Origin of the sequence: Pseudarthrobacter siccitolerans (genome assembly GCF_030823375.1) — a bacterium.
In the GTDB taxonomy this organism is placed as follows: domain Bacteria; phylum Actinomycetota; class Actinomycetes; order Actinomycetales; family Micrococcaceae; genus Arthrobacter; species Arthrobacter siccitolerans_A.
The window spans coordinates 4,267,094-4,323,171 of sequence record NZ_JAUSXB010000001.1; the positions used below are offsets into that span (position 1 = coordinate 4,267,094).

General features: G+C 65.9%; 54 protein-coding genes, 3 tRNA genes and 1 riboswitch (1 of these 58 cut by a window edge). Of the genes, 38 read left to right on the forward strand and 19 right to left on the reverse strand.

Going from position 1 to position 56,078, the window contains the following annotated elements; genetic code table 11:
• Positions 1-61 precede the first annotated feature (61 nt).
• Positions 62-177, forward strand: a riboswitch (SAM riboswitch).
• Positions 178-189: 12 nt separating this feature from the next.
• Entirely contained in the window at positions 190-1,305 is a 1,116-nt protein-coding gene (gene metX, locus QFZ36_RS19765) for a homoserine O-acetyltransferase MetX (RefSeq protein WP_306638818.1), read from the forward strand.
• Positions 1,306-1,352: 47 nt separating this feature from the next.
• On the opposite strand, the gene QFZ36_RS19770 is transcribed toward metX, so the two are convergent.
• The 3 genes from QFZ36_RS19770 to QFZ36_RS19780 are packed head-to-tail and all read right to left on the reverse strand — an operon-like array spanning position 1,353 to position 4,018.
• Entirely contained in the window at positions 1,353-1,907 is a 555-nt protein-coding gene (locus QFZ36_RS19770) for a hypothetical protein (protein ID WP_306638819.1), read from the reverse strand.
• A 32-nt stretch (positions 1,908-1,939) separates the two neighbouring features.
• A complete protein-coding gene (locus QFZ36_RS19775; protein ID WP_306638820.1) occupies positions 1,940-3,163 on the reverse strand; it encodes a winged helix DNA-binding domain-containing protein in 1,224 nt (407 codons plus the stop codon).
• A 57-nt stretch (positions 3,164-3,220) separates the two neighbouring features.
• The gene (locus tag QFZ36_RS19780; protein WP_306639287.1) at positions 3,221-4,018 is read right to left on the reverse strand and encodes an SGNH/GDSL hydrolase family protein; all 798 of its coding nucleotides are present in this window, start codon (positions 4,016-4,018) and stop codon (positions 3,221-3,223) included.
• Positions 4,019-4,167: 149 nt separating this feature from the next.
• Here QFZ36_RS19780 and QFZ36_RS19785 point away from each other — a divergent pair, with 149 nt between their 5' ends.
• Positions 4,168-4,818, forward strand: coding sequence for an alpha/beta hydrolase (locus tag QFZ36_RS19785; protein WP_306638821.1), 651 nt, complete (start codon positions 4,168-4,170; stop codon positions 4,816-4,818).
• 69 nt (positions 4,819-4,887) lie between these two features.
• Here the strand turns inward: QFZ36_RS19785 and QFZ36_RS19790 are convergent, their stop codons facing one another.
• Complete coding sequence (locus QFZ36_RS19790; RefSeq protein ID WP_306638822.1) at positions 4,888-5,115, reverse strand: RNA-binding S4 domain-containing protein; 228 nt, start codon at positions 5,113-5,115, stop codon at positions 4,888-4,890.
• Positions 5,116-5,147: 32 nt separating this feature from the next.
• Here QFZ36_RS19790 and QFZ36_RS19795 point away from each other — a divergent pair, with 32 nt between their 5' ends.
• The 3 genes from QFZ36_RS19795 to QFZ36_RS19805 all read left to right on the forward strand — a co-directional run bounded on the left by QFZ36_RS19795 (position 5,148) and on the right by QFZ36_RS19805 (position 8,719).
• Entirely contained in the window at positions 5,148-6,170 is a 1,023-nt protein-coding gene (locus QFZ36_RS19795; protein WP_306638823.1) for a DMT family transporter, read from the forward strand.
• 131 nt (positions 6,171-6,301) lie between these two features.
• Positions 6,302-7,687, forward strand: coding sequence for a glycine--tRNA ligase (locus tag QFZ36_RS19800; protein ID WP_306638825.1), 1,386 nt, complete (start codon positions 6,302-6,304; stop codon positions 7,685-7,687).
• A gap of 3 nt (positions 7,688-7,690) precedes the next feature.
• Positions 7,691-8,719: a GNAT family N-acetyltransferase gene (locus QFZ36_RS19805; RefSeq protein ID WP_306638827.1), complete on the forward strand. Its 1,029-nt coding sequence runs from the start codon at positions 7,691-7,693 to the stop codon at positions 8,717-8,719.
• Between the two features lie 96 nt (positions 8,720-8,815).
• On the opposite strand, the gene QFZ36_RS19810 is transcribed toward QFZ36_RS19805, so the two are convergent.
• Both QFZ36_RS19810 and QFZ36_RS19815 read right to left on the reverse strand, forming a co-directional pair.
• Positions 8,816-9,640 carry a lysophospholipid acyltransferase family protein gene (locus QFZ36_RS19810; protein WP_306638828.1) on the reverse strand — a complete coding sequence of 275 codons (825 nt, stop codon included), beginning with the start codon at positions 9,638-9,640 and terminating at the stop codon, positions 8,816-8,818.
• A gap of 49 nt (positions 9,641-9,689) precedes the next feature.
• On the reverse strand, positions 9,690-10,448 hold the full coding sequence (locus tag QFZ36_RS19815; protein WP_306638830.1) for an alpha/beta hydrolase: 759 nt from the start codon (positions 10,446-10,448) through the stop codon (positions 9,690-9,692).
• Positions 10,449-10,532: 84 nt separating this feature from the next.
• Between QFZ36_RS19815 and QFZ36_RS19820 the strand changes: the two genes are divergently transcribed.
• The 6 genes from QFZ36_RS19820 to QFZ36_RS19845 all read left to right on the forward strand — a co-directional run bounded on the left by QFZ36_RS19820 (position 10,533) and on the right by QFZ36_RS19845 (position 16,871).
• The gene (locus QFZ36_RS19820) at positions 10,533-11,993 is read left to right on the forward strand and encodes a YibE/F family protein (protein WP_306638832.1); all 1,461 of its coding nucleotides are present in this window, start codon (positions 10,533-10,535) and stop codon (positions 11,991-11,993) included.
• A 77-nt stretch (positions 11,994-12,070) separates the two neighbouring features.
• The gene (gene dusB / locus QFZ36_RS19825; protein WP_306638833.1) at positions 12,071-13,249 is read left to right on the forward strand and encodes a tRNA dihydrouridine synthase DusB; all 1,179 of its coding nucleotides are present in this window, start codon (positions 12,071-12,073) and stop codon (positions 13,247-13,249) included.
• Positions 13,242-14,531, forward strand: a complete 1,290-nt coding sequence (locus QFZ36_RS19830) for a deoxyguanosinetriphosphate triphosphohydrolase (protein ID WP_306638835.1) — start codon at positions 13,242-13,244, stop codon at positions 14,529-14,531. Before dusB ends, QFZ36_RS19830 begins: the two co-directional genes overlap by 8 nt.
• Positions 14,532-14,604: 73 nt before the next feature.
• A complete protein-coding gene (gene dnaG / locus QFZ36_RS19835) occupies positions 14,605-16,521 on the forward strand; it encodes a DNA primase (protein ID WP_306638837.1) in 1,917 nt (638 codons plus the stop codon).
• A gap of 77 nt (positions 16,522-16,598) precedes the next feature.
• Positions 16,599-16,671: transfer RNA gene (locus tag QFZ36_RS19840), tRNA-Asn, on the forward strand.
• 124 nt (positions 16,672-16,795) lie between these two features.
• A tRNA-Asn gene (locus QFZ36_RS19845) sits at positions 16,796-16,871 on the forward strand.
• A 49-nt stretch (positions 16,872-16,920) separates the two neighbouring features.
• Here QFZ36_RS19845 and QFZ36_RS19850 read toward each other — a convergent pair.
• From QFZ36_RS19850 to QFZ36_RS19860, 3 genes are all read right to left on the reverse strand, one after another.
• Entirely contained in the window at positions 16,921-17,328 is a 408-nt protein-coding gene (locus QFZ36_RS19850) for a hypothetical protein (RefSeq protein ID WP_306638839.1), read from the reverse strand.
• Between the two features lie 74 nt (positions 17,329-17,402).
• Complete coding sequence (locus tag QFZ36_RS19855) at positions 17,403-17,597, reverse strand: hypothetical protein (protein ID WP_306638840.1); 195 nt, start codon at positions 17,595-17,597, stop codon at positions 17,403-17,405.
• Between the two features lie 66 nt (positions 17,598-17,663).
• Complete coding sequence (locus QFZ36_RS19860; protein WP_306638841.1) at positions 17,664-18,890, reverse strand: multidrug effflux MFS transporter; 1,227 nt, start codon at positions 18,888-18,890, stop codon at positions 17,664-17,666.
• Positions 18,891-19,066: 176 nt separating this feature from the next.
• On the opposite strand from QFZ36_RS19860, the gene QFZ36_RS19865 reads away from it, so the two are divergent.
• From QFZ36_RS19865 to QFZ36_RS19890, 6 genes are all read left to right on the forward strand, one after another.
• A complete protein-coding gene (locus QFZ36_RS19865) occupies positions 19,067-19,921 on the forward strand; it encodes a phage holin family protein (RefSeq protein ID WP_306638843.1) in 855 nt (284 codons plus the stop codon).
• 95 nt (positions 19,922-20,016) lie between these two features.
• The gene (locus QFZ36_RS19870; RefSeq protein WP_306638844.1) at positions 20,017-20,637 is read left to right on the forward strand and encodes a CDP-alcohol phosphatidyltransferase family protein; all 621 of its coding nucleotides are present in this window, start codon (positions 20,017-20,019) and stop codon (positions 20,635-20,637) included.
• Positions 20,637-21,545 carry a DMT family transporter gene (locus tag QFZ36_RS19875; RefSeq protein ID WP_306638845.1) on the forward strand — a complete coding sequence of 303 codons (909 nt, stop codon included), beginning with the start codon at positions 20,637-20,639 and terminating at the stop codon, positions 21,543-21,545. The genes QFZ36_RS19870 and QFZ36_RS19875 overlap by 1 nt, the downstream gene beginning before the upstream one ends.
• Before the next feature lie 127 nt (positions 21,546-21,672).
• Entirely contained in the window at positions 21,673-22,869 is a 1,197-nt protein-coding gene (locus QFZ36_RS19880; protein WP_306638846.1) for a glycosyltransferase, read from the forward strand.
• Positions 22,870-22,943: 74 nt separating this feature from the next.
• A tRNA-Ile gene (locus QFZ36_RS19885) sits at positions 22,944-23,017 on the forward strand.
• A 485-nt stretch (positions 23,018-23,502) separates the two neighbouring features.
• Positions 23,503-24,690, forward strand: coding sequence for an acyl-CoA dehydrogenase family protein (locus QFZ36_RS19890; protein WP_306638847.1), 1,188 nt, complete (start codon positions 23,503-23,505; stop codon positions 24,688-24,690).
• 36 nt (positions 24,691-24,726) lie between these two features.
• Here the strand turns inward: QFZ36_RS19890 and QFZ36_RS19895 are convergent, their stop codons facing one another.
• Positions 24,727-25,107 carry a M23 family metallopeptidase gene (locus QFZ36_RS19895; RefSeq protein WP_306638848.1) on the reverse strand — a complete coding sequence of 127 codons (381 nt, stop codon included), beginning with the start codon at positions 25,105-25,107 and terminating at the stop codon, positions 24,727-24,729.
• 440 nt (positions 25,108-25,547) lie between these two features.
• Here QFZ36_RS19895 and rpsB point away from each other — a divergent pair, with 440 nt between their 5' ends.
• From rpsB to QFZ36_RS19925, 6 genes are all read left to right on the forward strand, one after another.
• The gene (gene rpsB, locus QFZ36_RS19900; protein ID WP_306638849.1) at positions 25,548-26,435 is read left to right on the forward strand and encodes a 30S ribosomal protein S2; all 888 of its coding nucleotides are present in this window, start codon (positions 25,548-25,550) and stop codon (positions 26,433-26,435) included.
• Between the two features lie 127 nt (positions 26,436-26,562).
• The gene (gene tsf / locus QFZ36_RS19905; RefSeq protein ID WP_306638850.1) at positions 26,563-27,399 is read left to right on the forward strand and encodes a translation elongation factor Ts; all 837 of its coding nucleotides are present in this window, start codon (positions 26,563-26,565) and stop codon (positions 27,397-27,399) included.
• Between the two features lie 146 nt (positions 27,400-27,545).
• Entirely contained in the window at positions 27,546-28,283 is a 738-nt protein-coding gene (gene pyrH, locus QFZ36_RS19910; protein WP_306638851.1) for a UMP kinase, read from the forward strand.
• 127 nt (positions 28,284-28,410) lie between these two features.
• Positions 28,411-28,968 (forward strand): ribosome recycling factor, encoded by a 558-nt coding sequence (gene frr, locus QFZ36_RS19915; RefSeq protein WP_306638852.1) that lies wholly within the window; start codon positions 28,411-28,413, stop codon positions 28,966-28,968.
• Positions 28,968-29,891 carry a phosphatidate cytidylyltransferase gene (locus QFZ36_RS19920; RefSeq protein ID WP_306638853.1) on the forward strand — a complete coding sequence of 308 codons (924 nt, stop codon included), beginning with the start codon at positions 28,968-28,970 and terminating at the stop codon, positions 29,889-29,891. The genes frr and QFZ36_RS19920 overlap by 1 nt, the downstream gene beginning before the upstream one ends.
• A gap of 94 nt (positions 29,892-29,985) precedes the next feature.
• Positions 29,986-30,570, forward strand: a complete 585-nt coding sequence (locus tag QFZ36_RS19925) for a DivIVA domain-containing protein (RefSeq protein WP_306638854.1) — start codon at positions 29,986-29,988, stop codon at positions 30,568-30,570.
• A gap of 6 nt (positions 30,571-30,576) precedes the next feature.
• Here QFZ36_RS19925 and QFZ36_RS19930 read toward each other — a convergent pair whose 3' ends face one another.
• The 5 genes from QFZ36_RS19930 to QFZ36_RS19950 all read right to left on the reverse strand — a co-directional run bounded on the left by QFZ36_RS19930 (position 30,577) and on the right by QFZ36_RS19950 (position 35,231).
• Complete coding sequence (locus QFZ36_RS19930) at positions 30,577-31,266, reverse strand: hypothetical protein (RefSeq protein ID WP_306638855.1); 690 nt, start codon at positions 31,264-31,266, stop codon at positions 30,577-30,579.
• A gap of 91 nt (positions 31,267-31,357) precedes the next feature.
• The gene (locus tag QFZ36_RS19935) at positions 31,358-32,824 is read right to left on the reverse strand and encodes a sodium/solute symporter (RefSeq protein ID WP_306638856.1); all 1,467 of its coding nucleotides are present in this window, start codon (positions 32,822-32,824) and stop codon (positions 31,358-31,360) included.
• 66 nt (positions 32,825-32,890) lie between these two features.
• A complete protein-coding gene (locus QFZ36_RS19940) occupies positions 32,891-33,241 on the reverse strand; it encodes a hypothetical protein (protein ID WP_306638857.1) in 351 nt (116 codons plus the stop codon).
• Positions 33,238-33,954, reverse strand: a complete 717-nt coding sequence (locus QFZ36_RS19945; protein WP_306638858.1) for a LytR/AlgR family response regulator transcription factor — start codon at positions 33,952-33,954, stop codon at positions 33,238-33,240. The genes QFZ36_RS19940 and QFZ36_RS19945 overlap by 4 nt, the downstream gene beginning before the upstream one ends.
• A gap of 68 nt (positions 33,955-34,022) precedes the next feature.
• Positions 34,023-35,231: a sensor histidine kinase gene (locus tag QFZ36_RS19950; protein WP_306638859.1), complete on the reverse strand. Its 1,209-nt coding sequence runs from the start codon at positions 35,229-35,231 to the stop codon at positions 34,023-34,025.
• 182 nt (positions 35,232-35,413) lie between these two features.
• On the opposite strand from QFZ36_RS19950, the gene QFZ36_RS19955 reads away from it, so the two are divergent.
• A complete protein-coding gene (locus QFZ36_RS19955; RefSeq protein WP_306638860.1) occupies positions 35,414-35,794 on the forward strand; it encodes a DUF485 domain-containing protein in 381 nt (126 codons plus the stop codon).
• Complete coding sequence (locus tag QFZ36_RS19960) at positions 35,791-37,407, forward strand: solute symporter family protein (RefSeq protein WP_306638861.1); 1,617 nt, start codon at positions 35,791-35,793, stop codon at positions 37,405-37,407. The genes QFZ36_RS19955 and QFZ36_RS19960 overlap by 4 nt, the downstream gene beginning before the upstream one ends.
• Before the next feature lie 116 nt (positions 37,408-37,523).
• Here QFZ36_RS19960 and QFZ36_RS19965 read toward each other — a convergent pair whose 3' ends face one another.
• Together QFZ36_RS19965 and QFZ36_RS19970 are read right to left on the reverse strand one after the other, a co-directional pair.
• Positions 37,524-38,186, reverse strand: coding sequence for a hypothetical protein (locus QFZ36_RS19965; protein WP_306638862.1), 663 nt, complete (start codon positions 38,184-38,186; stop codon positions 37,524-37,526).
• Positions 38,187-38,366: 180 nt separating this feature from the next.
• Entirely contained in the window at positions 38,367-38,840 is a 474-nt protein-coding gene (locus QFZ36_RS19970; RefSeq protein ID WP_306638864.1) for an Lrp/AsnC family transcriptional regulator, read from the reverse strand.
• A gap of 192 nt (positions 38,841-39,032) precedes the next feature.
• On the opposite strand from QFZ36_RS19970, the gene pdhA reads away from it, so the two are divergent.
• The 3 genes from pdhA to QFZ36_RS19985 are packed head-to-tail and all read left to right on the forward strand — an operon-like array spanning position 39,033 to position 42,762.
• Positions 39,033-40,226: a pyruvate dehydrogenase (acetyl-transferring) E1 component subunit alpha gene (gene pdhA / locus QFZ36_RS19975; protein WP_306638866.1), complete on the forward strand. Its 1,194-nt coding sequence runs from the start codon at positions 39,033-39,035 to the stop codon at positions 40,224-40,226.
• The gene (locus QFZ36_RS19980; RefSeq protein ID WP_306638867.1) at positions 40,226-41,236 is read left to right on the forward strand and encodes an alpha-ketoacid dehydrogenase subunit beta; all 1,011 of its coding nucleotides are present in this window, start codon (positions 40,226-40,228) and stop codon (positions 41,234-41,236) included. The genes pdhA and QFZ36_RS19980 overlap by 1 nt, the downstream gene beginning before the upstream one ends.
• Positions 41,237-41,244: 8 nt before the next feature.
• A complete protein-coding gene (locus tag QFZ36_RS19985; protein WP_306638869.1) occupies positions 41,245-42,762 on the forward strand; it encodes a dihydrolipoamide acetyltransferase family protein in 1,518 nt (505 codons plus the stop codon).
• A 193-nt stretch (positions 42,763-42,955) separates the two neighbouring features.
• Here QFZ36_RS19985 and QFZ36_RS19990 read toward each other — a convergent pair whose 3' ends face one another.
• Positions 42,956-43,591, reverse strand: a complete 636-nt coding sequence (locus QFZ36_RS19990) for an SACE_7040 family transcriptional regulator (RefSeq protein WP_306638871.1) — start codon at positions 43,589-43,591, stop codon at positions 42,956-42,958.
• A 145-nt stretch (positions 43,592-43,736) separates the two neighbouring features.
• Between QFZ36_RS19990 and QFZ36_RS19995 the strand changes: the two genes are divergently transcribed.
• The 7 genes from QFZ36_RS19995 (at position 43,737) to QFZ36_RS20025 (ending at position 51,848) form a co-directional block, all read left to right on the forward strand.
• Positions 43,737-45,344, forward strand: a complete 1,608-nt coding sequence (locus QFZ36_RS19995) for a carboxyl transferase domain-containing protein (RefSeq protein ID WP_306638872.1) — start codon at positions 43,737-43,739, stop codon at positions 45,342-45,344.
• Positions 45,345-45,349: 5 nt separating this feature from the next.
• Positions 45,350-47,569 carry an ATP-binding protein gene (locus QFZ36_RS20000; protein ID WP_306638873.1) on the forward strand — a complete coding sequence of 740 codons (2,220 nt, stop codon included), beginning with the start codon at positions 45,350-45,352 and terminating at the stop codon, positions 47,567-47,569.
• Between the two features lie 2 nt (positions 47,570-47,571).
• Positions 47,572-48,735: an acyl-CoA dehydrogenase family protein gene (locus tag QFZ36_RS20005; protein WP_306638874.1), complete on the forward strand. Its 1,164-nt coding sequence runs from the start codon at positions 47,572-47,574 to the stop codon at positions 48,733-48,735.
• 65 nt (positions 48,736-48,800) lie between these two features.
• A complete protein-coding gene (locus tag QFZ36_RS20010; protein WP_306638876.1) occupies positions 48,801-49,652 on the forward strand; it encodes a CoA transferase subunit A in 852 nt (283 codons plus the stop codon).
• 2 nt (positions 49,653-49,654) lie between these two features.
• Positions 49,655-50,419, forward strand: coding sequence for a CoA transferase subunit B (locus tag QFZ36_RS20015; RefSeq protein ID WP_306638878.1), 765 nt, complete (start codon positions 49,655-49,657; stop codon positions 50,417-50,419).
• Positions 50,416-51,012, forward strand: a complete 597-nt coding sequence (locus QFZ36_RS20020; RefSeq protein ID WP_306638879.1) for a MaoC family dehydratase — start codon at positions 50,416-50,418, stop codon at positions 51,010-51,012. Before QFZ36_RS20015 ends, QFZ36_RS20020 begins: the two co-directional genes overlap by 4 nt.
• Positions 51,009-51,848, forward strand: a complete 840-nt coding sequence (locus tag QFZ36_RS20025; RefSeq protein ID WP_306638881.1) for an HpcH/HpaI aldolase/citrate lyase family protein — start codon at positions 51,009-51,011, stop codon at positions 51,846-51,848. Before QFZ36_RS20020 ends, QFZ36_RS20025 begins: the two co-directional genes overlap by 4 nt.
• A 29-nt stretch (positions 51,849-51,877) precedes the next feature.
• Here QFZ36_RS20025 and QFZ36_RS20030 read toward each other — a convergent pair whose 3' ends face one another.
• Positions 51,878-53,347, reverse strand: a complete 1,470-nt coding sequence (locus QFZ36_RS20030; RefSeq protein ID WP_306638883.1) for a lipase maturation factor family protein — start codon at positions 53,345-53,347, stop codon at positions 51,878-51,880.
• Positions 53,348-53,420: 73 nt separating this feature from the next.
• Between QFZ36_RS20030 and dxr the strand changes: the two genes are divergently transcribed.
• The 3 genes in view from dxr to QFZ36_RS20045 are tightly spaced (at most 59 nt apart) and all read left to right on the forward strand, a layout consistent with a single transcriptional unit that may run on beyond the window.
• The gene (gene dxr, locus QFZ36_RS20035) at positions 53,421-54,605 is read left to right on the forward strand and encodes a 1-deoxy-D-xylulose-5-phosphate reductoisomerase (RefSeq protein WP_306638884.1); all 1,185 of its coding nucleotides are present in this window, start codon (positions 53,421-53,423) and stop codon (positions 54,603-54,605) included.
• 18 nt (positions 54,606-54,623) lie between these two features.
• Positions 54,624-55,955, forward strand: a complete 1,332-nt coding sequence (locus QFZ36_RS20040; RefSeq protein ID WP_306638885.1) for a M50 family metallopeptidase — start codon at positions 54,624-54,626, stop codon at positions 55,953-55,955.
• A gap of 59 nt (positions 55,956-56,014) precedes the next feature.
• Positions 56,015-56,078, forward strand: the 5' end (the start) of a protein-coding gene (locus QFZ36_RS20045; RefSeq protein ID WP_306638886.1) for a hypothetical protein. Its footprint extends 629 nt past the window's final position; the window shows 64 of its 693 coding nt (coding positions 1-64); it begins with the start codon at positions 56,015-56,017; its stop codon lies beyond the right edge, outside the window.

Sequence of the window (56,078 nt, forward strand, 5' to 3'; positions counted from 1 at the left end):
GGAAGTCACAACCAGTCACACTCTTGGCGGGAGGCCGGGGCTGTTTCGTACACTCGATGCAGGTCATGAGTGCCAGTGACAGCCCCGGCTTGCTGGCCGGCAACCCTCCTACCGCGGTGGGGTGCCCCGGGTGAAGACCTGGCCTGCCGGTCAGACGACGGCAGGCAAGCGCGTAGAAGAGGTCTTGCCATGACGGTTACCGTCACCCGTACCACTGTTCCCGAGCATGGGATTGTCCGCTATGCCTCCATCGGGGGCCTCAAGCTGGAAGCCGGCGGATACCTGCCGGATGTCACCCTGGCCTACGAGACCTGGGGCACGCTGAATGAGGACGGCAGCAATGCAGTCCTGATCGAGCACGCGCTCACCGGAAGCACCCACGTGACAAGGGGCGACACGGATGAGCCCGGTTGGTGGGAACAGCTCGCGGGACCGGGTGCGCCCGTGGACACCGACCAGTTCTTCGTCGTCTCAATCAACATTGTGGGCGGCTGCTACGGGTCCACCGGTCCGTCGTCGCCCGCACCTGACGGCAAACCCTGGGGCTCCCGGTTCCCGCTGGTGACCCTCCGGGACACCACCGAGGCGGAGGCCCGGCTGGCGGACCAGCTGGGCATCAGCAGCTGGTTTGCCGTACTGGGCGGCTCGATGGGCGGCGCACGTGCGCTGGAATGGGCGGTGACATATCCGGAACGGGTGCAGCGCTGTGCCGTGATTTCCGTGGGGGCCGCGAGTACCGCCGAGCAGATCGCCTTCGCCCAGGCACAGACTCTCGCCATCCGCCAGGACGCTAACTTCAACGGCGGTGACTACTACGGCGGGCCATTGCCGGAGGATGGCCTGGCCCTGGCCCGGCGCATTGCCCACATCACGTACCGTTCGCCGCTGGAACTGGACGGACGCTTCGGCCGGGCACCGCAGGCCCCCGAATCGCCCTTCCAGGGCGGGCAGCTCGCGGCGCGCGGGCGCTACCAGGTGGAGAGCTACCTGGACCATCAGGGCACCAAGCTGGTCCAGCGCTTCGACGCCAACAGCTACATCGCCATCACCGAAGCGCTGATGAGCCACGACATCTGCCGTGGCCGAGGACCCCTCGAGCAAACCCTGTCCCGTGCCGATGCGCGGTTCTTCGTAGCCGCCGTGGATTCGGACCGGCTCTACTTCCCGTCCCAGTCCTTGGAGCTGGCCCGGGCCCTCCCCGGAGACGTGGACGTCCACTTCATCGAGGCGCCCATCGGTCACGACGGATTCCTCACGGAAATAGGCCAGCTGGGAAACCAGCTCCGGACAGGTTTCCTGGTCTGACGGCGGGCTGGTCTGACCGCTGCCTGGGTTCCTGGCCTGGCTGCTTCCTAGCCGTTCATGATCTCGCTGCGGCGGGCCATGTAATCCTCCATGGAGAGCTCGCCGTTGCTGTACTTCTGGTCCAGTTCCGCAAGCTTGCGCGCGCGGTAGCCCTGCGGGGCCGACGGCGGAGGGGGAGTGGCCGGGGCCGCGGGCTGCTGCGGGGCTTCTTCGGGCTGGCCGGGCAGGGGCTGTCCGTGCTGTCCGTAACCGGGCTGTCCGTAGCCGGGCTGGCCAAACGTCGGCTGCCCGTAGGGCGGGAACTGCTGGTCCATCGGCGGGACCGGCTGAACGGGCGGCAGCGGCGAGCCCGGGAGGGGCTGGGGCTGGTCAAGCTGCCGGAATCCGCCACCGAAGTAGTCCTGCTGGGTGAAACCGTCCCGGGGCTGGTTGCTCTGCGGGCCGTTGGAACCGGGGTACATGCCGCCGCCCGGGAACTGGTCCGGGTAGCGTCCCGAAAAGCTCTGCTCGTGGTTCCTGCGGGCCACGGACTTCCGGTACATCCGCATGGCCATCGGGACCAGGAACGACAAGACGATGATCCAGAAAAACAAGTTGCTCACGGTGCCGTGCCTCTCATTGGTGTCCTTCCAGCTTAAGCCCGGGCTTGCACGCGGACCGTGGGGAGCTCCATAAAGGCGCCATACCTATCCACGGCTTCCTGAACTGCCGCAGCCAGCGGAGAGCCGGGAGCGGCATCCGCAGAGGAGAGGCGGATGTCCAGTTCGCACCGGCCCGGAAGCAGCGTGTGCCGCCATGATCCGGCCATCCGCCCGTCCAGCAGCACCACATGCATGGGTTCGCCCTTGAACGGAAAGGCCGGCGCCCCGCCTCCCATGTAATGCCGCGTGGCGGAATAGCCCATCACATACTCGTCGTAGCACTGGATCAGGTCTATCCGCGGCCGGACTTCCGAAGCACCACCAACGCCAGCACCACCAGCGCCGGCGCCACCAGCACCAGCGCCGGCCCCGGCGGCGTCGAGGCTTCCCGCGTCCAGACTTCCGTCGTCACTCCCCGCATCGAAGTAGACAACGACGCCGTCAATCACCGTTTCGGCCAGGGCTTTGGGGTGCGCCTCGACAGTGAGTTGCAGGCCCTTGCGGACGTCCGTCATGGTCAGCCCGGACCAGTCGGCGCAGTCCTTGACCGTCGCCGGGCCCCGGCTGGTGAAATAGCGGCGGGCCAATTCGGCGAGTGCTTCAGGCCGGCCGGGCTCAGGTTCCGCCCCGACGGGCACCCGCTCGTCGAAAAGCGCATACGTCTGCTTCAACGCCCCGCCCGCGCTGCGCACGGGCCTGCCGCTCACCAGGACGCCGCTGATTTCGGCGTGCATGATCAGGTAGGCAAGCTGCAGGCCCTTGGCCGGGAACCCGGCGTCGTGAAGGCTCGCGGCGAGGCCTTCCCGGGACAGGTGGTTCCCGCCCGCAACCGCGCCGGCCAGGACCTCGTCACTCCGGGCGGCAACGGCTGCATCGATGCCGGTGTGCCGGTACGTGGCGGCATTGGCTTGCTCGAGCCGCGGTGCGGAAAGCGCCAGAAGCCAGCGGAGATCATCCCGGTGGACAAAATGCCAAGTGGGCCGGAGGATATGCGTCCGCAGGATCCGCCCGTCTGCCACGGCCTGCTCGATGTCCGCCGCGGTAACGGCTGGTGCAGCTGCGGCTGACACGCGCTGCGCCAAACTCCACCGGGCGTAGGTGAACTCCTGCGCTTGCACGGCGAGCAGCGCCCGCAGGGCTGTCTCCGGGGATGCGGCGCCGGGGTCGCGGAGCAGCTGCGACCGCAGCCGCCGCCGCACCACCTGCTCCGGTTCCATGCACAACCCCTTGAAACTACTCAGCTGCCCGCACAGGCCGTCACCACAATCACTCTGCTAGCGCCGGGCAGCCTCGGTGGTCCCGAGCGGACCCTCGCCGGAACCCAACGGAACGCCCGGGCCGAACACAGGTCCCGGCGTCGGCCGCTTTGCGCTGATCCCGTCACCCGAGGACTGGTGCCGCAGCCGGCGCAGCACCCAGGGCACAAAGTACTCGCGCGCCCAGACGAGGTCCCCGGAGCGTGCCTCGCGCCAGGTCTGCGGCGGCAGTGGCTTGGGCTGCAGCGGCTTCAGAGTGTGCTCCACATTCAGTGCATCCAGGACCATGGCCGCGATGGTGTGGTGGCCCAGCGGCGAGAAGTGAAGCCGGTCCACGTCCCACATTTGGGGGTCGCTGAGCTGGCGCAGGGACCACATATCGGCGATGATCGCGTCGTGCCGCGCAGCAACCGTCCGCAGGTTCTCGTTATAGATGGCCACCTTGCTGCGGATCCTGCCCAGTACCGAGGAACCCGTGTCCGGGCCGTTGAAGAGGACCACGGTGGCGCCGCCCAGAGCCAGGAGCTGGACCACGGAATCGAGTTTCTCGGCCAGGGCGTCGGGGTCGCCGCCCGGGCGGAGCAGGTCGTTGCCTCCGGCGGAGAGGGTCACCAGGTCCGGCTTCAGCGCCAGGCACGGGGCCAGTTGTTGGTCCACCACTTGTTGGACCAACCGGCCACGCACCGCAAGGTTCGCATAGGCAAAGTCGGGCTTGGTGCGGCTGAGTTCCTCCGCCACCCTGTCGGCCCAGCCGCGGTAGCCGCCGGGGCTTGAGGGCTCGGGGTCGCCGATGCCCTCGGTAAAGGAATCGCCCATTGCCACGTACCGGGTCCAGGGGTGGGATCCGGCAGGGGCAGCGGCCGTCTGAAAGGTACTCGCGTCAGTCACGGTCCTATCCTGCCTTCCGTTTCGGAAGCTACGCGAACGTAGGTTGTTACCTTCGGGTAACTGTAAGAATGGAAACCATGACTGAAGCCGAAGTATTTCCTGCCCCTGTTGTTTTGTGGTCCCATCCCGAGGACCAGCGCGACGGCAAGCCGCTGCTGGTGCTGCTGCACGGCTACGGCGCCAACGAACAGGATCTGCTCAGCCTGGCCGACCTGCTTCCGGATGACTTCGCAGTCGCTTCCGTCCGGGCTCCGATCGCCATGGGCCCCGGCTTCACCTGGTTCCCGCTCACGGCGTCCATCGATTACTCGCTGGACCGGGTGAAGGCGGCTTCGTCGTTCGTGCTCGACTGGATCGACACCATCCGGGCCGGGCACCCCTCGGTGACCCTGCTCGGCTTTTCGATGGGCATGGCCATGGCCACCACGCTCCTGCGGCAACGGCCCACGGACTTCGCGGCCGTCGTCGGCCTGTCAGGTTTTGTGGTGGATGCCGGGGACGATCCCAGCTTCAGGGACTCCGAACTGGACGGCACCGTCCCACTGTTCTGGGGCCGCGATCAGCAGGACCCCGTCATCACGCCGGACAAGATCGAATACACCATGGGCTGGGTCCGCCGGCACGTTAATCTCACCAAGGTGCTGTACACGGGCATGTGGCACGGGATCAACCAGCAGGAGATCGGGCACGTGTCCGAGTTCCTCACGCACGAGGTGTTGAAGAAGTAGGGGTACGACGGCGGGCGGCGCCGTGCGCTGCCAGGCCGTCCCGGTGTGGAGGGCGGGTGCGGCAGCCGGTCAGGCCTCCGGCGCGACGACCTTCACTGTCTGGTTGTTCACCGTGACCGTGTCCCCGTTGTGCAGCTGGCGGCCGCGGCGATCGTCAATTTCCCCGTTGACCTTAACGAGCCCGTTCTTGATCAGCTCCGCCGCCTCCACGCCGTCCTCCACTAGGTTGGCGAGCTTCAGGAGCTGGCCAAGGCGGATCATGCTGTCGCGGATGGGGATCTCTTCAACGTTGCTCATGAAGCAATAATGCCTGACGTAATGTGGATTCAATGACCTCCTCCCCCCGCCTGCCCCTGCTCGCAGGCCTGCCGCTGGCGGTGGGCTCGGGCCTTGCCATTCCAGTCCAGGGCCGCATCAACGGTGCGCTGGGCGCCCGGTTGAACGACGGCATCGCCGCGTCCGTGGTGAGTTTCAGCACAGGCCTCCTGGTGATGATCCTCATCTCGCTGCTCCTGCCGCGGGGCCGCGCCGGGCTGGCCAGCATCCTTCCCGCTGTCCGGAACAGGGCTTTTCCCCGGGTCTACGTCCTCGCCGGCGGCATCGGCGCATTGTTCGTCTTCGCCCAGTCCTTCACCGTGGGCATCCTCGGCGTCGCCCTCTTCACCGTGGCCACCGTCACCGGCCAGACCGTCAGCGGACTGCTGGTTGACCGGCTGGGCATCGGGCCCGCCGGCAAGAAATCAGTCACCGGGATCCGGATCATCGGCTGCCTGCTGACCATAGCGGCCGTCGCCTGGGCCGTTTCGCCCCGCTTCACCGGAGCCGTGGGCGGCACGGGAGCCGCCGGTGCCGCCGGTGCACCCGACGCCGGCCCGTCCGACTTGCTTCTTCCGCTCCTGCTGCCCGTGCTGGCAGGCTTCCTGATGAGCTTCCAGCAGGCCATGAACGGGACGGCCACTGTCCATTACGGCACTCCCATCGCCGCCACCCTGGTCAATTTTGTTGCCGGCTGCCTGGTGCTCTGGACCGCCTACGGCATCAAACTGGCGGTGGCCGGGCCGGGCAGCCCGCTGCCGGGGGAGTGGTGGTACTACGTGGGCGGCCCCATGGGCTGTGTGTTCATCGGTCTGGGCGCGCTGCTGGTCCGCAGCCTGGGCGTGCTGGTCACCGGGCTGGGCATGATCGCAGGCCAGTTGCTCGGCTCGCTGGCGCTGGATGTGATCCTGCCCGCGCCGGGAACAGTGGTGGCGCCGGCCACCGTGCTGGGAACCATCCTGACACTGGCCGCCATCGTCCTGGCAACCCTGCCCTGGCCGCGGGGAGCGTTCCGAAGACAGGCACCGGTAGGCTAGGACACGCAGCTTTCACGCATCTTTCCTTCATCCGCCCCTCCCGGCAGCCAGCGGTGCTCACCCTTGGCGCAACCGGGGCCTGAAAACCGCGGACCGCACCCAGCGGCCCTGTAGAAATTGGAGTTACCCCCATGGCAGCAAAATCCGTACTCGACCAGGTCATTTCCCTCTCCAAGCGGAGGGGCTTTGTGTTCCAGGCCGGTGAGATCTACGGAGGTTCGCGTTCTGCCTGGGACTACGGGCCCCTCGGCGCCGAACTGAAGGAAAACATCAAGCGCCAGTGGTGGCAGTCCATGGTCCGCGGCCGCGAGGACGTGGTGGGCCTGGATTCCTCCGTGATCCTGCCCCGCCAGGTCTGGGAAGCCTCCGGCCACGTTGAGGTCTTCTCCGACCCGCTGGTGGAATGCCTTTCCTGCCACAAGCGCTACCGTGCTGACCACCTCGAGGAAGAATACGAGGAAAAGAAGGGCCGCCCTGCGGAGAACGGCCTGAAGGACATTGCCTGCGCGAACTGCGGAACCCGCGGTGAATGGACCGAGCCGCAGGAATTCTCCGGCCTCCTCAAGACCTTCCTGGGCCCCGTGGCCAGCGAGGAAGGCATGCACTACCTGCGCCCGGAAACGGCCCAGGGCATCTTTGTGAACTTCAACAACGTCCTCACCACCTCCCGCAAGAAGCCGCCGTTCGGCATCGGCCAGATCGGCAAGTCCTTCCGCAACGAGATCACCCCGGGCAACTTCATCTTCCGCACCCGCGAGTTCGAGCAGATGGAAATGGAGTTCTTCGTCGAGCCCGGCACCGATGAGGAATGGCACCAGTACTGGATGAAGGAGCGCATGTCCTGGTACACCGGCCTGGGCATCCGCGAGGAGAACCTGCGCTTCTTCGAGCACCCGCTGGAAAAGCTGAGCCACTACTCTAAGGGCACCACGGACATCGAGTACCGCTTCGGTTTCCAGGGCTCCGAGTGGGGCGAGCTGGAAGGCATCGCCAACCGCACGGACTTTGACCTGTCCACCCACGCCAAGGCCTCCGGAACGGACCTGAGCTACTTCAACCAGGCCACCAACGAGCGCTACACCCCGTATGTGATCGAGCCCGCCGCCGGCCTCACCCGTTCCTTTATGGCGTTCCTGGTGGACGCCTACACCGAGGACGAGGCTCCCAACGCCAAGGGCGGCGTCGACGTCCGCACGGTCCTGAAGCTTGACCCGCGTCTGGCCCCGGTCAAGGCCGCCGTGCTGCCGCTGAGCCGCAACGAGGACCTGTCCCCAAAGGCCAAGGACCTCGGAACGCAGCTCCGCAAGAACTGGAACATCGACTTCGACGACGCCGGCGCCATCGGCCGCCGCTACCGCCGCCAGGACGAAATCGGCACCCCGTTCTGCATCACCGTGGATTTCGACACCCTCGAGGACCAGGCCGTGACCATCCGCGAACGGGACACCATGAGCCAGGAACGCGTCTCCCTGGACAAGGTGGAGGGCTACCTGGCCGCACGTCTGATCGGCGCCTAAGCCGTGGCCATCGAATACCGCGAATGGCGCGAGGGTGACGACCTCGCCCTCCTGGAAATCTGGGGCGGCCCTGAAACCCACCAGGCCGGGCAGTTCCGCGGGGCCCTGGCGGTGTCATCGGACGGGGTCGGCACCCCATGGCGGCGCTGCATCGTGGCCGAGGACGTCATCGACGGCGTCGGCATTCCCGTTGCGGCAGGCGTGGTGTACGAGGCATCCCTGCACCCGGAACGGCTCTGGACCTACATTGAGGTGGCGCGGGACCACCGGCGCTCCGGCATCGGTGCCACGCTCCTGACAATGCTGCGGCGCGAAACCGAGCAGGCGCCGTCGGGCGTTTCGAAGCTCCGCGCCAAGGTGGAGCCGGGCACTCCGGGCGCCGCCTTCGCCGAACACTTCGGATTGTCGCCCATCCAGCGTTCCCGGCTGGTGGTGGTGGAACCGGGCGCCCTCCGGCTTCCTGTGTTCCCGGCTAACGACAGCGGCGGCGGTCCGGCCAACGACGAAAACGCCGGCTCGGACGTGGTGATGGACCTGGCCACCGGCTCCGTGGAACTGACCGACGTGGTGGGCCGCTATTACACCGCCATCCACGACTGGGATTCCCCCGGGGTACTGTCCGTGGGCCAGGTGCAGAAACTGTTCCTGGACGATCTCACCGGAGCCCACGGCGCCATCGTGCTGCGTGCCCAGCCCGAATCCGCCTTCGGTGCCGGGGTGGCGCCGAGCAAAAAGGGCCGGATCCGGGCCTTCGCCGTCAGCTACGCTGCGCCCGCGGATCCTGACGCTGCCCCGGGACAGTCTGCCGGGCAGGACGCGCCGACGGACGTGTTCGTCGGCCACGAGCCGGCGCTTGCCGCGGACGACGCTGCCGAGGCGGTCCGGGACATCCTGGCCCTGATTGCGTACCAGCACCCGGTGATGCTGGAACTGGACGACTCCATGACGGCTTTGCGCGCCGCCGTCGAGCCCCTGCTGGACAGCGGCAAGGCCCGCCTTGCCGGCCCGGAAACCCTGGTGGTCTCGGACTAAGCCGCCGTCGGGCCAACCCGCCGCCGCACCAAACTGAGTAGCGCCAAGTGTCGTTTTGACCCCTCAAAACGACACTTGGCGCTACCTACTTGGGGGTTACTTGCCGCGGGAACCACGACGCCGGCCGTTCGCAGCGTCTTCGGCGTCCAGCAGTTGCCGCTCGGCTTCGGACGGGGCGCCGCCGCCCAGGTCGGAGGGCATCCACCAGGCACCGGGCGCGGCGGGCAAGGGAAAGTCAGCGATGCAGGCATCAATTCCCGCCTGAAGCCGGGCGCGGAGTTCGGCAGTGGCGGCTTCTGCATCAACGTTCCGCGGGACGTGCAGCGGCTCACCCACCTGGACGCGGACCGGCGCACGCCAGGCCAGCCGCGGCGAAAACCCGTGGCCCCTGGTGAGCAGCAGGTGGGCGCCCCACACGGAGACCGGGATCACAGGGACGCCGGCTTCGGCGGCCATCCTGACGGCACCGGTTTTGCACTCCCGGACCTTGAAGCTCCTGCTCACGCCGCCCTCCGGGAATACCGCCAGGTACTCGCCGCCCACCAGCTTGGCCACGGCCTCGTCGAGGGCGCCGGCACGTTCGGAGTACCCCACCACCACGCTGTTGGTGGCGCTGATGGCCGGGCCTGCGAGCCAGTGGTCGGCCGCACCCTGGTGGATCATGAACCGCAGCTGCGCGTGCGCATGCTTCCACAGCACGAGTTCAGCCGCCGCGAAATCCACATAGCCGAAGTGCGTGATGGCAAAGACCGCACCGCTGCCGGGCGTCGACGCCCGGGCGATGCCCTGGCGTGGTCCGGGTGCCGGCAGGTGCTCCGTGCCGGTGACAAGGATTCTGATCTGGAAGGCCCACCGCAGGAAAAGGCCAAGGCGGACAATCAACCGGTAGAAACGGTCACTTGGCCGGGGGCGCCAAGCCATGGGGTTCCTCTCGTTTGGGATACCGGTGCAGGCAGGACGGATAAGGTGCCTACAGCGTCACCTGCACGGATGATTCGGGCAGCAGCTGGTCGAACCCGCGCGGCAGGGCCGCGTCCACTCCCGCGGACTCATTGAAGGCCTTCAGGACAAAGCCGGTGGACAGCGTGTGCCACAGCCGGATCTTTCGGAGCATAAAGTGCCCGGCGCCCTTCAAAGACACGTACTGCATCGAGGTGGCACCGGCAGCCGCGCGCCGGGCAAACGCGAGCGACGCCGAGGGGCTGGTCCACCGGTCGAAGGTGCCGTGGACAATCAGCACCTTCCTGCCGGTCACGCCGGACACCGGCGTCCCCGGGCTCAGCCATGGCGCCAGGGCCACTACCGCTTCCACTTGGGGGTGGTCCGCGGCGCAGACGGCGGTCAGGCCGCCCATCGAATGACCTACCAGGAACACCGGGACGTCCGGGTGCTGGCTGCTGATCTGCTGGAGGGCCCACCGCGCATCCTGCAATGGCGTCATGTCCTCCCCGTTCCAGCCCCGCACGCTGTTGCGGAGGGACCACACGGCAAGCCCGTGCTGCCGGCCTGCACGGTGGATGTGCCTGGCAAAAGGCACCATCCGCGCCGGGCTCAGGTGCCGGGCCTCCACCGGCTCCCGGCTGTGGGACTTCCCGCCATGCAGCACCAGGGCAATGCCCAGGGTGGGCCCGGACGACGGCAGCACACTGAGTGCGGGCCGGTGCACCACTTCCGCGGCTGCTCCGCCCGCGTCCAAGCTGCCACTTTCCTCTGTACTGCGATTGGCCATGCCCGGTTCCTCCCCGTACTGCCGATCCATTTATCAACCCTACGGCGCCGGACGTAGAGTTCAACGTATGAGGTTCTACTGCTGATGGGGTCCGGCCACTCCCACGCGCCTACAGATCATTCGGAGCCGACCCCTGAGGCGATTGCCGCCCGCCGGCGGGCAAACCGCATCCTGGCCGCAGTGCTGATCCCGCTGGCCCTGCTGACGCTGGCCGGCATGGCGATGCTCTGGCCCTCGGGAAGCAAGGAAGGCATCTCCCTGGCCAACCCGTATTCGGCGGCCCCTGGCGTCTCCTTCGATACGGGCACCATACAGAGCGTGGTCACCGAAAACTGCATGCAGGGCGTCAGCCAGCAGAACCCCGGTGAACAGGGCCAAACAACGCAGGGCCAAACCCAGCAGGGCCAGGGGTCGGACTGCACGTTTGCCTTCACCGAGCCGGACAAGGGCGGAAACCCGGTGAAGGTGGTCATCAACCCGGACATCGCCATGTCCCACGGCGTCAAACCCGGCGACCAGATCCGTTACCTGAACCTGTCCAAAGCGCAGGGCGCCTCGGCGGGACAGGGTTCGCCCGCCTATATCTTTGTGGACTTCGTCCGGACGCTGCCGATTGTCCTGCTCGCGTTGCTGTACGCCGCGGTGGTGATCGCGGTGGCCCGCTGGCGCGGCCTCCGGGCGCTGATCGGACTTGTCGGCGCCTACTTCGTGCTGGCCAGCTTTATGCTCCCGGGCCTGGTGGAAGGGAAGCCGCCGCTCCTGCTGGCCCTGGTGGGATCCACGGTGATCATGATCGGGGTCCTGTACTTCGCCCACGGCTTCTCCGCGAGGACCTCCACAGCCCTCCTGGGCACCATCTTCGGCCTGGCGATCACAGCCCTCCTGGCGGCGTGGGCCACCGGCGCGGCCAACCTCGCGGGCGTGGGCAACCACGAGGCAACCACCCTGATGAACACCTCGGCCAACATCTCCATCTCCGGCGTGATCCTGTGCGGGCTCATCATCTCGGGGCTGGGTGTGCTCAACGACGTAACCATCACACAGTCCTCCGCGGTGTGGGAGCTGTACGAACTCGCACCGCAGAGCAGTGCACGGAAGCTCTTCACCTCAGCCATGCGGATCGGCCGCGACCACATCGCCTCCACCGTCTACACGATCGCGTTCGCCTATGCCGGCGCCGCCCTGCCGATCCTCATCATCGTGATGCTCTACGACCGTCCCCTCGCGGACACCCTCACCAGCGCGGAACTCTCCGAAGAAGTCATCCGCACCCTGGTCGGTTCCATCGGCCTGGTCCTGGCCATCCCGGTCACCACCTTGATTGCCGTGCTGGTTGTTAAGGCCACGGGCTCAGGGGCAGCTGAGGTTGACGGGTCCGGTGCCCGGGAATCGGACGACGGCGGGGGGCCGCCTTCAAGGGGACGCGTTGGTGCCGAGGCAAGAGCCCGGGCTGCTGTCGATCCGGACGATGTCACGGACACCGGTGCGCTTGCAGCCGCAGCCCTCCAAACCCGTCGGGGCCGCAGGGCCGCAGAACGAAGCTGACGGCCGCGGGTCCGGCAGCGCACGGCGGACGCGGCACCCGGAATACACGATTTGCCCGGCTTTGCGACAATGGACAGGTGACTGTTACAGCAACGCCTCCCGCCCCCAAGCTGGAACTCCCGCCCCTGAAGCTGGGCCCCATCACCGTGGACACGCCGGTGATCCTGGCGCCCATGGCGGGCATTACCAATTCGGCTTTTCGTCGTTTGTGCCGTGAATACGGCGGCGGCATGTATGTGGCCGAGATGGTCACCTCCCGCGCCCTCGTGGAGCGGACCCCCGAATCCCTGCGGATCATTTCCCACGACGACGACGAGAAAGTCCGTTCCGTCCAGCTGTACGGCGTGGACCCGGTGACGGTGGGCGCCGCTGTGCGCATGCTCGTGGAGGAAAACCGGGCAGACCACATCGACCTGAACTTCGGCTGCCCGGTGCCCAAGGTGACCCGGCGCGGCGGCGGCTCCGCCCTGCCCTGGAAGATCGACCTCTTCACTTCCATCGTGCAGACTGCCGTCAAGGAAGCGTCCAAGGGCAACATCCCGCTGACCATTAAGATGCGCAAGGGCATCGACGAGGACCACCTGACATACCTCGACGCCGGCCGCATCGCCCGCGATTCCGGCGTCGCCGCCGTCGCGCTGCACGGCAGGACCGCCGCCCAGTTCTACTCGGGACAGGCCGACTGGTCCGCAATCGCCCGCCTCCGCGAGGCGCTGCCGGACATCCCGGTCCTGGGCAACGGCGACATCTGGTCCGCAGAGGATGCCGTGCGTATGGTGCGGGAAACCGGCGTCGACGGGGTTGTGGTGGGCCGCGGCTGCCAGGGCCGGCCCTGGCTGTTCGGCGACCTCCAGGCTGCCTTCGAAGGCAGCGACGCCAGGCACAAGCCGAACCTGCGCCAGGTGGCCGAGGGTGTGTACCGGCACGCGGAACTGATGGTGGAAACTTTCGGTGACGAGGGCAAAGCGCTGCGAGAGATCCGCAAGCACATTGCCTGGTACTTCAAGGGCTACGTGGTGGGCGGTGAACTGCGCACGCGGCTCGCCCTGGTAACCAGCCTCCAGATGTTGCGCGACACGCTGGCCGAACTGGACCTCGAATCCCCGTACCCGGGCGTCGATGCTGAGGGTCCGCGGGGCCGCGCCGGCTCTCCCAAGAAGCCGGCCCTGCCCAAGGACTGGCTGGAATCCCGCGCCCTGAACGCGGACCAGTCCCGGGACATCTCCGCTGCAGAGCTGGACGTTTCCGGTGGCTGAGACCCGGACTGCCGCTCCGGTACTGCCGGGCTATGACAGCGACGATTCCGCCCGCTGGGTGGAGGAGCCGACCAAGAACGTCTACCGTTCTGACTTTGAGCGTGACCGGGCCAGGGTGCTGCATTCCTCAGCTCTCCGCAGGCTCGGTGCCAAGACCCAGGTGGTGGCTCCGGACACTGACGACTTTGTCCGGACCCGCCTCACCCACAGCCTCGAGGTGGCCCAGGTGGGCCGTGAACTGGGCCGTGCCCTGGGCTGCGACCCCGACGTCGTAGATACCGCCTGTCTCAGCCACGACCTCGGCCATCCGCCGTTCGGGCACAACGGGGAGTCGGCGCTGAACGAGGTGGCGCACGCCATCGGAGGCTTCGAGGGCAATGCCCAGACCCTGCGCCTCCTGACCCGGCTCGAGCCCAAGGTGCTGACGGCGGACGGCCAGCCGGCCGGACTGAACCTCACCCGGGCCAGCCTCGATGCGGCCGCCAAGTATCCCTGGTCCGCCCTGGAAGCCCCCGTGATCCACGGCCAGCGGACCAGCAAGTTCGGTGCCTACGAGGACGATCTCCCCATCTTCAACTGGATCCGGGAAGGCGCCCCGGAGCGCCGGTCCTGCCTGGAGGCCCAGGTGATGGACCTCGCCGACGACATCTCCTATTCAGTGCATGACGTGGAGGACGCCATCGTGGCCGGGCATTTCCAGCTCCGCTGGATGGACAACCCGGACCACCGTGCCCGTGTAGTGGGGTATGCCAAGCAGTGGTACCTGCCGCACAACGATCCCGCCGCCATCGACGCCGCCCTGGCCCGCCTCGAGGCCACCGACGTCTGGGTTCGGGAAGCGGACGGCAGCCGCAAATCCATGGCCGCCCTGAAGAACATGACCAGCCAGCTGATCGGCCGGTTCTGCCAGAGCGCCCTCGAGACCACCCGCGCCGTGTACGGCCCGGAGAACCTCACCCGGTACAGCGCCCAGCTCATGGTCCCGGACGAGACCGTCATGGAGATCGCCGTCATGAAGGGCCTGGCCACCACCTTCGTAATGACCACCGAGCACCGCCAACCCATCTATGAGCGCCAGCGCGAAGTGCTGCACGCGCTGGTCACGGCCCTGAGCGCCACCGGGGACCGCCACCTCGAGCCGATGTTCGCCGCTGACTGGCGTGACGCGCCCGACGACGGTGCGCGCCTTCGCGTGGTCATCGACCAGGTGGCGTCACTCACCGACGGCTCGGCGCTGGCCATGTACGAACGGCTGGTGGGGAGCCTCCCATCGCTGTGGTGAGGAACGCCATAGGGCGCCGGCCGCCGTCGTACCCCGGGCCTGGAAGGTCACTGCCCGGGGCTAGGATTGCTCTGTGCCTGGGCTGATCAAACGTGAAGATATCGACGAAGTACGCCAGCGCACGGACATCAAGGAAGTGGTTGACGGCTACGTGACGCTCAAGGGCGCCGGCCTGGGGACCTTCAAGGGGCTGTGCCCCTTCCACGACGAGCGCTCGCCGTCCTTCACCGTCCGCCCGCAGGTAGGCCGCTACCATTGCTTCGGCTGCGGCGAGGATGGCGACGCCATCGCCTTTGTGCAGAAACAGGACCACAGTTCCTTCCAGGAAGCCGTGGAGAAGCTGGCCGCCAGGATCGGCTATGAGCTCCGGTATGAGGACGGCGGCACCGGCCCCAACCGCGAGGAAGTGGGGCGCCGGCAGCGGCTGCTGGACGCCCACAAGATCGCCGACGAGTTCTTCCAGTCGCAGCTGCTGACACCCGGCGCCGCGGAGGCGAGGACGTTCCTGCACGGGCGCGGGTTCGACCGGGCAGCGGCGGAGCAGTTCGGCGTGGGCTACGCCCCGCAGGGCTGGGATGCACTGCTGAAGCACCTACGGAACCGCGGTTTCACTGACGCCGAGCTGAAGCTGACGGGCATGTTCTCTGAAGGCAACCGGGGCATTTACGACCGTTTCCGCGGCCGCCTGATCTGGCCCATCCGGGACATCGCGGGGGACACCATCGGCTTCGGCGCCAGGAAGCTCTACGAGGATGACCAGGGCCCCAAGTACCTCAACACCCCCGAGACCACGCTGTACAAAAAATCCCAGGTGCTCTACGGGATCGACCTCGCCAAGCGCAGCATCGCCAAGGACCGGCAACTGGTGGTGGTGGAGGGTTATACCGACGTCATGGCCTGCCACCTGGCGGGAATCCCGACGGCGGTGGCCACCTGCGGAACGGCGTTCGGCACCGAGCACATCAAGATCGCCCGCAGGCTGCTGTCCGACGACGGCACCGGGGGAGAGGTTATCTTCACCTTCGACGGCGACGCCGCAGGCCAGAAGGCGGCGCTGCGCGCCTTTGAGGAGGACCAGCGGTTTACCGCCCAGACCTATGTGGCCGTGGAGCCGACAGGAGCGGATCCTTGCGACCTGCGCCAAAGCAAGGGCGACGAGGCGGTGCACGCCCTGGTGCAGTCCCGGCGGCCGCTGTTCGAGTTCGCCATCCGCACCACGCTGAAGCAGTTCAACCTGGACACCGTGGAAGGCCGCGTACAGGGCCTAAAAGCGTCTGTGCCCGTGGTCGCCGCCATCCGTGACGCATCTACCCGGACCGGCTACTGCCAGGCGCTGACAGGGTGGCTGGGCATGCCGGACCCCAACGAGGTGCTGCGGATGGTCACGGCAGCAGTTAAGCGCGGCGACCAGGGCGGGCCGGCCGCGTCCGGTCCCGGGGCTCCCTCCCGCGCCGCCCAACCGGGCGGACCCGGCGTAGCTGCCGGACCGTCGTCGGGCGCCGTACCCTCCTTCCACCGGCCGGACCCGCGGGACCCGGTGGCCTCCATGGAGCGGCAGGCGCTGGAAGTGGCCCTGCAGGAGCCTGCACTGCTGGCTGGCGGCATGTGGGACCGCTTCGCCGCTGCCCGTTTTGCCACCCCGGCCTTCCAGGCTGTCCACGATGCGATGCGTGCCACCGGCCCGGCCCTCACCGCCGACCCCGTGCGCTGGGTGGAGCACGTGATGCACGAAGTTCCGGAACCGCTGCGGCCCCTGGTCTCCGAACTGGCCGTGGTGCCGCTCCCTGCCAGCACGGAGGAAGCGGTGCAGAAGTACTGCCGGGACATCCTGGCGAGGCTGTTCGAGCTGCAGATCACCCGGGTCAAGGCCGACAAGATGGGCCAGCTGCAGCGGCTGGACCCTGCGGCGGACCCGGAGACCTATCAGCGGCTCAACCGGGAGCTGATGATGCTCGAAATGGAACGCCGCGCCCTGCGGGCGGAGGCGTAGCAGGCTCCCGCACACTGCGGCGGCGGCCCCGATTTCGTTTCCAGCCGGGGTGTTTGCTAGGCTAATACCCGCTTCATTCCTCCTTAGCTCAATTGGCAGAGCATTCGACTGTTAATCGAAGGGTTGCTGGTTCAAGTCCAGCAGGAGGAGCGCACATTCCCCGTTCCGGGCCACCGGAACGGGGATTTTTTATGCCCCGGAGCAGTCATCCAGCCCGCAAACCCGCCGATTTCACTTTGGTGCGGATCCTTTGCTAATGTCATACCTGCTTCATTCCTCCTTAGCTCAATTGGCAGAGCATTCGACTGTTAATCGAAGGGTTGCTGGTTCAAGTCCAGCAGGAGGAGCCACACAAAAAAATCCCCGTTCCTGCCTTGGGCAGGAACGGGGATTTTTCTGTCACACAAAGTCCATTTCCACCTGCAGGAAACGCTCTGCCTCCGCGATGGCGGCCAGGAAGGCCTCTTTTTCGGTGGGTGACTTCCGCGGCTGGCGCGGGTTCCATTCATGGGGTGCCGAATGGACGCGGACGAATCCTGTTTCCGGCGGCGCGTAGAAGATGCCGAACCGCTGCACGGGCCACTCGGGGGAGGCCTCAGGGGCCACGAGGAGCGCTGCCTTGAAGGCGGGGTTGTACCACTGGGCAATCGGCCGGCGGCGGTCCTCAGTGAACAGCCCTGCCGCGTAAAGGGCCGCTGACTGCTCGCCGCTCTGGGCACACAACCGCTCCCACCACAGTGGCAGGATCCCGGTATCGCACCGTTGCCACGCGGCCGGGAGCTGTGGTTGATCCTGCCAGCTGGGCATGAACAACATTTTATCGCGGGAGGGGCATCCAGCGGCAGACGGCGCGGCATCCGGCACCCTGACCTGAAGAAGGTTCAGTGTGGGTTCCAGGGGCCGGGGTTGACCCGGTGCAGCAACGCGGAGCCGGCCAGCATGCCCAGCACAATCCCGATGGCGGGGTTGCCGAGTGCCCGCCCTGCGAAATAGCCCACGACGGCGCCCAGCACCGCCCCGAGGAAGAGTCCCCGGGGGTTTCGGTGCGGCTTGCGCCTGGCAGGGTCCTTCGGCATCAGCGGGAGGCCAATGGATCGGTCACTGGAGCGACGGTCACTGGAGCGGCCGTCAGTGGATCCACGTCAGTGGATGACCGGGACGGTCCGGGGCCGGACCACCAGCCACAGGGCCGCGATGGCCAGCAGGATGCAGGCGGCCTGGACGGCACCCATCGGGGTGGCGCTGGTGATGCCCAGCCACCCGACCACGGGGGAGATGATCCCCGCCATCATGAAGGTCGAGAACCCGAGCAGGGAGGCCGCCGTTCCGGCCTGGGCTGAATGGCCGGCCAGGGCTAGGACCTGGACGCACGGGAACATAAAGCCCGTACCCATGATGTAGAACCACAACGGAACCAGGACGCCCCAGAGGCCGAACCCCAGCTGGTCGAACACCACGATCAGCAGGGCCATCATGAACATCCAGGCCGTGGCGCCGGCAAGGATCCACTGCGGCGGCACCCGCCGGATGAGCCGCGAACTGGTCTGGATTCCCGCGACGATGCCGAGGGAGTTGATGCCGAAGAGCAGGCCGTACTCCTGCGCGGAAAAGCCGAAGACGTCCTGGAACAGGAACGGCGAGGCTGAAAGGTAGGTGAACAGGCCGCCGAAGTTCAGGCCGGCCACCATCAGCAGGCCAACAAAGATCCGGTCGCTGAAAAGGACCCCGTAGCGCTGCCGGGCGGTCATGCCGCCGTTCTGCGAACGCTTTTCCGGCGGCAGCGTCTCGCGTACCAGGAACAGGGCAGCGACGATGACCACGGTTCCGTAGCAGGCAAGAAACACGAAGATCCCCGGCCACGGCATCACCAGGAGCAGCTGTGAACCGATGACGGGGGCCAGGATGGGTGCCAGTCCGTTGACCAGGGACATCCGGGAAAACATCTTGACCATGGCATACCCCGAAAACAAGTCCCGCACCATTGCCATGGCCACCACACCGCCGCCTGCAGCGCCCACACCCATCAGCACGCGGAAGATTCCGAGGGTGGTGATGTCCGTGGACAGCGCCGCGCCCACCGATGCTGCAATGTGCACCCCCGTAGCCAGGATCAGCGGCATCCGCCGGCCCACTTTGTCGCTGAACGGCCCCACCACCAGCTGGCCGAGGGCAAACCCCACCGTGGTCCCGGCCAGGGTCAGCTGGACTTGGGCTTCGGTGACGCCCAGGCTGGCCTCCAGGGCCGGGAAGGCAGGAAGGTAAAGGTCGATCGTGAATGGACCCAGGGCAGTCAGGGCGCCGAGAAGGAGAATGTACAGAAGTTTGCGGCGGCGGCTCAACAGATCGCCCGGATTGCTGGGAGTGGTCACGGAGATCAATCCTAGGCCCGGGGCAACGGTTTTTGCAGCGTTGTAGGCCACGCCGTCCGGCAAGCCCCGAAGTTGGCCCTGAACCTGAATGATAGTTTTGGGGGCGGGGACGGTGCAGCTGCACTCTCCCGCAGCACATGGAAGCCGAATCCACCATGAACAGTAAGGCGGGACCGATGAGCGGACGTCACAGCGGGCGGACCAGCCAGGGAGTGCGCATCGCTGCACTGCCCGGGACGCTTAAACTACTTTCCCGGCTGGCACCCCGCCAGCTGAACGACGAGATCGCCTTCGCAAAGATCGAGCTTAAGCGCAAAGGTGTCCAGGTCGGAGTTGCCGCTGCCTTCCTCGCTGTCGCCCTGATCTTCGTCCTCTTCCTCGCGGTGGGGCTGATCGTGGCCGCCATCATGGGCCTCGCCACCATCATGCCCGCATGGCTGGCCGCCCTGATCGTCTCCGCGGCGTTCCTGCTCATTGCACTGATTGGCGGCCTGATCGGCGTCAACAGGTTCAAGAAGGCCATGCCGCTGCTGCCGGAGGAGACCATCCGCGGCATCAAGCACGACATCGGCGTTGCCAAGGAGGGATCGGCCTTCAACCCTGCGGTTCTGGACCCCCAGAGCCCTGAAGCAAAAGCTGCCAAGGCTGCCAAGGCGGAGGCAGCTGTCCGGGCCAAGGCTGAAAAGGAAGCCAAGGCCGAGGAGCACAACAAGGAATTCCCGCAGGCCTCCGAGCCGGAACTTGCCCGCCGCCTCAGCCAGCGCCGCCACCACATCACCGAGGTCCGCGACGACCTCGGTGATGAGCTCGACGTCAAGACCCAGGCCCGGTTCCTGCTGGGTGCCGCGCAGGTAAAGCTGCGCGAGGGCCAGGTTATTGCCGGCCGGAGCAAAGACCTCGCCGCGCGCCGGCTGGCCGCTCTTTCTGAATCCACAGGCGGGCTGGGCAACCGGTGGAAACCGCTGGCCGCCTTCGCGGCCGCCGGCACCGTGTTCGTAGTGCTGGTCCGCAAGCTCCTTCGGACGTACTAGTACATAACGGGGCTGCCTCCGGCGGCCGGAGGCAGTACACAGGCACAAATTCGCTAATCCACGCCGGAGCGCAGCAGGAAGGGAAAGGGGACGGGATGAAATTCATCGGTGCCGGCTCCCGTCCCGGCCGCCCCCACGTGGACCACGACCGCGTCTTCACCATCCCCAACCTGCTCACCGTGGTGCGGTTTATGGGAGTACCGCTGTTCATTTGGCTTGTCCTGGGGCAGAAACAGTACGCCGCAGGCGTGGTTGTCCTCGCGGTCATGGCCGGCACGGACTGGATTGACGGGTACGTGGCCCGCCGCTTCGACCAGGCCTCCAAGCTCGGCCGCGTCCTGGATCCCATCGCCGACCGCCTGGCGCTGATCGCCGTCGCCGTCACACTGGTGATTGCCGGCGTCGTGCACTGGCTGTACCTTGCCGCGCTGGTCATCCCGGACGCCATACTGCTGGTACTGACACTGTCCTTCTTCGGCGGCCACCCGGATCTTCCCGTCAGTGTTGTGGGCAAGGTCCGCACCGGCCTGCTGCTTCTCGGGACTCCGCTGCTGGTCCTCTCGCGGCTGGACACGGGGTTGTCCGATGAACTCTTTGTCGCGGCATGGATCGTGCTGGGCCTTGGACTGCTCGGCCATTGGATCGCCGCCTACAACTACTTCTGGGCCATCCTGCGCAAGGGCAGAAGGCTTCATGACGACGGCGGGACCACCTGATGGTCTGGCTCGCCGTTGTGCTTGCGGTGCTGGGTGCGTGCTGCCTGGCCTTCGGCGCGCAGCGCCAGGGGAGTGCGGTCAAGGCCGACACCGGCGGCCTGGCGCTGAGTTCGAACGGATTCCTCCGCCTTCTGAGGAACCCCCGCTGGGTGTTCGGCCTCCTGCTGCTGTGCGCCGGGATGGCGATGAACGCGGTGGCCCTCGTCTCGGCCCCGCTCACCGTTGTCCAGCCCATCGGGGCCATCGCGCTGGTCATCACCACCATCGTCAACGCGAGGGACCAGGACCTCACCATCAACCGGGCCACCGTCGTGGCCATCGCAGCGTGCGTCACGGGCTCCGCCCTTTTTGTGCTCCTGGCGGTTAACGTGACCCAGGAGAACCATCACGTAGGCCTCGATGCCGAGCTCACCATCGTGCTGCTGCTGGCCCTCGCCGTCGGACTCTTCGGCACCCTTGCCGTGATGTTTAAGCACCGGCTGAACGCATTCGTCTACATCCTCGGCGCCGGTGTCCTCTTTGGTTTCGTGGCCGTGCTGACCCGGATCATCGGCAAGCACCTGCTGGACCCCAACGGCCTGTTCCTGCTGAACGTGCAGTGGTACTCGGTGCTGGCCATCATCGCCGCGGGCGGCCTCGGATCGTGGTTTGTCCAAAGCGCCTACTCCACCGGTCCGCCGGACCTGGTGATCGCAGGGCTTACGGTGATTGATCCCATCGTGGGCATCGCCATCGGCATCACCATCCTCGGAGAACTCCGGCCGGATGTGCAAGCCGTGATGGCCATTGCCATGGGAACCGCCGCATCCCTTGCTATCGTGGGGGTAATCGCCCTTTCCAGGCACCATCCCGAGGTCACCAAGCGCAAGAAGGACGCGCGACGGGCCGCGGGCAAGCCGTCCCTGTAATCCGTTCCAGCCAGACCCTTCGAGCCAGTCCCTTCCAGCCAGCAATACACGAGGCCCCGGCGCCAGCCGCGGCCGGCCGTGCTGTCAGTACCCGCTGTCCGCACCGTGACCATCAGGAGCCCTCCACGTGACCACGCCAGCAGACCAGCAACCCCTGACCGTCCTGATAGCGGCGGACACCTACCCGCCGCATATCAACGGTGCAGCCCAGTTCGGCTACCGCCTGGCGAAGGGAATGACCGGCCGCGGCCACAACGTGCACGTGCTGGCCTGCCGTGCCGACAACGGGAAGAGCTTCACAGAGTTCCGGTCAGAAGCAACCGTCCACCGGCTCCGCTCCCACGGCGTCCCCACGCATGAGTACTTCCGGATCTGCCTCCCCTGGGAAATCAAGAAGGAAATCAGCCTCCTCTTCGACCGCGTCCAGCCCGACGTGGTGCACATCCAGAGCCACTACATGATCGGCGAGCACGTTCTCTACGAGGCTGTCCGGCGAGGCATCCGCGTTGTTGCCACCAACCACTTCATGCCGGAAAACCTCAACCCGTTCCTTCCGTTTCCCCAGTGGTTCAAGAACATCATCGGGCGCATCTCCTGGAAGGACATGGGCAAGGTCATGGGCCAGGCGGATGTGGTCACCACCCCCACCCCGCTGGCGGCCAAAGCCATGCACCAGCACGCCTTCCTTCGCAAAGTCCTTCCGCTGTCCAACGGCATCGACTCCGCGGCCTACGAGCTGGAGCCCGGAGAGCAGATCGAGCCGCATGCGCACCCCACCGTGTTGTTCGTGGGCCGCCTGGCGGAGGAAAAGCACGTGGACGTGCTGATCGAGGCCGTGAGCAAGACGCCCCCCGAGCTGAAGGTGCACCTGGAAATCGTAGGTGGCGGCGAGGTCCGGTCCGGCCTCGAAAACCTCGTGCAGCGGCTCGGACTGGGGGACCGGGTGAAGTTCCTGGGCCTCGCCAGCGACGAGGAACTGCGGAAGGCCTACATCCGGGCTGACCTCTTCTGCATGCCCGGCACCGCCGAACTCCAGTCGCTGGTTACCCTCGAGGCGATGTCAGCGTCCACCCCGGTTGTACTCGCAGACGCCATGGCCTTGCCGCACCTGGTGCGCGACGGCGACAACGGATACCTGTTCACCCCCGGCGACAGCGATGACCTGGCCAAAAAGATCACCCTGATCCTGGAGCTGCCCGCCGACCAGCGCGCGGTCATGGGCCAGGCCAGCCGGCAGATGGTGGAACCGCACAGCATCCAAGGCACCCTGCAGACCTTCGAGGACCTGTACCGGGGCGCAGGCTTCGAAGACAAAGTGGTCTGAATGCTTTCCCGGGTTTGCTAGAGTAATTTTGCCCTGCAGGCATCTCCCGTTTTGAGGAGGCCGGCCAGGGCTTGGGGGCTATAGCTCAGCTGGTTAGAGCGCGGGACTCATAATCCTAAGGTCCTCGGTTCAAGTCCGAGTAGCCCTACAACAACGCGGAAACCGCGGCCGGCGTCCATTGCCGGCCGCGGTTTTTTCGGTTGCAGAGGCCAGTTGGGGAACGCTCCATCACGTCCCGCAACGATTTGGGGAACGCGTCATCACGTCCCGTAACGATTTGGGGAGCGCTCCATCACGTCCTGCAACGATTTGGGGATCGCTCCGTTACGTCCTGCATTGGGGATCGGTCCGTTACGTCCTGCACCGGCTTGGGGATCGCATCATCATTCTTCGGAATCTCCCGGAGGTACTCTCCGGCGCGCGGCCTGCTGCGGCAGTTCCGCCGTCGAACCGCGCAGGAACTGATAGGGCGTTGTCCTAAAAGCTGCAGGAGGTGATGGGGCGTCCGGAGCGCAAGGGCAGTCCTTCAACCTTTCCTTTCATACGGTCCTGAGATGCGGTATGTTACTGAGCAGTAACTTACCGTGCTCATTCCGCGAGCCCCGGTCACCGCTGATCACTTGCGAGGTATTCATGTCCACTTCCGCTGCCGGCCTCAACCTCCCCTACCCTGACGGCGACTTCTATGCCTTCGAGCAAATGCTCAGTGCCAAGGAGCAGGACCGGCTGGCGGAGATCCGGGACTTCCTGGCCCGTGAGGTGCGGCCCATCGCGGTGGATTGCTGGAACCGGGGTGAATTCCCCATGGATCTGATTCCTAAGCTTGCGGACATCGACCTCGTCAGTCCGGTCCGGCGGCAGGGCCACTCAAGCCTCTTCGCCGGCCTGATGCACGCCGAGGTGACCCGCGCCGACGCGTCCATCTCCACCTTTATGGGTGTGCACGACGGACTCTTCACCGGTTCCATCGAGGCGCTCGCCTCCCAGGAACAAAAGGACGCCTGGCTCCCTGACATCTACGCGCTGAAAAAAATCGGGGCATTCGGCCTGACGGAACCCCTCGGCGGATCGGACGTTGCCGGCGGGACGCGCACCACCGCCCGGCGCGAGGGTGACTCATGGATCCTCAACGGCGCCAAGCGCTGGATTGGCAACGCCACTTTCTCCGACTGGGTGGTCATCTATGCTCGCGACGTCGAAGACAACAAGGTCAAGGGCTTCCTGGTGGACACCGCGCTGGAGGGCTTCAGTGCGGCGAAGATCGAGAACAAGATTGCCCTCCGGACGGTCCAGAACGCCGACATCACCCTGGACAACGTGGTGGTACCGGACTTCTACAAACTCGCCCACGCCAACAGCTTCCGCGACGTCAACAAAGTCCTTAAAGTCACCCGCCTCGGCGTCGCCTGGCAGGCCGTGGGCCAGCAGCTTGCCGCCTTCGACGTCGCGCGCCGCTATGCCGTGGAGCGCCGGCAGTTCGGCCGGCCACTGGCCTCATTCCAGCTGGTCCAGAGCCAGCTGGTGCAGATGCTGGGTAACTCCGTCAGCTCCATGGGCATGATGGTGCGGCTGTCGCAACTGGAGGACGCCGGTGAGGCCAAGGACGAGCAGTCCGCTCTGGCCAAGGCCTTCACCACAGCCAGGATGCGTGAAAGCGTGGCCATCGGCCGGAACCTTTTGGGCGGCAACGGCATCGTGACCGACTTCGAGATGGCAAAGATCTTCGCGGACGCCGAAGCCATCTACTCCTACGAAGGCACCCACGAGATCAACAGCCTGGTAACCGGGCGGGCGATCACCGGGATCTCCGCCATCGTCTGAGCGGGATCGCCGGCATCCGGCCGATTTATCGCTGGCTTAGCCCAGTGGCAGCAGGATGGATGGCCGCAGGTCCATCACAAACTGCAGGGGATTGACGTAGTCGTCACCGCGCCGGACACCCCAGTGGACGCAGGATGCGGCAGCGCAGTGGCCGGCAAGGAGCGTCCCGATCGGCTGCCCGGCAGCCACCACACTTCCTGCGGCCAACGTACTCTCCACTGGTTCAAAGCTGCTGCGCAGCCCATTGCCATGGTCGATGGTGATCACCGGCCGGTCGACCACCACGCCCACAAAGCTGACGGTGCCCGGCGCCGGCGAGGTGACCTGTACGCGGGGCCCGGGCGTCAGTACCTCCCCGGTAGGGGCCAGGGATGCGGGCAGCAGGAGCAGGGCCGCAAGCAGTGCCGGTGGTTTCATGTGCCCAGCCTGCGCCGGTTGAAAAGCTGCCGGCAGGGGCAGCTTCCCCTATGTGGATAAGGCGCGGTGCCGCCGTCGTGCATGTCCCGCACATGTCCTCCGCCTGCGGGTGCCTGTAGTACACTTGATGGAGCAGTTTGCTGCGCCCTCAACGCTTTCCGTCCAGCGGCTACCCAAAGGTTTTTCCCAACGGTATATGCCCCTGTCCGGCCTGCGTCGACACATCTCATTCAGGAGTGTGGGGGAGCAGTGGCTGACTACGCGTGTCCAGCCCTCCACGAGGATCGGGCTTCTTGCGGTCAGGACCACGGTCCTGATGAGAAGCGCGATGGACGCCAGGAGCACGGCCCGCCCGGGCCACGCTAATCAACCGTCAACTATTGGCAGGGTAAGAAGCCCCAGGGGTTTCTCATGAATGACCTGCCGGAAGGAGCGTCGGCATGCCCGTCGTAACTATGCGCCAGCTGCTTGACAGCGGCGTCCACTTTGGACACCAGACCCGTCGTTGGAACCCGAAGATGAAGCGCTTCATCTTCACGGAGCGCAACGGCATCTACATCATCGACCTTCAGCAGTCGCTGTCCTACATCGACCGCGCCTACGAGTTCGTGAAGGCCACCGTTGCACACGGCGGCACCGTACTCTTCGTCGGTACCAAGAAGCAGGCCCAGGAAGCAATTGCCGAGCAGGCAACCCGCGTGGGCCAGCCGTACGTGAACCAGCGTTGGCTCGGCGGTATGCTGACCAACTTCCAGACCGTCGCCAAGCGAATCCAGCGCATGAAGGAACTCGAAGAGATCGACTTCGACGACGTCGCCGGCTCCGCTTACACCAAGAAGGAGCTCCTGCTCCTTAGGCGTGAACTCACCAAGCTCGAGTCCAACCTCGGCGGTATCCGCAACCTGACCAAGGCACCGTCCGTGCTCTGGATCGTGGACACCAAGAAGGAACACCTCGCCGTTGATGAGGCCAAGAAGCTGAACATCCCGGTTGTGGCCATCCTGGACACCAACTGCGATCCGGACGAGGTCGACTTCCCGATCCCGGGCAACGATGACGCCATCCGCTCCGTGAACCTCCTGACCCGCGTTGTTGCCGACGCCGTTGCTGAGGGCCTCATCGCCCGCAACAACCGCGGCACGGGCGCCACTGAGGCTCCGGAAGAGCCGCTGGCCGAGTGGGAGCGCGAGCTCCTCGAAGGCAGCAAGGCTGAAGAAGCCGCCGCTGCCCCGGCCGCTGAAGAAGCTGCTCCGGCTGCCGAAGAAGCTGCTCCGGCCGCCGAGGAAGCCCCGGCTGCTGCCGAGGCTCCCGCCGAAGACGCCAAGTAGCACAAGTAAATCCGGATTCTCCGCGCTGCCCGCAGCCGGAGCTGCTGACAGGATGGCCGCCCACTTTGGTGGGCTGCCGTCCTGTCGGTCCGTACACCACATCAAATTTCTAGACAGAGGGGTTCACATGGCGAACTACACTGCCGCGGACATCAAGGCCCTGCGCGAGCGCACCGGCGCCGGCATGATGGACGTCAAGAAGGCTCTTGACGAAGCCAACGGTGACGCCGAGAAGGCCATCGAAATCATCCGCATCAAGGGCCTCAAGGGCGCTACCAAGCGTGAAGGCCGCTCCACCGCTGAAGGCCTCGTGGCCGCCAAGGTCAGCAACGGCGTCGGCGTCATGATCGAGGTCAACTGCGAAACCGACTTCGTTGCCAAGGCTGACAAGTTCATCCAGCTGGCCGACAAGGTCCTCGCCATCGCCGTTGAGTCCGGTGCCGCCGATCTTGAGACCCTGCTCGCCACCGAAGTTGACGGCAAGCCGCTCTCCGAGGTCGTCGTCGAAGAGGGCGCAATCCTGGGTGAAAAGGTAGTTGTCCGCCGGATCTCCCGCATCGAGGGTGGCACGGTTGACGCTTACCTGCACAAGACCTCCAAGGACCTGCCGGCCCAGGTTGGCGTGCTGTTCGCTGTTGCGGGTGACGGCGAAGCCGCTGCCACCGCAGCACACGACGTCGCCGTCCACATCGCCGCCATGGCTCCGAACTACCTGACCCGCGACGACGTTCCGTCCGACCTGGTCGAGTCCGAGCGCCGCATCGCCGAAGAGACCGCCAAGGCCGAGGGCAAGCCCGAAGCTGCACTCACCAAGATCGTGGAAGGCCGCGTGACGGGCTTCTACAAGGGTGAGGTCCTGGTTGACCAGGCATTCGCCAAGGACGCGAAGAAGTCCGTGGCACAGGTCCTCGAAGAGGCCGGTGTCAAGGGAACCGCTTTCGCGCGCTTCCGCGTCGGCTCCTAGTCGAAACTGTGAGGGGGTGGCCACTTCGGTGGCCGCCCCTTTTGCATGCACCGGCTTTGCATGCACCCGGTTGCATGCCACGGGCCGGTTCCAAGCATCGGCCCCAGCACGATAACCTTTTTTCAGACCCCCAACCGGAAGGCATCATGGAAGCCGTCAACACTGTAATGCAGCCAGAGAAAAGTCGGCGCCGCGTCCTCCTGAAGCTCTCCGGCGAGGTTTTCGGCGGCGGGAAGCTGGGCGTTGACCCGGAAACCGTCCGCGACGTCGCCAAGCAGATCGCCGCAGCAGTCCCTGAGGTGGAAGTGGCCATCGTGGTTGGCGGCGGCAACTTCTTCCGCGGCGCCGAACTGTCCCAGAGCGGCATGGACCGCTCCCGGGCCGACTACATGGGCATGCTCGGAACTGTGATGAACTGCCTGGCACTGCAGGACTTCCTGGAGCAGGCCGGCGTCGAAACCCGGGTCCAGAGCGCCATCACCATGGGACAGGTGGCCGAAGCCTACATTCCGCGCCGTGCCATCCGGCATATGGAAAAAGGCCGCGTGGTCATCTTCGGTGCAGGGGCCGGGCTGCCCTACTTCTCCACCGACACCGTAGCCGCCCAGCGTGCACTCGAAGTCCATGCCGACGTCGTCCTGATGGCCAAGAGCGGCGTGGACGCCGTGTACACGGCCGACCCCAAGAAGGACCCCACCGCCGAGCGCCTTGAGACCCTCAGCTACGACGACGCGCTCCGCCGCGACATCCGCGTGATGGACCAGACGGCCATGACCATGTGCAAGGACAATAACCTCTCCATGGTGGTCTTTGGCATGGAGGGTGAAGGAAACGTCACCCGCGCCATCCTGGGCGAAAAGCTCGGCACGCTGGTCACCGCCTAGCTGCGGCTAGGATGTTTTCAGGACAGTTCCGCCCCCTGCCTTCCGGGACCGGGGACGGAAACAGCAACCGAGAACCACGTGCACGGAGCCGGCGCCCCGGACTGCACCAGAATCGTCAGGAGAGACCGTGATAGAAGAAACCTTGCTCGAAGCCGAAGAAAAGATGGACAAGGCTGTCGAAGTAGCCAAGGAAGACTTCGCTGCCATCCGTACCGGCCGGGCAAACCCGGGCCTCTACAACAAGGTCCTGGTGGACTACTACGGTTCCCCCACGCCGCTGCAGCAGCTCGCGTCGTTCGCCATCCCGGACGCCCGTACCATCCTGATCACCCCGTTCGACAAGACCGCGCTGCGGGACATCGAGCGTGCGCTCAGCGACTCCGAGGTCGGCGCCAACCCGTCCAACGACGGCAACGTCATCCGGATCACCATCCCGGAGCTGACCAAGGAACGCCGCAAGGAATACGTCAAGATCGTCAAGACCAAGGGCGAGGACGCCAAGGTTTCCATCCGCAACATCCGCCGCAAGGCCAAGGAAACCCTGGACCGGCTGGTCAAGGACGGCGAGGCCGGCGAGGACGAGGGCACCCGGGCCGAAAAGGAACTGGATGGCCTGACCAAGGCGCACGTGGACGGCATCGACGAGCTGCTTAAGCGCAAGGAAGCAGAGCTGCTCGAAGTCTGATGGGCCAGGCAGAGCAGGCCCCCGCACAACGGGCGCGCACAAGGGGGAAGCAGCCCAGAAGCAACCCAACACCAAAGGCCGGGCGGAACCTGCCGGCCGCGGTGGGGGTGGGCCTGGCCATGCTGTTCGCCGTGCTGGGCGGACTGCTGTTCCTCCCGCTGGGGTTCGTGGCGGTCACCACTACATTCGCCGTCTTCGGGGTGTGGGAAATCTACCGTGCCCTGGAAGCGAACGGCACCAGGATGCCCATCGTGCCGGTGATGACGGGTACGGTTGCCATGCCGTTCTGCGCCTACCTCGGTGGCATTGAAAGCCTGCTCTTTGCCATGCTGCTGAGCTCCGTGGCCGTCCTGCTGTGGCGGTCTGTTGAAAGCGCGGCCGGCTCCGCCAACAGCATCTTCGCCGGTGTGTTCACCCTGGGTTGGGTGCCGTTCTTCATCAGTTTCGCCGCGCTTCCGCTGCATGCCTCGGGAGCCGCCACCCCGCTGGGGCTCTGGCCGGGCGGGACCATTCCCGACGGCGCGTGGCAGGTGGCGGTGATGCTGCTGCTGGTGGTGTCCAACGACACCTTCGGCTACCTGGTGGGCGCGTCCCTGGGCAAGCATCCCATGGCCCCGAAGATCAGCCCGAAGAAATCCTGGGAAGGGTTCGCCGGCTCGGTGGCGGGGGCCATGCTGATCGGCGTCCTGGCCAGCCTTTTTGTGCTGGACAAGCCCTGGTGGGTGGGGATCATCCTGGCGGTAGGAACGGTAACGGCCGCCACTGCGGGGGACCTCGCCGAATCTATGGTGAAACGCGAACTCGGCGTCAAGGACATGAGCAGCATCCTGCCCGGGCACGGCGGCGTCATGGACCGACTTGATTCCATTGTGTTCGCCTCCCCGGTGGTATTCGTCCTGTACGGGCTGCTCGCCGGAGCCTGACACGGACGCGGCCTGACACAAATCCTTGCCGGATCCCGGCGCCCCTAGACTGGGGCAGAACCGATACGGCTGAAAGAGCATCGAAGGAATCAAAGTGGCATTGGACATTCATCGGCAGATCCCTGCGTCCTTTGAGCGCGTACAGCGCAGCGAATATGGCTACAACGCCAAACAGGTGGACCAGTTTCTGCAGCGTGCCCGGGTTTCCCTTGAAACCCCCGAAGCCGCGGCGCACCCCATCAACAGCTCGGATGTCCGGGCCGTCTCCTTTGATCCGGTCAAGGGCGGCTACTCCGCCGCCGTAGTGGATGCGGCACTGGACCGCCTCGAGGACGCCTTCGCCCGCCGCGAACGGGACGAGCTGATCGCTGCGCGGGGCGAGGAGGCATGGCTGCGGGAAATCGGAAACCTGTCCGGCATCCTCCGCGGCAGGCTGCACCGCCCCGACGGTGAGCGGTTCCGCCGGCCCGCGAAGAAGAGGGCCCGCAGCTACAACACCGCGGACGTGGACCGGCTGTGCCGCGAACTTGTCGCGTACCTTGAACAGGACAAGCCGCTCAGCGTGGACAATGTCCGCCGGGCCGTCTTCCGTCCCGCAGTTGGCCAGGATGGATATGAGGAAGCCCAGGTGGACGCTTTCCTGGACCGGGTGGTCGAACTGATGGCGGCCATCGACTAACCCCGATCAGTCTTTATCGGGCGGCGTGGGGGAGAGCGGCGTGAAATTGCGCCAGAGTTCCATGTAGGTCAGGTAGCCGTGAATCGAACAACCTGTGAGGAAGGCCGTCCCGATCACAGCTCCGACGATGACTGCTGCCACTGTCCCTGCGCCAAGGAGCGTCATCAGCAAGCCCGACAGGATGGCCAGCAGGGCCGCGTTTACGGCGATCATAAACGTCATGCTGCTGCCGGCGATGTGGAGGCGGGGATTCCGGTTTCCGAAAAAGAAATAGGTCCGGTCGGCTCCGGCGCGGTCGTCGTGGGCAGCCGCCATCAAATACGGCTCCACCCCGGGGTCCAGATCTACATAGGCGGCCCGCAGCCGGTTCATGGCGGTTACGTACATGAGGTCTTCCAGGCCAACGTTCGTGACCCGTATCTGTGTGAGCAACCCCATGGCCACGTCGATGCAGAGAACGATCACGGCAAGCATCACAAAAGCTTCCGAGAACTTGGTTGCCTGGCCTACCAGTGCCACGCTCACCACGCTGGCTGAGGTAAAGGTGAGGAACATGCTGATGCGGGTCAGCACCTCGCTCTGGGTGGTGCTGCGGGAGGCAAGCAGGCCCCAGTGCTCAGTGGCCAGCAGTTGCGCCCGCACTGACGCTGGGATTCCGGCCGGTGCGCCGGACGGGCTTTCGTCCTCGATGGACATGGCGCAATTCTCTCCCATCGCGGGCGGCAGCGCGAGGAACGCGGGGAAAAGGGCTCCCTGCAGGGAAAGCAGAAGGCGGCCGACGGCGGGATCAGCGTTCGGTGGCCAGCGGCCGTTCCGGAGTGTGCAGCCGCGTCATGACCCGGGCCATGGTTTTGGGGAGTCTGTGTGCAGTGGCTCGCGAGACGATCACCATCACGGCGAAGGCCGCCGGCACGGTCCACGCAGCCGGCTGGGCCAGCCAGGGCGCAAGGTTCGAAGCTCCCATCAGGGCACCGGCGATCATCGCGCCGCCGCAGAGGATCCCGCCCGTCGCCATTCCGGCGATGGCACCGGCGTCGGTAAGCCCCCGCCACCAAATGCCCAGCAGGAGCACCGGACAAACGGTGGAGGCGGTGAACGCGAAGACCAGGCCCACGCTGCCGGCCAGGGCCAGTGAGTCGGTCATAAAGGCAAACCCCAGCGGTACGACGGCGGAGATCACTGCCGCGAGCCGGAAGCCGCCCACTTCGCCGCCCAGGACGTCCTGGCTGATGACCCCGGCCAGGGACACCACCAGGCCGGAGGTGGTGGACAGGAAAGCGGCAAAAGCGCCGGCCACCACCAGGGCTGAGAGCAGGTCCCCGGCCGCACCGCCGACGAGTTCGCCCGGCAGCAGCAGCACCATGGCGTCGGCCTGGTTGGCGCGGGCCAGGCCAGGCGCAAACACCCTGGCCACCAGCCCGTAGGCGGTGGGAAACAGGTAGAACACGGACAACAGTCCGAGGACGATCGACGTGGTGCGCCGGGCCGATTGCCCGTCCGGGTTGGTGTAGAACCGGACCAGGACATGCGGCAGTCCGAGGGTGCCAAAGAGCAGGGCCACGAGCAGCGAGACGTTCTGGTAGGCCCCGGCAGGGGCCAGGCTGGTGGGATTCACTGCAGGAGGGGACAGCGCGGGTGTTCCGTTTCCTGCCAACATGAAGATGATGAACAGGATGGGAACGGCCAGGGCGGTGAGCTTGAGCCAGTACTGGAAAGCCTGCACAAACGTGATGGAACGCATGCCGCCGGCCACTACCGTCAAGCAAACAACGATCACCACCGCCACCGAACCCACCCAGGATGGCAGTCCGGTGGTGATCCGGATGGTGAGGGCGGCGCCGTGGAGCTGCGGCACGATGTAGAGCCAGCCCACCAGCACCACCACCAGGCTGGTGACCTTCCGGACAACCTGTGAGTCCAGTCTGGCCTCAGTGAAGTCCGGGATGGTGTAGGCCCCGGACCGGCGCAGCGGGGCGGCAACAAACAGCAGCAGCATCAGGTAGCCCGCGGTGTAGCCCACGGGAAACCACAGCGCGTCCGTCCCGGAGAGCAGGATGAGCCCGGCAACGCCCAGGAAGCTTGCGGCGGAGAGGTATTCGCCGCCGATTGCCGAGGCATTCCACCAGGGCCGGACGGTCCGGGAAGCAACGTAGAAATCGCCCGTGGTGCGGGAGATCCGCAGCCCGTAGAAGCCGATCACCGCTGTGGCCACGGAGACCACGGCGAGCGCAGCTATGGCCACGCCTGGATTCATGCTGCCGTCACCGGTCCCAGCTTTTTGATTCCCTGCTTACTGATTCCCTGCCTACTTGGTGCCTGCTCACTGGTCACCGGCCAGGTCCCTGTACCGCGCCTCGTTCCGGGCAGCGGTCCGGACATACAGCCAGGCACTGAGCCCGATCAGGGGGTAGGTGCCAACGCCCAGGAGAAGCCAATCGAACGGGATCCCGCCGATCCGGGTCTCCGATAAGCCGGGCACCACGGCGAGCAGCAGCGGGAAGGCGCCCAGGATCAGCAGGAACCCGCCGGCCACCACCAGGGCGAGCCGCAACTGGGAGCGGATCAGTGACCTGACGAACAGCTGCCCCACCTCGGAGTCCTGCGCAGCCTCACGGCTGTCCCGGGCGGGGAGGGCCGCAGAGCGCGGAGCAGTCACGCGCACCCTGTTCATGCTTGCGGCCTGATCCGGGTGGCCCCCAGCTTTTCCCGGACCGTTGGCAGGTGGCGGCGGCTGATGGGCAGTCCGGCGCCCGCGACAGTGACGCTGGGCCCGTCTGCTGCCAGCTTCATGGAGGTCACGTGCTTCAGGGCGACGAGGTAGGAGCGGTGGGTCCGGATGAAGCCGGCATCCGCCCACTGCTGCTCAAGATCGGCCAGCGGCACCCTGATCAGGTAACTCGCATCAGCCGTGTGCAGCCTCGCATAGTCACCCTGGGCCTGGACGTACGTCACGTCGTCCCGCCGGATCATCCTGGTGGTTCCGCCCTGGTCCACGGTGATCATCTCCGGTGCCGTCCCGCCGTCGCGCAGTTCACTGATGCGCCCCACTGACCGTGCCAGCCGTTCGGCCCGGACCGGCTTGAGCAGGTAATCCACGGCGGCGAGTTCGAACGCCTTCAGGGCGTGGTCCTCGTCGGCGGTCACAAACACCACGGCCGGCGGATTCCGGCTCCCGCTGATCGCGCGGGCAATATCCAGGCCGGACACCGCCGGCATGTGAATATCCAGGAAAACGGCGTCGACCTGGCCCGCGGCGAGTGCCCGCAGGGCCTCACTGCCGGAGGTGGCGCGCAGGACGGTGCCGATACGGTCGTCCCGGCCCAGGAGGAAAGCGAGTTCCTCAACGGCGGGCAGCTCATCATCGACGACGAGGACGTTAATCATCCTCCAAGGTTAGCGTCCGCCCGGGCGCACCGGATGACGCCCGGATGGGCACACATGAGGCGCCGAGCTCAGGCGCCGTGGCCGGGCTGTGACTTCGGCACGCGCATGGTGATCATTGTTCCCTCACCGGGCGCGGTGTCGATGACCAGCCCGTGGTCGTTGCCGTAGACCTGGCGGAGGCGGGCGTCCACGTTCCGCAGCCCCACATGGATTCCGTCGGTATGGCCGGCCAGCGTCGACTGCAGCTGCGCAGGATCCATGCCCACGCCGTCGTCCTCGATCGTCACCTCGGCGAACGCGCCGGCGTCATTCGCGGTAATGCTGATATGCCCCGGGCCCTCCTTGGCCTCCAGCCCGTGCCGCACAGCGTTTTCCACCAGCGGCTGCAGGCTGAGGAAGGGGATGACCGTGCTCAGGACCTCAGGCGCCACCCGCAGGCTGACCTGGACGCGCTCGCCGAACCGGGCGCGTTCCAGGAGCAGATAACGGTCGATGCAGCGCAGTTCTTCGGCGAGGGTGGTGAAGTCGCCGTGCCGCCGGAAGGAGTAGCGGGTGAAATCGGCGAACTCCACCACCAGTTCGCGGGCACGGGCGGGATCGGTGTTGATGAAGGATGCGATGGCGTTCAGCGAGTTGTAGATGAAATGCGGGCTGATCTGCGCGCGCAGGGCCCGTACCTCCGCTTCCATCAGCAGGGTCCGGGATGCGTCCAGCTCCGCGAGCTCCACCTGGGCGGCCACCCAGTCGGCCACCTCACTGGTGGCCCGGACCAGCCCCGCACCCGCCGACGGCGCAAAAGCCGCCACCGCCCCCACCACACGCGTGCCCGCGCGCACCGGCGCAATCACCGCGGCGAGCGGACCGCCGGTCCCGTCCTTCGCTGCGCCGTCCGCGCCCGTCGGGCTTCCGGCCGGAAGAACCGCCGTCCGGCCGCCGGCCAGCACCCCTTCCGCCAGGCGCATCACCTGCGGTTTCAGCTCCTCGGACGCGCCGTCCCAAGCCAGTACCCCGGTGGTGTCAGTGATGGCCAGGGTCTCACAGCCCAGCAGCGTCCGCAGGTGCCGGCTGGCCTTGGCCGCCCCGGCCGGGTTCAGGCCGCGGCGCAGATGCTGCCCCGCCTGGGATGCCGCATGAAGAGTGTGGTAGGTGGCCCGCTCGGCGTCCGTGCCCAGGTCCCGGAAGGAGCGGAGCACCTTGAGACCCACGCCGACGACGACGGCGATCGCCATCGCGATGACGGCCACGGCCGCGGCTGTCAGGAGGGGGGAGTCCAGCATGGTGCCCAGCGTAGCGTCGGGCGCCGTTTGTCGCAGCATCCCGACCGTTGAGCGACAGCGGCCGGGACAGGTATGGCATGTGATGCATGGCGGAACGCAAAGTGATTGCAGTCACACTTGCAGATTCCCTGTCCGGGATGTGCGGCGGGTGTGTCACAGGCAAGTCTCAATGAGGAGGAACGATGGGTAACGAGGCCCACACTCCGGACGCAGCGGCGTCCGTGGACTTTCAACAGGTCCAGTCGACCGGGCAGTTCCAGGAACTGCGCAAGCGTCACCGCAGCTTTGTCTTCCCCATGGCAGTCGCATTCCTGCTGTGGTACTTCGCGTACGTCCTCCTGGCGGACTACGCGGTGGGCTTTATGTCCACGAAGGTCTGGGGCAACATCAACATCGGCCTGATCCTTGGCCTGCTCCAGTTCGTTTCGACGTTTGCGATCACCGGCTGGTACGTCCACTACTCCAACAAGAGGCTTGACCCCATCGCCAAGGAGATCCGGGACGAGATCGAGGGGCACGAATTTGATAAGCACGGCAACCGGATGGGCGGTGTAGGCAAATGATCGGGATCGCCACAGCGGTGGATGTCACCGCTCTCAAGGACACCACCCTGCTGAACATGGGAATTTTCGGCCTCTTCGTCGCCGTCACCATGGTGATTGTTTTCCGCGCGAGCCGGAACAACAAGACCGCGGCCGACTACTACGCGGCCGGCCGCTCCTTCACCGGTTCCCAGAACGGAACCGCGATCGCCGGGGACTACCTCTCGGCAGCCTCCTTCCTGGGCATCACCGGCGCCATCGCCATCAACGGCTATGACGGATTCATGTACTCCATCGGCTTCCTGGTGGCCTGGCTCGTGGCGCTGCTGCTTGTTGCCGAACTCCTGCGCAACACGGGCAAGTTCACCATGGCAGACGTCCTGTCCTTCCGGCTCAGGCAACGGCCGGTCCGTATCGCCGCCGCCATCTCCACCCTGGCGGTCTGCTTCTTCTACCTGCTGGCCCAGATGGCCGGCGCCGGAAGCCTGATCTCCCTCCTGCTTGGCATCAGTGACTGGGGCGGACAAGCCCTGGTGATCATCGTCGTCGGCGCCCTGATGATCATGTACGTCCTGATCGGCGGCATGAAGGGCACCACCTGGGTCCAGATCATCAAAGCCATGCTGCTGATTGCAGGCGCCGCCGTCATGACGCTGTGGGTCCTGGCCATCTACGGCTTCAACCTCTCGGCCCTGCTGGGCGGTGCGGTAGAGACGGCCAACAATCCCGCCGTCCTCAATCCGGGACTCCAGTACGGCAAGACCGAGACGTCCAAGCTCGACTTTATGTCCCTGGGCCTGGCCCTGGTCCTGGGCACTGCCGCCCTGCCGCACGTACTGATGCGCTTCTACACGGTCCCCACGGCCAAGGAAGCCCGCAAGTCCGTGGTGTGGTCCATCTGGCTGATCGGACTCTTCTACCTCTTCACCCTGGTGCTGGGTTACGGTGCGGCCGCCCTGGTGGGTGCGGAAACCATCAAGACTGCCCCGGGCGGAGTGAACTCGGCGGCACCCCTGCTGGCCTTCCACCTGGGCGGCCCGCTGCTGCTGGGCTTCATTTCGGCGGTGGCCTTCGCCACCATCCTCGCCGTGGTGGCCGGCCTGACCATCACCGCGGCAGCGTCCTTCGCCCACGACATCTACGCCAACGTCATCGCCAAGGGCAAGGCCGACGCCGACACTGAAGTTAAGGTGGCCCGGCGCACCGTAGTGGTGATCGGCATCCTCGCGATCCTGGGCGGCATCCTCGCCAACGGGCAGAACGTGGCGTTCCTTGTGGCCCTGGCGTTCGCCGTCGCGGCCTCGGCCAACCTGCCCACCATCATCTACTCCCTGTTCTGGCGGCGGTTCACCACGCAGGGCGCAGTCTGGAGCATGTACGGCGGGCTGGGAGCGGCGATTGTCCTGATCATTTTCTCGCCGGTGGTTTCCGGCGGAGCGACGTCCATGATCAAGGATGCCAACTTCGCGTTGTTCCCGCTGAGCAATCCCGGCATCGTGTCCATCCCGCTGGCGTTCCTGCTGGGTTGGCTCGGGACTGTCCTCGACAAGAAGCGCGAAGACACCTCCAAGCAGGCCGAAATGGAGGTCCGCTCGCTGACGGGGATCGGGGCGGAAAAGGCAGTCAACCACTGACCCGGGCTGGCCACTGATCCGGACTACTCCCGGGGGCCTGAACCGTTCCGGAACACGAAAAGAGCCTCTGCGCTTCGGGCGCGGAGGCTCTTTTCGTGTTCCCGGTGCTGTTGGGGCTAGGCCTTGGGCCGGAGTTTGATATTGGTCATCTTCAGCTCATCCGTACCTTCAAAACGGTAGGCGAGGTCCACTTCCTTGCCGTCGCAGGTGATGACGCCGGCCACGTCCGCGGCTTTGACTCCGTTTTCGGTGCTCACTTTGAGGTCGTTATAGGACGGCTTGCATGAGTCGTTCATTTCCAGGCTCTCCACACCGGTGATGAAGGCTTCCTTGGACAGCTGTTGGTACAGGGCCGGGTCCAGGTAGTCGTCATAGGCTTTGGCGTTTTCGCCCGCGATGACCAGTTTGGTGAAATCGTCGGCAAGGCCCCGTGCCTGGTTGGTGGCACTGCCCAGCACGTTCACCAGGATGATGACTCCCAGGATCACGAGCAGCAGGACGCCGCCGATGCTGCCGAGGATAATCCAAAGCTTCCGCCGGCCCTTGGCCGGAGGCTGCTGGCCGGGCAAGCCGAACGGACCCGCTTCCTGATATCGCTTGGCGCGGCCCTGATAGGCGCCGTCTGGGGCCTGGTCTGAGGCGGCGGAATCCTGGTAGTCGCCGGCCGGAGCCTGGTCGGCCTGTCCACCTTGCAGCGTCGGCTGCTGCATGGGTACGGGCGGCTGCTGCGGCGCGTAACCGGGCTCTCGCGGCTGGTACGGTTCCTGAGGATTGCCCAAGATGGAGCCTTTCCGGCGGGGTGCATTGCACTGCGTGGTAGCGGGGACCTCTGCGGCACCCCTGGATAACTTGCAACAGCCTATAGCGGGCACGGCCGCCGTCGTGCTTTATGGCGGTGCAAGCCCAGGCCGGGCGGTGCTCGCGGATTGGCACATGCTTTGGCAGGCGCAGAGGAACTGTCAGGTGCCCTGCGAACCACGCTCAAGCAGGGGCTGGACCCGGAACGGGATGAGCTCGCCCATGGCCAGGGCCGTGTCCGTGCGGTCCACGCCGTCGCAGGCGAGGATCTTTCCGTTGATCCGGAAAAGGTCCTCCGCGTCCAGGGCCACCACGCGAAGCAGCAGGTCGGCGGAGCCCGTGAGTCCGTAACCTTCGAGGATTTCGGGCACGTCAGCCAGGTCCTTGGCCAACTGGGCAAGCTTTTGCTGCTGGACATGGACGGAGATAAAGGCCATCAGCGGGTACCCGAGGGACACTGGATTGATCCGGCGTTCGAAGGACAGGAAGACGTGCTTTTTCTCCAGTTGGGCCAACCGGGCCTGCACCGTGTTCCTGGACAGTCCGAGCTTTTGGGCCAGGGCCACAACCGTCCGTCGCGGATCCTGGGCCAAGGCCGAGAGCAGGCGGGTGTCAGTGCCATCCAGAGCTTGCATAATGCGCAACGTTAGCACCGTGCAAAGCAGCCGGACAGAGCATTTTGCTCACTGACTGCCGCGGTGGTTGTACCCAATGAGCATTGTGAGTAGGGTCACAGTATCCGGGGTAACGGCGCCCGGGAGGCTGGCGGCAGCGGGACCACAAGTCCTCGAACCGCAGGTCAACTTTCGTGAGAGGTTGCGGCTATCGTGTCTACAGACAGAATGGGCCAGGACGGCGCAAGTGTCCCGGGTGCGGCTGGTAACACCGGCGCGGGTACCCCCGTGGAAAGTCCCGGAGCGGGCGCGGGGCTTGTCCAGCTGATCACCCCTTCGGGGGAGCGGGTCAGCCATCCGGAATTCGATCCCTGGTTGCAGGACATCGCCGACGAACAGTTGTGCGCCCTGTTCGAGGACATGACCGTCATCCGCCGCATTGACGTCGAAGCCACGGCCCTGCAGCGGCAGGGTGAGCTCGCGTTGTGGCCCCCGCTGCTCGGCCAGGAGGCCGCGCAGATCGGTTCCGGCCGGGCCCTTCGCCAGGATGATTTTGTTTTCTCCAGCTACCGCGAAAACGGCGTTGCGTACTGCCGGGGCGTCGACCTGACGGACATCGTCCGGGTCTGGCGTGGAAACGCGTCGTCCGGCTGGGACCCGTACTCCATCAACATGGCCACGCCGCAAATCATCATCGGCGCCCAGACATTGCACGCCACCGGCTACGCCATGGGCATCCAGAACGACGGCGCCGATTCTGTGGCGGTCACATATTTCGGAGACGGCGCAACGAGTGAGGGCGACGTCAACGAGGCAATGGTTTTTGCCGCAAGCTTCCAGGTGCCGGTGGTGTTCTTCTGCACGAACAATCACTGGGCCATCTCCGAACCCGTACGCCTTCAGTCGCACATCCAGCTGGCGGACCGGGCAGCCGGGTTCGGCATCCCCAGCCTGCGGGTGGACGGCAATGACGTCCTGGCCGTAATGGCGGCCACCAGGGTTGCCCTGGACCGCGCGCGGCGAGGCGGCGGTCCCACCTTCATTGAGGCGGTGAGCTACCGGATGGGTCCGCACACCACGGCCGATGACCCCACCCGCTACCGGGACGCCAATGAACTGGAGGACTGGGCTGCAAAGGACCCGATCAGCCGCATGGAGGCATTACTGGACCGCAAAGGCCTCCTGACGGCAGAACTGCAGCAGCAGGTCCGGGACAGGGCCGACGCGGTGGCACGGGAAATGCGCACAGGCTGCACCACCATGCCGGATCCGCAGCCGCTGGACGTTTTCAAGCACGTCTACAGCACGCCCAACACCTGGCTGGACCGGCAGCAGGACCATTACGCCCGATACCTGGCTTCCTTCGGTGATCCCGCAGAAGCCGTTTCAGAAGAAGGTGCACGCTGATGACCCAGATGACCTTTGCCCGCGCCATCAATACCGGCCTGCGCAGATCTTTGGAAAACGATCCCAAAGTGGTCCTCCTGGGAGAGGACATCGGCGCGCTGGGCGGTGTGTTCAGGGTGACTGACGGGCTGCAAAAGGACTTCGGAAAGCACCGTGTTGTGGATACCCCACTGGCTGAATCGGCCATTGTGGGAACAGCCGTGGGGCTGGCCTACCGCGGCTACCGGCCTGTGCTGGAGATCCAGTTCGACGGCTTCATCTACCCGGCATTCGACCAAATCGTCAGCCAGGTGGCCAAGCTGCATTACCGCACCCGGGGAGCCGTCAAAATGCCCATCACCATCAGGGTTCCGTTCGGCGGCGGCATCGGCTCACCTGAGCACCACTCCGAATCGCCGGAAGCGTACTTCACCCACACTTCCGGCCTGCGCGTTGTGACAGTCTCCAACCCGCAGGACGCCCATACCGTCATCCAGCAGGCCATTTCCTGCGACGACCCCGTGCTCTACTTCGAGCCCAAGCGCCGCTACCACGACAAAGGCGAGGTGGACGAGAACGCGGATCCGCGCGCAGCCGTGCCCATGGACCAGGCCCGCGTGGTCAGCCAGGGCACGGACGTCACCCTGGTGGCCTACGGCCCGCTCGTCAAAACTGCCCGGGACGCCGCCCTGGCCGCCGCGGATGAAGGGATTTCCATCGAGGTCATCGACCTGCGCTCGCTGGCCCCGGTGGATTACGACACCGTTGTGGCCTCGGTCCGCAAGACCGGCCGCCTGGTGGTGACGCATGAAGCCGGCCAGTCCGGCGGCCTCGGCGCTGAGGTGGCGGCCAGCATCACGGAACGGTGCTTCTACTACCTGGAGGCGGCGCCGGTCCGGGTGACCGGCTTCGACATCCCGTACCCGTATTCAAAGCTGGAAATGCACCACCTGCCGGGCCTGGACCGGATCCTCGATGGTGTGGACCGTGCCCTCGGCCGGCCGAACTCCCTCAGCGGGCTGGAAGGATGAGCGGCACCATGATCAAGGAATTTCGGCTGCCGGACCTGGGTGAAGGACTTACTGAATCGGAAATCCTCAGCTGGAAGGTGGGGGTGGGGGATACCGTCAGCCTGAACCAGGTGATTGCCGAGGTGGAAACCGCCAAAGCAGTGGTGGAACTGCCGTCCCCTTTTGCCGGGGTCATCAAGGAACTGCATGAGCAGCCCGGCACTGTTGTGGAGGTGGGCAAGCCGATCGTCTCGTTCGAAGTAGCCGACGACGTCGGGGCCTCCTCTGGCGGGACCGCCGCCCCTGCTTCGTCCCCGGCTGGCCAGGAGCAGGAACCGGAGCAGGAACCGGAGCGGGAGCAGGATGCGAAGCCGGCAGCAGCCAAAAGGGAACCGAACCTGGTGGGGTACGGCGCCGTCGTCGAAAGTACGGGCCGGCCGGTACGACGCCCGCGCAACCTACCCCCGGTGGTTGAGCATGTCGCAGCGCGGCCTGTCGAAACCAAAGCCTCGGTGGTTGAGCCTGTCGAAACCCAGCCTGTCGAATCCAAAGCCCCGGTGGTTGAGCCTGTCGGGACCAGGCCTGTCGAGACCAAAGCCCCGGTGGTTGAGCCTGTCGAAACCAGGCCCACTGATATCACGCCCGGAGTAAACCGGCCCCGGTCCACTCCGCCGGTTCGGAAGTTCGCCAGGGACCTCGGTGTCGACCTCGCCGTGGTGCCGGGGACCGGCCCGCAAGGGCTGATCACGCGCGAGGACGTACAGCACTTGGTGGAGGGGCAACAAGCGGACGCTGGCTCTCCAGAACCGGAGACAGTTGTCCCGGCCGGCGTCCAGTCCCACGGTGCCCGGGAAACCCGGACCCCTATCAGGGGAGTACGGAAGTTCACGGCAGCCGCCATGGTGGGGAGCGCTTTCACGGCGCCGCATGTCACGGAGTTCCTGACGGTGGACGCCACTCCGGCCATGGACCTGCTGGTCAAGCTCAAGGGCAGCCGCGAGTTCACTGGCCGCAAGCTGACGCCGCTCACACTCGCGGCGAAGGCCGTGCTGATCGCGCTGCGGCGCAACACCGCCCTCAATGCCCGCTGGGATGAGGCGAACCAGGAGATCGTGACCTTCAACTACGTGAACCTGGGCATTGCAGCCGCAACACCGCGGGGACTGACCGTTCCCAACATCAAGGATGCCGACGCGCTGTCCCTCCTTCAGCTCGCGGACGCGTTGACCGAACTGACGGAAACCGCGCGTGCCGGCAAGACCACACCAGCCGACCTGTCCGGCGGGACCATCTCCATCACCAATATTGGCGTCTTCGGTATCGATGCGGGCACTCCCATCCTCAATCCGGGGGAGGCCGCCATTCTTGCCGTCGGGGCAGTGCGGAATACGCCATGGGAGTACCAGGGTGAAGTGGCCCTTCGCCAGGTCCTCACACTGAGCCTGTCCTTTGACCACCGCCTGGTGGACGGGGAACAAGGCTCGCGCTTCCTGGCGGATGTGGGCGCCATCCTCGCGGACCCCGGAATGGTCCTGGCTATGGTCTAGGGCAGCTCCCGTGATGCAGCCGCGGCCCTGGGCCGCATACGCGTTGCTGCCCCGCACCGCTTATGCGGTCCAGAGCCGCCCTAACGCCTCGGATGCCAGGAACCGGCAGGGGAGCAACAAGTGGGTTTCAAAACGCGTGGTGCCACCAACGAGTGGGTTCCGAAACGGCGCGGGCTTCCAGAACGCCGGGGTTCTAGTCCTGTGGGGCCTCGACCAGCAGAGCGGCCAGGGCCATGCTCTCCAGCAGCGGCCGGGCGGAGCGGGCCGCCATTTTCCGGCCGTGGCTGCGCACAGAGTGGGGCGTGGAGTTGATCAGCCCGAACGTTGCGTGCGCCCGCATCCGGAGCTCGGCGATGCCAGTGTCCGGGTGCAGCTTGGCGAGGACGCCCACCCACACCTCGACGTAATCCAGTTGGAGCGCCCGGACTGCCGACTGGTCCTGCTCCGAGAGGTTGCTGAAATCCCTGTCCTGGACGCGGATGACGTCCGGCTTGCCCAGGGCGAAGTCCACCTGGAACTCCACCAGGCGACGCAGGGCCGAGGCGGGGTCTGCGGTGCGGGCCACCACCTCGCGGCCGCCGTCGAGCAACTCCTGGCTGACCGTGACCAGGAGGTCGGCGAGGACCGCCTGCTTGCCGGGAAAGTGGCGGTACACCGCTGGCCCGCTGACCCCGGCAGCCGAGCCCAGGTCCTCGAGCGAAACACGGTTGAATCCATTGACTGCAAACAGCGCCGCGGCAGCCGAAAGCAATGCCTGCCTGCGGCTCTCTTTCGCTTGCCCGCGCTGGGTGGGGAAGCCGGGCTGCGTGGTGGCGTCGGTGCTGCGCACATTTCCTCCTGGGATCCCGCAGATCTTAGCAAGAGCAGCTATGTGTTGGACTTCACAGTTAATACAGACTAACCTGAATTTCAGTTATTGGGCGCTAACCGAGTTGCTCTGGAAGTGCTCGGATTGGAACAGGAACGGACCGTCAATGGAGACCCTTGCCACCCGGCTCGATGCAACTGCCGAGGCATATGCATCCAACCGTGACGCCCAGCTGGAACTCAGCGAAGAGCTGCGGAAGAAACTGGCTGACGCAGTCCTCGGCGGACCGGAGAAATCCAGGCAGCGCCACGTGGCCAGGGGGAAGCTGTTGCCGCGCGAACGCATCGACCAGCTGCTGGATGACGGCAGCCCGTTCCTGGAAATTGGCCCGCTCGCAGCCAACGGGATGTACAACAACGAGGCCCCGGGCGCGGGAGTGATTGCCGGCATCGGACTGGTCCACGGCCGCCACGTGCTGGTGATCTCCAACGACGCCACGGTCAAAGGCGGAACCTATTATCCAATGACCGTCAAGAAGCACCTCAGGGCCCAGGAGATCGCCCTTGAAAACCGGTTGCCCTGCATTTACCTGGTGGACTCCGGCGGCGCCTTCCTGCCCAAACAGGATGAGGTCTTTCCGGACCGCGACCACTTCGGCCGGATCTTTTACAACCAGGCGCGGCTGTCCGCGGCCAAGATTCCGCAGATCGCCGCGGTGATGGGCTCCTGCACCGCCGGCGGAGCCTACGTTCCCGCCATGAGCGACGAAACGGTGATCGTCCGTAACCAGGGCACCATCTTCCTGGGTGGTCCGCCGCTGGTAAAGGCTGCAATCGGGGAGATCGTCAGCCCGGAAGAACTGGGCGGTGGGGAAGTGCACTCAAGGATCTCCGGTGTGACGGACCACCTTGGTGAAAATGACGAACATGCGCTGCAGATTATCCGGGACATCGTGGCCACGCTGCCGCCTCCCGCATCGTCCGCGTGGGAGGTGGGCGCCGCCGTCGAACCCGCCGCGGACCCGGACGGGCTCTATGGTGCGGTGCCCACGGACGTCAACGCCCCCTACGACGTCCACGAGGTCATTGCCCGGCTGGTTGACGGCAGCCGGTTCCACGAATTCAAGAAGGAGTACGGCACCACCCTGGTGACCGGGTTCGCCCGGCTGCACGGCCACCCGGTGGGCATCGTGGCCAACAACGGTGTGCTGTTCAGCGAGTCCTCGCTCAAAGGTGCGCACTTCATCGAACTGTGCGACCAACGCGGGATCCCGCTGGTGTTCCTGCAGAACATCTCCGGGTTCATGGTGGGCAAGGACTCTGAACAAGGCGGCATCGCCAAAAACGGCGCCAAGATGGTCACCGCCGTCGCTACCGCGCGGGTGCCCAAACTGACGGTGGTCATCGGCGGTTCCTTTGGCGCCGGCAACTACTCCATGTGCGGCCGTGCGTACTCGCCGCGGTTCCTGTGGATGTGGCCGGCGGCCCGCATCTCCGTGATGGGCGGCAACCAGGCGTCCAGCGTCCTGGCCACCGTCAAACGTGACCAGTACGAAGCGGCCGGCCAGGAGTGGTCCGCCGAGGATGAGGAAGCCTTCAAAGCCCCCATCCGCCGGCAATACGAGGACCAGGGCAGCCCGTACTACTCCACGGCGCGGCTGTGGGATGACGGCGTGATAGATCCCGCCGACACCCGGACCGTCCTGGGCCTGGCCCTGGACGTTGTGTCCCGCACCCCGCTGCCGGAAACCTCCTTCGGCCTCTTCAGGATGTGAGCCGGATGACCACGCCTTCCCTCACCAGCACCCCCACGGCCCGCAAGCCGCTCTTCGGGACAGTCCTCGTGGCCAACCGCGGCGAGATCGCCTGCCGGGTGATCCGTACCCTTCGCGCCCTGGGCATCCGTTCGGTCGCCGTTTACAGCGATGCCGACGCCGGTGCCCGGCACGTGCGCGAAGCTGACACTGCCGTGCGGATCGGCCCCGCCGCGGCAACAGAGAGCTACCTGAAGATTGAGGCCATTGTCGACGCCTGCCTCAGGACCGGAGCCGAAGCCGTGCACCCCGGCTACGGCTTCCTGAGCGAAAACGCCGAGTTCGCCCGCGCCCTGGACCAGGCCGGCATCACCTTCATCGGCCCCGGCGTGGACGCGCTGAACATGATGGGGGACAAGATCCGCTCCAAGAACCACGTATCCGGTTACGGCGTCCCCGTGGTCCCCGGGGTGGCGCAGCCGGGTATGACGGACCAGCAGCTGGTCCAGGCCGCCGACGCTGTGGGATTTCCGCTGCTGATCAAGCCGTCCGCGGGCGGCGGGGGCAAGGGCATGCACGTGGTGGAACGCGCGGAGGACCTCCAGACGACGCTTGCCACTGCCCGGCGCGTTGCCGCAAGCGCGTTCGGCGATGACACGCTTTTCCTGGAACGCCTGGTGTCCACGCCACGGCACATCGAAGTGCAGGTGCTCGCCGACAACCACGGCAACGTCATCCACCTGGGCGAGCGTGAATGCTCGCTGCAGCGGCGGCACCAGAAAGTCATCGAGGAGGCGCCCTCGCCACTGCTTGAAGCGCATCCGGAGGGCGGCTCCATCCGCGCCCGCATCGGCGAAGCCGCCTGCAACGCTGCCCGCAGCGTCAATTACAGCGGCGCCGGAACGGTGGAGTTCCTCGTCTCAGACGAGGCGCCGGATGAGTTCTACTTCATGGAGATGAACACCCGGCTGCAGGTGGAGCATCCGGTCACCGAGATGGTCACCGGGGTGGACCTGGTCGAATGGCAGGTCCGGATCGCGGCCGACGAGGAACTCACGCTCCGGCAGGCCGACGTCGAACTTAACGGGCATGCCGTGGAGGCACGCGTTTACGCCGAGGTGCCCGAGAAGAACTTCCTGCCGTCCACGGGGACGGTGCTCCTCCTGGATGAGCTGCCCGCGGGGACGGCAGGCACGGGGACGGCCGGTACAGGGACAGTCCGGGTGGATTCCTCCCTCGTGGAGGGGCTGCAGCTTTCCGCCAGCTACGACCCCTTGATGTCCAAGGTCATCGCCTGGGGCAGCGACCGCGCCGCCGCCCTCGACACGCTGGACACGGCGCTCGGCGGCTACACAGCCTTGGGGCTCGACACCAACGTCGAATACCTGCGGCTGCTGATCAACGATTCCGACGTCCGCGCCGGCCGCCTCGACACGGGCCTGATCGAACGAAAACTTCCGGATCTCGCCTTCCGCCGCGCAGCCGATGCCGAACTCGTCGCAGCGGCGCTCTTCACCCTTGCTGCAGAGGGGCAGGAGAACACGCCGGCCCCCGGCCCGTGGCACACCCGCAACGGCTGGCGGCTGGGCACCCCGGCACCCCGCCGGATCAGCCTGGGAACGGCCGACGGCGGCATTGCAACTCTGCGCATCAGCGGCAACACTGGCGCGGGCCCGGCAGGGAACGGAGAGGTGACGGTTTCGGTGGACGGCGGGCCGGCCCGCCAGGCCCGGCTGGAGCTTCACGCGCGCGGGCAGGCTGTCCTGACCCTGGACGGGCGCAGCATTACCTACTCGTTGGCACCGGTCTTCCGGGAAGCCGTAAGCCCTGCCGGTGGACCCCCCATAAACCCCGCGCCCGCAGGACTGTTCCTCGGAAATGGCGGCTGGTCCTGCCGGCTCGAGGTACTGACCCGGGAGTCGCGGCTTGAGCGGGTGCTCGCAGCCATCCAGCGCGAGGAGGGCGCTGCCGACCCGGCCGTACGTTCGCCCATGCCGGGAACGGTGGTGTCCGTTCCGGTCATTGACGGGGATGCCGTCATCACGGGGCAGGTGCTCGTTTCCGTGGAGGCGATGAAGATGGAGCACCAATTGCTGGCTCCGCTGGATGGAACAGTGCATCTCAGCACCCGGCCGGGTGACCTGGTCAAGGCGGACCAGGTGCTCGCCACCATTCATCCGCATCCCGCCGCTGACAGCAGCACCAACCCCGCAGACACAATCGCAACCCCAGGCAAAGGAGCCTAGCCATGGCAGGTTTTGAACTCAGCGAGGAATACCAGGACCTCAGCAACACCGTCCGCGAATTCGCCGACGAAGTGGTGGCCCCGGTATCGGCCAAGCACGACGAGGAGCACAGCTTCCCGTACGAGGTGGTCAAACAGATGGCCGAGATGGGCCTTTTCGGACTGCCCTTCCCGGAAGAGTTCGGCGGGATGGGCGGGGACTACTTCGCACTGGCCCTCGCGCTGGAGCAGCTGGGCCGGGTGGACCAGTCGGTGGCGATCACCCTCGAAGCCGGCGTGTCCCTGGGCGCCATGCCCGTCTACCGTTTCGGCACCGAGGAGCAGAAGCAGGACTGGCTGCCCCTGCTCGCGTCCGGCCAGGCGCTCGCCGGCTTCGGCCTGACTGAACCGGAGGCAGGATCGGACGCCGGCGGCACCAAGACCCACGCCCGGCGGGAAGGCGGCGAGTGGGTGATTAACGGCAACAAGGAGTTCATCACCAACTCGGGCACGGATATCACCCGCCTCGTCACCGTCACCGCCGTCACAGGGCAGAAGGAACGCGGGGACGGGTCAATCCAGAAGGAGATCTCCACCATCCTCGTGCCCACCGACACGCCCGGCTTCAAGGCCGAGAAGCCGTACAACAAGGTGGGCTGGAACGCCTCGGATACCCACCCGCTGACCCTGAAGGACGTCCGCGTCCCGGAAGCCAACCTCCTGGGCGTGGAAGGCCGCGGTTACGCCAACTTCCTGTCCATCCTTGACGAGGGCCGCATCGCCATCGCAGCCTTGGCCACCGGTGCCGCCCAGGGCTGTGTGGACCTGTCGGTCAAATACGCCAAGGAACGCAGTGCCTTCGGCCACCGGATCGGCAAGTACCAGGCCATCTCGTTCAAGATCGCCCGCATGGAAGCAAGGGCGCACACAGCCCGCCTTGCCTACTACGATGCGGCGTTCCGCATGCTCGCCGGAAAGCCGTTCAAGACCCAGGCGGCCATCGCTAAGATGGTCGCAGGCGAGGCGGCCATGGACAATGCGCGGGATGCCACCCAGGTGTTCGGCGGCTATGGCTTCATCAACGAGTTCACCGTGGCACGCCACTACCGCGACTCCAAAATCCTTGAAGTGGGGGAGGGCACCACGGAGGTCCAGCTGATGCTGATCGCCCGCGAACTGGGTCTGTAGTAACCGGGACTGTAGCAACCGGGTTTGGATGGACAGGGACTGTAGCCGGCCTGAAAGGATCACCGATGATTAACAAGGTTGTTGCCACCGCCGAGGAAGCCGTGGCGGACATCCCGGACGGTGCTTCCTTGGCCGTGGGCGGTTTCGGTCTGTGCGGCATCCCGGTCACCCTCATCGACGCCCTGCACAAGGCAGGAACTTCGGAGCTGGAAACGGTGAGCAATAACTGCGGCGTGGACGACTGGGGCCTGGGCATCCTGCTGCGCGACGGCAGGATCCGCCGCACCATCAGCTCCTATGTCGGCGAGAACAAGGAGTTCGCCCGGCAGTACCTGGCGGGCGAACTTGAGGTGGTCCTCACGCCGCAGGGGACGCTGGCCGAAAAACTCCGTGCCGGCGGTGCCGGTGTTCCGGCTTTCTACACGAAGGCGGGGGTGGGCACGCAGGTGTCCGAGGGCGGCCTGCCGCAAAAGTACGACGCCGAGGGCCGGGTTGCGATCGCGTCCGCACCGAAGGAGGTGCGCTCCTTCGCCGGAGTCGACTACGTGCTGGAGGAGGCGTTGACTCCGGATTTCGGGCTGGTCCATGCATGGAAGGGCGACCGGCACGGGAACCTGGTCTTCCACGCCACGGCCATGAACTTCAACCCTCTCTGCGCCATGGCGGGCCGGATCACCATTGCCGAGGTGGAGGAACTGGTGGAGCCGGGAGAGCTGGACCCGGAACACATCCATACCCCCGGGATCTTCGTCCAGCGCGTGGTCCTGGCCGCCAATGCCGCGAAACGCATCGAGAAGCGGACAGTCGCCCTCGCGCAGCCCGCGGGGAGCGGCACTTATCCGAAGGCTTCCAACCCAAACGTCTCCAACCCGAACGTCTCCAACCAGACCGGCAGCACCCCGCAGGCAGGAGCTTAACCATGGACCCGAACAGCCCCTATGCCCCGCGGCCCGAAGGTGTCCGCCCCGAGTACCGACGGGCAGCCGAGCAGCATGAAATGGCCGCGGACGGGAGCGGCACCAGAGGCTGGACCAGGAACGAACTGGCCGCCCGGGTGGCGCGCGAGCTCCATAACGGCCAGTACGTCAACCTTGGCATCGGCATGCCCACCCTGATCCCCAATTACATTCCCGCCGGCGTGGAAGTTGTGCTGCACTCCGAAAACGGGATTCTCGGCGTCGGCCCTTATCCCGCGGAGGATGCCGTTGACCCGGACCTGATCAACGCGGGCAAGGAAACTGTCACGGTCAACAAGGGGGCGGCATTCTTCGATTCGGCGGCTTCCTTCGGCATGATCCGGGGTGGCCATGTGGACGTCGCCGTCCTGGGCGCGATGGAGGTGGCCGAGAACGGTGACCTCGCCAACTGGATGATTCCCGGCAAGATGGTCAAAGGTATGGGCGGCGCCATGGACCTGGTTTTTGGCGCCAAAAAGGTCATCGTGATGATGGAACACGTTGACCGGAACGGGAAGCCCAAGATCGTCAAGCAATGCTCCCTGCCCTTGACCGGCAAGGGCTGCGTGGACCGGATCATCACGGACCTGGCAGTCATCGACGTCGTCGCAGACCGCTCAGGTTCCCGGCTGGTACTGCGGGAACTGGCGCCCAACGTGTCTGTGGAGGATGTAGCGGCTGCCACCGGCGCCGAGCTCTTCGAGGAAGACCGGGAACTGACGGTATGAGCAGTGAGAACGGGGTTTCGACCGGCTCAACCACCGGCAACGGGGTTTCGACGGGCTCAACCACCGGCTCTGACACGGGGGAGCGGCGCGTCATTGAGCAGCGCGGGCTGTACTTCGATGAGCTGGAGCAGGGGGTGCTGTACGCCCACCGGCCCGGCCGGACGGTCACCGAGGCGGACAACGTCCTGTTCACCACCCTCACCATGAACACCCAGGCCCTGCATCTCGATGCGGCCTGGAGCGCCGGGCAGCCGTTCGGCCAGCGGCTGGTCAACTCGATGTTCACCCTGTCCACAGTGGTGGGCCAGTCCGTGTCGCAGCTGACGCAGGGAACCATCATCGCCCAGCTGGGCCTGACTGACGTTTCCTTCCCGCATCCGCTGTACCACGGCGACACTCTCTACACCGAGACCGTGATCAGCGGGAAGCGGCTCTCCTCGTCCCGGCCCGGCCAGGGCATCGTCACAATGGAGCACACCGGCCGCAACCAGGACGGCACCGTGGTGGCACTGGCCAAACGCAGCTGCCTGATGTGGACCCGTGAAGCGCACCGGCAGCAGGCCGGCGGCGAAAGGGGCACAATACCGGTATGACCTTTGTGATGGGCCCCGCCCTGCTTTTCTGCCCTGCCGACCGGCCGGAGCGCTACCAGAAGGCTGCCACCCGCGCGGACGCCGTGATCCTCGACCTTGAGGACGCCGTGGCCCCCGGGGATAAGCAACGAGCCCGCGGTGCTATCCTGGCCCAGTTGGGGACCACGGGTGTGGAACCGGAGCTCGAACCCAGCTGCACCATTGTCAGGGTCAATCCCGTTGGTACCGCGGACTTCGAAAAGGATCTTCACTGCCTGGCCCACACGCCCTACCGCACGGTGATGCTGGCCAAGGCCGAATCGGCCGAACAGCTTAAGGCGCTGGAGGGCTACCATGTGATCGCGCTGTGTGAAACGGCCTTGGGCGTGCTCAACGCCCCGGCCATCGCCGCCGCTCCCAACGTGGTGGGCCTGATGTGGGGAGCGGAGGACCTGCTGGCCACCCTGGGAGGTACCTCCAGCCGGACCGACGACGGCGGCTACCGGGCGGTGGCGCTGCACGCCCGCTCCAGCGTCCTGCTGGCCGCACGCGCTTTTGGCAAGGAAGCGGTGGATGCCGTGTACACCAATATCCCCGACCTCGACGGACTCGCTGCCGAAGCAGCTGATGCCGTGGCCTCCGGCTTCAGCTCCAAAGCGTGCATCCACCCCGACCAGGCCGCCGTGGTCCGCAAGGCTTATGCACCAACTGACGACGAGGTTGCCGCCGCTCAAGCGCTCCTGGAAGCGGCAGTGTCGGCTGGATCGGGAGTCTTCCAGTACCAGGGAAAGATGATCGACGGACCCATCCTCAAGCATGCCCAGGAGATCATCCGCCGCGCCGCTGCGGGCGCATAACCCGGCACGAAGGCATCGCGGACGTTCAGCTACCGTTGCCGTCCCTGCGGCCGCCGCAGCGAAACGGGCGGAATTGGCTCGTGGATCAGCGTCCGCACCCAACGGTTCCCCGTTTCCCGGAACTCCTTCCGCGTTGAGAACCGGTAGTGGTAGCTGCGCACGCGCACCAAATGCGGGGCCACGCCGTCGAACGGGTCATCACGGAGGAGCCGCAGCATCTGGCGGTCCGCCTCCAGCAGCTTGCCCAGGAAGGCGTAAAACCACTCCTCGTGGACAGTCCGCAACGGCAGGAACCACATCAGCCAGTCCAGCCGCAGGTGGTAGGGCGCCCACTGCCGGGGGAGCCGCCGAAGGTTCCCGGGCTTGCCTTTGAAGCCGTATTCGCGCCAGTCCGAGGAGTCGTCCGGCTCGTCGTCAAGCGTTCCCTCCACGACGATTTCGATGCGCTGCTTCGTCACCGATCCGAACGCCCCGTATGTGTTGACCAGCTGCCAGCGGTTGAAGCTGGCGTTCATCAGCTGGCGTTTGGAGAACAGGTTCCGCAGGGGCCAGTAACTGAGGATCACCAGCAGCAGGGTGGCCGCCAGGGTGATCACGAGCCACCACAGCGGGGTCTCCCGGTCCACGCCCGGGTCGCCGTGCCAGTCCAGCGGGATCACCGGGAACACGGCGTGGGCCGCCGGGTCGCTCACCGCGGCGAAGGCCAGCACAATGGCGATCCAGTTCAGCCAGGCGAAGTTCCCGGTGGCCACGAGCCACAGCTGGGTGGCGATGACCACAGCCGCTGCCACGCTGGCAACGGGTTGCGGCGCGAACAGGAAGAAGGGCACCACGAGCTGGGCGAAATGGTTGCCCAGGACTTCCACCTTGTGCAGGGGCTTGGGCAGCAGGTGCGCCTGCCGGCTCAGGGGCCCGGGCATCGGCTGCGTCTCATGGTGGTAGTACAGGGCGGTCAGGTCGCGCCATTCCCTGCCGCCGCGGATCTTGATCATTCCCGCGCCGAATTCCAGCCGGAACACGAGCCAGACAATCAGGATCAGGATGGTGCGCGGCGGCTCAGTCTGGTTGGAACCCAGGAAGGCCACCGTGAACCCCGACTCCAGCAACAGCATTTCCCAGCCGAAGCCGTAGAACGTCTGGCCCACGTTCACCACGGACATGTAGAGCAGCCACAGGGCCAGGAACGCAATCAGCGGAACCCAGGGCGGCCCGAGCTGCGGGATCCCGGCCACGAGCAGGGCCGCTATCAGAAGCCCCGCCGCGCACACCCAGCGCAACAGCCGGTCGGAATACCGCCAGCGGAAAAGGGTGGGCCGGCGCAAACGGCTGAACCCCGCAAGGTACTCCGGCACCGGCAAAAGGCCCCGCTCACCCAGCAACGCCGGGAACTGGTTCAGCGAGGACAGGAACGCAACAAAATACAGTGCTGCCACCCCGCGCTGCAGCACCTGCCGGGCGAACTCGTACTCCGGCGCATCAAACCATGAGAGCCAGTCCACGCAATCCACGTTACGCCCGGCCCTGCTGGGGTCAAGGCGCTGCGGGTCAAGGATGGTGCGCGATACTTAACCAATGCAGCCACGCAAGATCGCCCTCCTCGGATCCACCGGCTCCATCGGCACCCAGGCGATTGACGTCGTCGACGGCGCCCCGCACCTTTTCGAAGTGGTGGCGCTCAGCGCCGGGGGAGGAAACCTCGAACTCCTCGCCCGCCAGGCCGTCCACACCGGCGCCCGCGCCATCGGCATTGCCGGCGGGGACGCCGGCCAACTCGCGACGCTCGTGGCCGACGCCGCTGCCGCAGCAGGCAAGCGCGGCTACCGGCCCGAGATCTTCGCCGGGCCGGACGCCTCCACCAGGATCGCCGAAGCCGAGGCGGATGTGGTGCTCAACGGCATCACCGGATCCATTGGACTCGCACCGACGCTCGCGGCGCTGAAGTCCGGCGCCACGCTCGCCCTGGCGAACAAGGAATCCCTGATTGTGGGCGGCGAACTGGTCAAGGCTGCTGCCAGTGAAGGCCAGATCGTTCCCGTGGACTCGGAGCATTCGGCCATCGCCCAGTGCCTGCGTTCCGGGTCGGCAGAAGAGGTGGACAAACTGATCCTTACGGCCTCCGGCGGCCCTTTCCGGGGCCGGAACCGGGAGGAGCTGCACGACGTCACGCCGCAGGAGGCGCTGGCGCACCCCACCTGGGACATGGGGGTCATGGTCACCACAAACTCCGCCACCCTCGTCAACAAAGGGCTGGAAGTGATCGAGGCTCACCTGCTCTTCGACGTGCCGCTGGACCGGATCGACGTGGTGGTCCATCCCCAGTCCGTGGTGCACTCCATGGTCCAGTTCATTGACGGATCCATCATTGCGCAGGCCTCGCCGCCGGACATGCGCCTCCCCATAGCGCTGGGCCTGGGCTGGCCGGACAGGGTCCCCAAAGCGGCCGCTGCCTGCGACTGGACCCAGGCCGCAACCTGGACCTTCGAGCCCTTGGACGTATCCGCCTTCCCGGCGGTGGATCTTGCCAAGGACGCCGCGAAGCAGGGCAGCACGTTCCCCGCAGTCTTCAACGCCGCCAACGAAGAAGCCGTCACGGCGTTCCACGCGGGCCGCATCCGGTTCACTGACATCGTGGACACCATCGCGGCCGTTCTCAGCGAACACCCAGGGTCCTCCGGGCTGACGGTGGAATCCGTACTGGATGCTGAGAGCTGGGCACGTGCGCGCGCCAATGAACGTTTAGCAGTCAGCAGTCTCTAAGGAAGCAGCAATACCTCCATGACCCCCGTTCTCCTTTTTGTTCTCGGTGTCGTCTTTGTGGCCATCGGCATCGCGGCCTCCATCGCGCTTCACGAGGTGGGCCACCTCCTGCCCGCCAAGCTCTTCAGGGTCCGCGTCACCAAATACATGATTGGCTTTGGCCCTACCCTGTGGTCGCGGCGGAAGGGCGAAACCGAGTACGGCGTGAAGGCGATCCCCTTGGGCGGCTACGTGTCCATGATTGGGATGTACCCGCCCAACAAGGAGGACGGAACGGTCCGCCCGTCCAGCACGGGGATGTTCCAGACCTTGGCCACCGAAGCCCGGTCCATGGCGCACGAGGAAGTGGGGCCGGGCGATGAAAACCGCGTTTTCTACCGGCTTCCGGTGTGGAAGAAGATCATCGTTATGCTCGGCGGTCCGGCCATGAACATAGTCCTCGGTGTGATCCTGACGGCCGTCCTGCTGATGGGATTCGGTATGGCCACAGCTACCACCACCATCTCTGATGTTTCCAAATGCCAGGTAGCCGCGGGTGAGACGGTGGATCCGGATTCCGCCGACTGCCAGCTCACCCCGGCCGCCGCTGCCGGCCTGAAACCGAATGACACTGTCACCTCCTTTGACGGCAAGACGGTCACCAGCTGGGACCAACTGACCGAGTGGATCCGTTCCTCCGCCGGGCGCGAGGTAGCGATCACCGTCGAGCGTGACGGCTCACCCGTGTCCACCACCGTGACCCCCGTGCTGTCCGCCCGGCCCATCATCGGTGCGGACGGCCGGCAAGCGAAGGACGACGGCGGCAATCTCCTTTACCAGGACGTCGGCTTCCTCGGCATTGGTGCGCAGACCAAACTCGTGGCCCAGCCGGCGTCGTCCGTCCTGCCCATGGCCGGCGAAAACATCAAGCAGGTGGCCGGCGTGATTCTTAACCTTCCTGCCCGGGTGGTGGGCGTGGCGAAGGCTGCCTTCAGCGAGGAACCACGGGACCCCAACGGCCCCATCAGCGTGGTGGGCGTCGGCAGGGTGGCCGGTGAAGTCGCCGCCATGGAGGAGATCCCCGTCCAGTCTCGGGTGGCCACCCTGATCGGACTGCTGGCCGGGCTCAACTTTGCGCTGGCGGTCTTCAACCTAGTCCCGCTGTTGCCGCTCGACGGCGGGCACGTTGCGGGCGCGCTCTATGAAGGGGCCCGGCGCAAGGTGGCCAAACTGTTCGGCAGGCCGGACCCGGGAGCGTTCGATATAGCCAAGCTCCTCCCGGTGACCTACGTGGTGGCCGCGTTGCTGATGGGCATGAGTGCACTGCTCATTTATGCCGACATCGTGAAGCCGGTGAACCTCTTCGGCTGATACTGGAGGTACGTCGAGGGGCAGGCCAGCCACCCCCCGCCTGGAGAGAGGTGGACACAGTGAACACGCAAGACACCAGCCGCTGGACCCGGGCAGGATTCTGGATCAGGGCAGGATTGTGGG

Bases quoted from the DNA above. Each gene is read 5' to 3' on its own strand.
- metX (WP_306638818.1), top strand. From the start codon at position 190: ATGACGGTTACCGTCACCCGTACCACTGTTCCCGAGCATGGGATTGTC.
- QFZ36_RS19775 (WP_306638820.1), bottom strand. From the start codon at position 3,163: ATGGAACCGGAGCAGGTGGTGCGGCGGCGGCTGCGGTCGCAGCTGCTC.
- QFZ36_RS19780 (WP_306639287.1), bottom strand. From the start codon at position 4,018: ATGGGCGATTCCTTTACCGAGGGCATCGGCGACCCCGAGCCCTCAAGC.
- QFZ36_RS19785 (WP_306638821.1), top strand. From the start codon at position 4,168: ATGACTGAAGCCGAAGTATTTCCTGCCCCTGTTGTTTTGTGGTCCCAT.
- QFZ36_RS19790 (WP_306638822.1), bottom strand. From the start codon at position 5,115: ATGAGCAACGTTGAAGAGATCCCCATCCGCGACAGCATGATCCGCCTT.
- QFZ36_RS19795 (WP_306638823.1), top strand. From the start codon at position 5,148: ATGACCTCCTCCCCCCGCCTGCCCCTGCTCGCAGGCCTGCCGCTGGCG.
- QFZ36_RS19800 (WP_306638825.1), top strand. From the start codon at position 6,302: ATGGCAGCAAAATCCGTACTCGACCAGGTCATTTCCCTCTCCAAGCGG.
- QFZ36_RS19810 (WP_306638828.1), bottom strand. From the start codon at position 9,640: ATGGCTTGGCGCCCCCGGCCAAGTGACCGTTTCTACCGGTTGATTGTC.
- QFZ36_RS19815 (WP_306638830.1), bottom strand. From the start codon at position 10,448: ATGGCCAATCGCAGTACAGAGGAAAGTGGCAGCTTGGACGCGGGCGGA.
- QFZ36_RS19820 (WP_306638832.1), top strand. From the start codon at position 10,533: ATGGGGTCCGGCCACTCCCACGCGCCTACAGATCATTCGGAGCCGACC.
- QFZ36_RS19850 (WP_306638839.1), bottom strand. From the start codon at position 17,328: ATGCCCAGCTGGCAGGATCAACCACAGCTCCCGGCCGCGTGGCAACGG.
- QFZ36_RS19855 (WP_306638840.1), bottom strand. From the start codon at position 17,597: ATGCCGAAGGACCCTGCCAGGCGCAAGCCGCACCGAAACCCCCGGGGA.
- QFZ36_RS19865 (WP_306638843.1), top strand. From the start codon at position 19,067: ATGAGCGGACGTCACAGCGGGCGGACCAGCCAGGGAGTGCGCATCGCT.
- QFZ36_RS19870 (WP_306638844.1), top strand. From the start codon at position 20,017: ATGAAATTCATCGGTGCCGGCTCCCGTCCCGGCCGCCCCCACGTGGAC.
- QFZ36_RS19875 (WP_306638845.1), top strand. From the start codon at position 20,637: ATGGTCTGGCTCGCCGTTGTGCTTGCGGTGCTGGGTGCGTGCTGCCTG.
- QFZ36_RS19890 (WP_306638847.1), top strand. From the start codon at position 23,503: ATGTCCACTTCCGCTGCCGGCCTCAACCTCCCCTACCCTGACGGCGAC.
- QFZ36_RS19895 (WP_306638848.1), bottom strand. From the start codon at position 25,107: ATGAAACCACCGGCACTGCTTGCGGCCCTGCTCCTGCTGCCCGCATCC.
- rpsB (WP_306638849.1), top strand. From the start codon at position 25,548: ATGCCCGTCGTAACTATGCGCCAGCTGCTTGACAGCGGCGTCCACTTT.
- tsf (WP_306638850.1), top strand. From the start codon at position 26,563: ATGGCGAACTACACTGCCGCGGACATCAAGGCCCTGCGCGAGCGCACC.
- pyrH (WP_306638851.1), top strand. From the start codon at position 27,546: ATGGAAGCCGTCAACACTGTAATGCAGCCAGAGAAAAGTCGGCGCCGC.
- QFZ36_RS19920 (WP_306638853.1), top strand. From the start codon at position 28,968: ATGGGCCAGGCAGAGCAGGCCCCCGCACAACGGGCGCGCACAAGGGGG.
- QFZ36_RS19930 (WP_306638855.1), bottom strand. From the start codon at position 31,266: ATGTCCATCGAGGACGAAAGCCCGTCCGGCGCACCGGCCGGAATCCCA.
- QFZ36_RS19935 (WP_306638856.1), bottom strand. From the start codon at position 32,824: ATGAATCCAGGCGTGGCCATAGCTGCGCTCGCCGTGGTCTCCGTGGCC.
- QFZ36_RS19940 (WP_306638857.1), bottom strand. From the start codon at position 33,241: ATGAACAGGGTGCGCGTGACTGCTCCGCGCTCTGCGGCCCTCCCCGCC.
- QFZ36_RS19945 (WP_306638858.1), bottom strand. From the start codon at position 33,954: ATGATTAACGTCCTCGTCGTCGATGATGAGCTGCCCGCCGTTGAGGAA.
- QFZ36_RS19950 (WP_306638859.1), bottom strand. From the start codon at position 35,231: ATGCTGGACTCCCCCCTCCTGACAGCCGCGGCCGTGGCCGTCATCGCG.
- QFZ36_RS19955 (WP_306638860.1), top strand. From the start codon at position 35,414: ATGGGTAACGAGGCCCACACTCCGGACGCAGCGGCGTCCGTGGACTTT.
- QFZ36_RS19960 (WP_306638861.1), top strand. From the start codon at position 35,791: ATGATCGGGATCGCCACAGCGGTGGATGTCACCGCTCTCAAGGACACC.
- QFZ36_RS19970 (WP_306638864.1), bottom strand. From the start codon at position 38,840: ATGCAAGCTCTGGATGGCACTGACACCCGCCTGCTCTCGGCCTTGGCC.
- QFZ36_RS19980 (WP_306638867.1), top strand. From the start codon at position 40,226: ATGACCCAGATGACCTTTGCCCGCGCCATCAATACCGGCCTGCGCAGA.
- QFZ36_RS19985 (WP_306638869.1), top strand. From the start codon at position 41,245: ATGATCAAGGAATTTCGGCTGCCGGACCTGGGTGAAGGACTTACTGAA.
- QFZ36_RS19995 (WP_306638872.1), top strand. From the start codon at position 43,737: ATGGAGACCCTTGCCACCCGGCTCGATGCAACTGCCGAGGCATATGCA.
- QFZ36_RS20000 (WP_306638873.1), top strand. From the start codon at position 45,350: ATGACCACGCCTTCCCTCACCAGCACCCCCACGGCCCGCAAGCCGCTC.
- QFZ36_RS20005 (WP_306638874.1), top strand. From the start codon at position 47,572: ATGGCAGGTTTTGAACTCAGCGAGGAATACCAGGACCTCAGCAACACC.
- QFZ36_RS20010 (WP_306638876.1), top strand. From the start codon at position 48,801: ATGATTAACAAGGTTGTTGCCACCGCCGAGGAAGCCGTGGCGGACATC.
- QFZ36_RS20015 (WP_306638878.1), top strand. From the start codon at position 49,655: ATGGACCCGAACAGCCCCTATGCCCCGCGGCCCGAAGGTGTCCGCCCC.
- QFZ36_RS20020 (WP_306638879.1), top strand. From the start codon at position 50,416: ATGAGCAGTGAGAACGGGGTTTCGACCGGCTCAACCACCGGCAACGGG.
- QFZ36_RS20025 (WP_306638881.1), top strand. From the start codon at position 51,009: ATGACCTTTGTGATGGGCCCCGCCCTGCTTTTCTGCCCTGCCGACCGG.
- dxr (WP_306638884.1), top strand. From the start codon at position 53,421: ATGCAGCCACGCAAGATCGCCCTCCTCGGATCCACCGGCTCCATCGGC.
- QFZ36_RS20040 (WP_306638885.1), top strand. From the start codon at position 54,624: ATGACCCCCGTTCTCCTTTTTGTTCTCGGTGTCGTCTTTGTGGCCATC.